Raw genomic sequence first — 55308 nt, 5'->3', positions numbered from 1 at the left:
TCACCAGCGCCTACGACCTGCTCCGCATCACGTTCACCGGCGGTCCGGGCGTCCTGGGCAGCGGCCGGGTCGACGGCCCGCCGACGCTGGTGCTCGGCGTCACCCCGGGCCACGACCCCGACCCCGAGACCGCGGTGATCACCGTGCCCTACCGCCGCAACGACGTCGGGGCGCTGACCGGACTCAAGACCACCTCGTACGGCGAGAACGTGCTGGCGCTCGCGCAGGCGCGGGCCTCCGGCGCGAGCGAGGCGGTGTTCGCCAACACGCGCGGTCAGCTGTGCGAGGGCACGGGCACGAACGTGTTCGTGGTGCGGGACGGGGAGCTGCTCACGCCCCCGCTGTCCTCCGGCTGCCTCGCGGGGGTCACCCGGGCCCTGGTGCTCGAGTGGCACGGCGCCCGCGAGGTCGACCTGCCCTACGACGCGCTCACCAGCTCGGACGAGGTGTTCCTCACGTCGACCGCCCGGGACGTCCAGCCCGTGGTCGCGGTCGACGGCGCGCCCGTGGGCGGCGGCGCGCCCGGGCCGGTGACGCGCGCGGTCGCGCGGGTGTTCGCGGAGCAGCAGTTCCAGCACCTCGACCCCTGACGGAGCGCCCGCTCAGACGCCGTGCAGGGTCGCGGCCAGCAGCGCGGCGCGCGACGCGAGGGCGGGCAGCCGGACGTGCTCCGTGGCCGCGTGCGCCCCGCCGCCGGCCGGGCCGAAGCCGTCGAGGGTGGGCAGGCCCGCGGCCCCGGTGAGGTTCGTGTCGGCGGCCCCGGGCGCGGGCGCGCCGGTGACGTCCTGCCCGACCCTGCTCGCCGCGGCGGCCACCGCCGCGAGCAGCCCCTGCGACGCGGCGCCGGGCTCCCACGCGGGCCGCCGGGACAGCACCTCCGCGCGGACGTCCGCCCCGGGCCGGACCGGGACGGGCTCGGTGAGGCGCGCCAGCACGGCGCGCTCGCTCGCGCGGGTGACGAACCGCAGGCCCAGGTCGGCGCGCGCGCTCTCGGCCACGACGTTCGTCCGGGTGCCGCCCGCGACGACGCCGACGTTCGCGAGCACCGACGGGTGGTCGGCGAGGAACCGCCGCGCGGCGAGCAGCTGGTCGAGCAGCTCCTCGGTCGCCGACACGCCCGCGTCCGGGTCGACCGCCGCGTGCGCGGCCAGCCCGGTGACGTGCAGCCGGAGGCGGGTCGAGCCGCGCCGGGCGGTCTTCAGCCCGCCGTGCGCGCCCGGCGCCTCCAGCCCCAGGGCGTAGGCGGCGCCGCGCGCGGCGTCCCGGACCAGGTCCGCCGTGGCAAGGGAGCCGACCTCCTCGTCCGGGGTGACCAGCAGCCGCACCGGGCGGTGCCCGAGCCCGGCGGCCTCCAGCAGCTCCGCCGCCGCCAGCGCGACGACGAGGCCGCCCTTCATGTCGTAGGTCCCCGGCCCGTGCAGCACGCCGCCGTCCCGGCGCACGGGAACCGCGCCGACCGCGTGCACGGTGTCGTGGTGCGCCAGCAGCAGCGCGGGGGCGTCGCCGGCGCGCGGACCCCGGCCGGGCAGGTCGAGGACGACGGCGTCGCCCGACGCCGGGTCCGTGGTCGGCTCCCGGCCGCCGCGGAACCCGGCCGCGCGCGCGTCCGCCACCACGAGGTCCGCGAGCGCGTCCAGCGCCTCCGCCGCACCGGTGGGGGTCTCGAGGCGCACGTACCGCTCCAGGCGCCCGGCGTCCGCGGGCAGCCGGCGCCGGGCGGCCTCCTCGAGCCCGTCCAGGGCCGCGGCGTCGCCCCTCATGCCCCCCGAACCTAGGCCCGTCGCGCCCGCCCCGCCCGCGGGGCGCCCGGCCCGTCAGGCCGGGGAGTCCGCCCGGAACCGGCGCAGGAGGCTCTGCGCCGCCTCCGCCACGAGCCCGTGGTCGTGCGTCACCGCGAACGCGAACTCCCGCTCGTCGTCCTCGGGCGACCCCACGGGCGCGCCGAGGGCCGCCGAGTGCCGGGACCGCGGCCCGTCGATCTCGCGCCCGACGAGCGCCACCGACTCGTGCGCCCCCAGGACCACCACCGCCCACTCCTGGGCGAGCGGCTCGGCGGGGTCGAGCGACGCCCACCGCACCTCGGTCGGCAGCTCAGCCGGCCGGCCGGTGCCGAGCGCCCCGACGAACGGCAGCGCCCCGGCCAGCCGCTCGTAGCGCCGCGCGGACCGGCCGGTGAAGAACCGCTCGTCCTGGAACGCGCCGAGCACCACCGGGGGCACCCGGTGCGCGACCGCCGCGGCCTCGAGGGTCCGGGACAGCGGGAGCAGCAGGCGCTTGGGCGCCAGGCGGACGGCCCGGCGCGTCCCGATGACCTCGAACGGCGTGGCGGCGCCCCCGAGCGGGGCGTGCGGTCGCGGGAGCCGCCCGGCGTGCCGTTCGCCGGCGGGCAGCGTCCGGTGCGGCCGCCCGAGGAACCAGCCCTGGCCGAGGTCGGCGCCGAGCACGAGCGCCCGCGTCAGGTCGTCCTGGGTCTCGATGCCCTCGGCCACGACGCGCGCGCCGGTCGCCTCGGCCCGTGCTCGGACCGCGCCCGCGACCGTGATGGTCTCCGGGTCCTCGAGCGTGCGGAGCAGCTGCAGGTCGAGCTTGATGATCTCGGGTGCCAGCAGCGGGATGAACGCGAGCGACTCCGGGACCGCCCCGACGTCGTCGAGGGCGATGGCGCACCCGGCCGCGCGCAGCCGGGCCGCCGCGTCGAGCATCCCGGCCGGGTCGAGGGCGAGCGCGCGCTCGGTGATCTCGACCACCACGCGCACCTGCGGGCCGCGCCGCGCGAGCGTCTCGAGCACGAGCGGCAGGTGCCGGGACAGCGTGCGGGGCTCGATGTTCAGGAACAGGGTGTGGGACGCCCCGCCCGCCGCTGCCTCGGCGTCCGCGAGCGCGCGCGACATCGCCGCCCGCTCCAGCTCGCCGAGGAGGCCGGCCTGCTCCGCCGCGTCCAGCACCTCGAGCGGCGACCGCCAGCCGGAGTCCGCCGGCGTCCGCAGCAGCGCCTCGCGGCCGAGCACCTCGCCCGTCGCGAGCTCGACGACCGGCTGGTACGCGCAGTGCACCCCGCCGGTGCGGAGCAGCTCCGGCACGGGCAGCCGGCCGGGGTGCTCCGGAGCGGACAGGAGGGTCACCTCGTCCTGATCGGCAGGCGCGCGCCGATGTTGAAGGTCCTGGTCGTCGGCGTGTGCGGCGCGGCGCGCGACGCCCGCTCGGGCTAGCGTGGCCGCGGGTCAGGACGGGACGGGGGCGGCGTGGCACGACATCAGCAGGACCGGCGGGTGGGGGACCACCTGGTCGACCGGGGCCTGGTCAGCAAGGCGACGCTGGACGCCGCGGAGCGGGTCGCCGCGGAGTCCGGCGCCTACATCGGGCAGGTGCTGATCGCGATCGGCGCGATCGACTCGGAGTCCCTGACCCGCGCGCTCGGCGACCTGTGGGGCCTGCCGTACGTCGTGCCGACCCGGATCACGGAGGCGCTCGACGCGCAGGGCGTGGATGTCGGCCGCGTGCTCGCGGAGCAGTGGCTGCCGCTGGAGCGCCGCGGCGACGGCACCCTGGTGGTGGCCGTGGTTGACGAGCCGACGCCCGAGCGCCGCGCCGCGATCGCGAGCGCGCTGGGCGAGGAGCCGTTCCTCGTGCTCGCCGACCGGTGGGACTTCCAGCAGGCCGTCCTCGACCGCTACGGGTCGGACCTCCGGGAGCGCGCGAGCCTCGGGCTGTGGGGCCGCTCACCGGCGCAGTCCGCCCGGACCGTCCTCGTGCCGTGGCAGCGGGTCGCGCTGGTCGTCGCGCTGGTCCTCGTCGTGCTCGCGGCGGTGGCGGACCTGCGCGCGGTCGTCGTCACGCTGTCGGTGGTGGTCGGGCTGGCGTTCCTGGTGGGGACGGGGTTCAAGTTCTGGGCGTCGTTGCGCGGCGCGCGGATGGAGCACGTGACGCGCACCGACCCCGCCGAGCTGGCAGCCCTGCCCGACCACGAGCTGCCCCGGTACACGGTCCTGGTGCCCGTGTACAAGGAGGCGAACATCGTCGCCAACCTCATCGGCAACCTCGGCGCACTGGACTACCCGGCGCACCTGCTCGAGGTGCTGATCCTGGTCGAGGAGGACGACACCGAGACCCGCGCCGCCGCGGAGGCGGCGCACCCGCCGGCGCACTTCCGGTTCATCACCGTCCCGGCCGGCGCCCCGCAGACCAAGCCCAAGGCGTGCAACGTCGGCCTGGAGTTCGCGACCGGCGAGTACCTCGTGATCTACGACGCCGAGGACAAGCCCGAGCCCGACCAGCTCAAGAAGGCCGTGCTCGCGTTCCGGCAGGCGGGGGAGGAGCTGGTCTGCGTGCAGGCCGCGCTCAACTACTTCAACGCCGACGAGAACCCGCTGACCCGGATGTTCACGCTGGAGTACTCGTTCTGGTTCGACTACATGCTGCCCGGGCTGGAGTACGGGAGGCTCGCGATCCCGCTCGGCGGCACGTCGAACCACTTCCGGGTCAGCGGACTGCGCCGGCTCGGCGGCTGGGACCCGTACAACGTCACCGAGGACGCGGACCTGGGCATCCGGGCGTCGGCCGAGGGGATGCGGGTCGGCGTCATCGACTCGACCACGTACGAGGAGGCCAACACCTCCTACCCGAACTTCGTGCGGCAGCGCTCCCGGTGGATCAAGGGCTACATGCAGACGACGCTGGTGCACCTGCGGCAGCCGTTCCGGCTCGTGAAGGTGGCCGGTCTCCGGCAGACGCTGTCGTTCCTGTTCCTCGTCGGCGGCACGCCCGCGACCTTCCTCGCGGTGCCGCTGCTGTACGCGGTGTTCTTCGCGTCGCTGCTCCTCGACCCGCACCAGCTGTCGTTCCTGTTCCCCGGCTGGGTGCTCTGGCTGTCGCTGTTCAACCTGGGCGTCGGGAGCGCGCTCATGATCTACGTCTCGATGATGGGCGCCTTCAAGCGCCGCCGGTACGGCCTCGTTCTGTGGGGCCTGGCGAACCCGGCGTACTGGCTGCTGCACTCCGTCGCCGCGTACAAGGCGCTCTGGCAGCTCATCACGAAGCCGCACTACTGGGAGAAGACCGCACATGGCCTCACTGGCGTCGCCGCTGCCGCGCACGTCCCCGCGTCGGTACGCGGCTGACACCTGGCCGGTCCGCCCCGCCGCGCGCTGGGGGCTGCGGGTCGCGCTGGCGCTGCCGTTCGTCGCGGTCGCGCTCCTCTCCCGGGCGGCCGGCTGGGTACCCGCGGCGAACGAGGCGCTGGCCGACCGCGGCGCGCTCGTGCAGTGGGGCGACAGCGGGCTGTCCTGGATCGCGAGCGTGTTCCCGCCGCTGTCGGCCGCGGTGTCCGCCCTGCTCGGCGGCAGCACGCCGGCCATGAGCCTGCTCGCCGCCGCCGTGCTCGGCTTCACGCTGCAGCGGCTCGCGGCGGTGCTCGTCCGCGAGGGCCTCGGCCCGTGGGCGACCGCGGCCGTCCTCGGGACGCTGGTGCTGACCCCGCCCCTGTACTACCTGGCGTCGAACGACCTGGTGTCGCTCCTGGGCGTCGCGCTGCTCGTGCTCGCGCTGGACGGCATCGCCGCGTTCGTCGAGCAGCGGTCCACCGAGGCGGGCTTCCGCGCGGGCCTCGCGCTGGGCGTGGCCGTCATGCTCGACCCGGGCGCGTGGCTGTACGCGCTCACGCTCGCGGCCGTCGCGCCGTTCTTCGCGCGGCGCGCGGGCCGGTCGGGGCGGCGGGCGAACGAGGCGACCGTCGCGGTGCTGCTGTTCCCCGCGGTGGCGGCCGTCGCGTTCTGGCTGTACGCGTCGTGGTGGTTCTCGTCCGACCCCCTCGGGGGCATGGAGGCGGCGACGCCCGCGGGCTGGCTCCCGGGTGGCGCGGGTGCCTCGGCGGCGGAGGCGCTGCGGCAGATCGCCCTCGCGCTGCTCGCCGCGCCGCTGGTCCTGGTCGCGTCGACCGTGCGTGCGGTCCGGGACCCGTGGTCGCTCATCGCGCCGGGCATCGCCGTCGTCGGGCTGTACCTGTCGCTGTGGCTCGGGCTGCGCGAGGCCGCGGGCCAGACCTGGATCGTGCTGACCGCGCTGTACGTGCTGCTGCTGGCGCCGCGGAACCCCGGGCCGCGGCGGCGGGTCGCGATCGTGGTGGCGTCCGTCGCGCAGGTCGCGATCGGCTGGCTCGTGGTGCTGACGTCGGGCGGGACGCTCGGGGTGTGGGCGCGGGCGGTGCTGGGGGGCTGACCCCGCGCCGCCCGGGCTGGTGGCCGCCGCCGCGACGCGGTACAACCGAGGCATGACGACCCGCCCCCGTGACCTCACCTCCGAGACCGCCGCGAACCACCGCGCCGAGGCCCTGCCGTCCGAGGCCGAGCTCCGCGCCACCGACGTCCGCTCGGGCGGCGACCCGGCCGGTGCGCCGCGCACCCTGCGGGACAGCGAGCTGCTCCCCGACGACGAGGCGATCGCGGCGTCGGACGACTGGGACGACCCCGAGCGGCTCTGACCCCGCCCGCGCGGCACGAGGCCCCGGCCACCCTCTGGTGACCGGGGCCTCGGCGATCCGGGGGTCGCGCGGGCCCGGCCCGCGCGACCGGAGCCGTCAGACGGAGGACGGGTCCTTCGCGGCGGCGCCGGCGTCCCGCGCCGACTCCTGCTCGCCCTCGGCGTCCGCGGTGCTCAGCTCGCCGCCCGCGTTCTCGAGGTGCGCGCGCACGAACCAGTGGAACAGCTCCAGCTCGTGCAGGTGGCCGACCAGCAGGTCGTTCGTGACCGTGTCGAGGTCCTCGGTCGCGGCCGCGGCCTCGCGGTGGTCGGTGACGACGCCCACGTAGACCTCGTCCAGGGCGCCCAGGTGCTCGATCGCGCCGGCCCGGCCGATCGAGTAGTCGTCCCAGCTGCGGTCCTGCACCAGCGCGCCGGGGGTGCCTACCGGGGCCACGCCGAGGGTCGCGATGCGCTCGGCGATCGCGTCCACCATGGCGCGCACGGCGTCGACCTGCGGGTCGATCATCTCGTGCACCGCGATGAAGTGCGGGCCGGTGACGTTCCAGTGGATGTGCTTGAGCGTGAGCGCCAGGTCGTTCAGCGCGTTGAGGCGCTGCTGGAGGATCGCGGCGATCGTGCGGCCGTCCTCGACGCTCAGCGACGGGACGGTGTACTTCGGCAGCTCCGTGCGGCGAACCATCAGTCTCCTCCTTGCGGTCCTCGGCGCCCGACGGCGCCGGCTGGCACCCACGCTGCCGCAACCTCCCTGGTCGCGCAATCGCAGGTCGGACGGGTGCGGGCGCGCGCGGTCGCACGCGGCGGGCGTCCCGGGTCAGGCCTCCCAGGGGTCGGGCGCGGTGTCGTCCCGGCGCCCGCGGAGCACCGGCTGCCGCAGCCGACCCGACGGCGTCCGGGTGAGGTAGCGGACGTCGAGCAGCACCTCCGGCTCCACCCAGACGGTGCCCCGGGCGTCGACGGGCTCCAGCCGCTCGGCGAACGGCGACGTCGGCCGCTCCAGCGGCCGCAGCGCCGCGGTGAGGTCCCGGGCCAGCGCCCCGGCCAGCCCGCTGCCGGCGCGGCACAGGAGGCGCAGGCCGCCCGCCGCGTCCGGGGCGCCCAGCAGCACCGCCCCCATCCGGCCGCTCCCGGTCGTCTCGGGGCGCCAGCCGCCGACGAGCGCGGTGCGGGTGGTGTGGTGCACCGCCTTGAGCCAGTCGCCGGACCGGCGGCCGGGCTGGTACGTCGAGCCGGCGCGCTTGGCCACCACGCCCTCCAGGCCCTGCGCCCGGGTGGCGGACCAGATCACGTCGCCGTCGGAGTACACCGGCGACAGCTGGACGTGCTCGGGCAGCGGCACCGACTCCAGGGCGGCGCGCCGCTCGTCGAACGGCCGGCGGGTGAGGTCCTCGCCCGCGAGGACGGGTACGTCGAACACGAGATAGCTCACGGGCACCCGGCGGGCGAGGGCGGCGGCGCGCGCGGGGTCCCGGACGTGCATCCGCTCGGCGAGGGCGGGGAACGACGGCACCCCGTCCCGCATCGCCACCACTTCGCCGTCGAGCACGGTGCCCGGCGGCAGGCCCGCCAGCCCCGCGAGCTCGGGGTACGCCGGTGCGGCGTCCCGGCCGTTGCGGCCGAGCATCCGGAGGCGGTCTCCCGTGGTGTCGGCGAGGATGCGGACACCGTCCCACTTCACCTCGAACCGCCAGCCCGGACCTGCGGGCAGGCGGCCAGGGACGGGGACAGGGGTGGCGAGCATGGGCTGCACGGGTCCATCCTGCCCACAGCACGCGGAGTCGTCGCGGGGGAGTGCTCCGCGCCGGGGAGGGTGGTCACGATGCGCGCGATCTGGAAGGGCGCCGTCGCGTTCGGTCTGGTCAACGTGCCGGTCAAGCTCTACGCGGCCACGGGGGAGCACGAGGTGCCGCTGCACCAGGTGCACAAGAAGGACGGCGGCCGGATCCGGTACCGCAAGGTGTGCTCGATCGAGGACGAGCCGGTCGAGTACAGCGAGATCGCCAAGGGCTACGAGACGGACGACGGGCAGCTCGTGGTCCTCACCGACGAGGACCTCGACCAGCTGCCGCTCGCCACCGAGCGCGAGATCGAGGTCATCGAGTTCGTGCCCGCCGACCAGGTGGACCCGATCCTGCTCGCCAAGACCTACTACCTGGAGCCGGACCGCACGGCCGCGAAGCCGTACGCCCTGCTCCGCGAGGCGCTGACCAGCACCGACCGGATGGCCGTCGTCAAGGTCGCGCTGCGGCAGCGGGAGTCGATGGCGGTGCTGCGCGTGCGGGACGACGTGATCTGCCTGCAGACGCTGCTCTGGCCGGACGAGGTGCGCGAGGCGGACTTCCCGATCCTCGACCAGGACGTCACCGTCAAGCCGCAGGAGCTCGCGATGGCGTCCTCGCTCGTGGAGTCCCTGGCCGGCGACTTCGACCCGTCCGGCTTCGAGGACCGGTACCGCGCCGCGCTGGAGCAGGTGATCGAGGCGAAGGTGTCGTCGGGCCGCACGCAGGCGGTGCCGCAGGCCGAGGAGGTCGGCGAGGGCGGCCAGCCCGCGGGCGAGGTCGTCGACCTGCTGGCGGCGCTGCAGCGCAGCGTGGAGAAGGCGCGCGGCGGGGGAGGTGGGTCGGCGGCGTCGTCCGGGACGGGGTCCGACACCGCGGCTGACGAGGAGCCCGCGAAGAAGGCGCCGGCCCGGAAGTCGTCGTCCCGCGCGAAGGCCGCGGCGGCCGACGACGAGGACAAGCCCGCCAAGAAGCCGGCGGCGACCCGGTCCCGCGCCAAGAAGGCCGACGCCGAGCCCGCCGAGGACAAGGCCGCCGACGAGAAGCCCGCGCGCACCCGGCGCAAGCGGGCGTCCTGACGCGTGGCGACAGCGATCCCGGGCGACCCGGCCGACGCCGCGCCCGTGCACGAGGCCGTCGTGGCCGCGCTCCGGCGCGCCGCGTTCCTGCTGGAGCGCGGCGGCGCCACGTCGTACCGCGCCGACGCGTTCCGGGCGGCCGTCCGGTCGCTGGAGCGCACCGGGCCCGACGAGGTCCGCGCGCGCCTCGCCGCGGGCACGCTGACCGATCTGCCCGGCGTCGGGGCCCGGACCGCCGAGGTGGCGGCGGCCGCGGCCGCGGGCGGGCCGGTGCCCTACCTGGTCGAGCTGGAGCACACGTACCCGGCTGCGGAGCCGACCGGGGACGGCGCCGCGCTGCGGGCGGCCCTGCGCGGCGACCTGCACGCGCACACCGAGGCGAGCGACGGCTCGACCACCGCCCAGGAGATGGTGCTGGCCGCGATGGAGCTCGGGCACGAGTACCTCGCGATCACGGACCACTCGCCGCGGCTCACCGTGGCCAACGGCCTGTCCCCGGCGCGGCTGCGCGCGCAGATCGAGCAGATCGAGGCGCTGAACCGGGCGATCGCGCCGTTCCGGGTGCTCACCGGCATCGAGGTCGACGTCCTCGACGACGGGTCGATCGACCAGGAGCCCGAGCTGCTGGACCGGCTCGGCGTCGTCGTGGCGTCCGTGCACTCCAAGCTCCGGATGGACTCGGCCGCGATGACCCGGCGGATGCGCGCGGCCGTCGCGAACCCGCGGGTCGACGTGCTCGGCCACTGCACCGGTCGGCAGCTCACCGGGAAGCGGCAGCGCCCGCCGAGCGAGTTCGACGCGGCCGCTGTCTTCGCCGACTGCGCCGAGCACGGGGTGGCCGTCGAGGTGAACTGCCGGCCCGACCGGCTGGACCCGCCGCACGCGCTGCTCGACGTCGCGGTCGACGCCGGCTGCCTGTTCACGGTCGACACGGACGCCCACGCGCCGGGGCAGCTGTCCTGGCAGCCGGTGGGCTGCGACCGGGCCGCCGCGCACGGCATCGGGCCCGACCGGGTGCTCGACGCGTGGCCCCTCGACCGCCTCCTGGAGCACCTCGCGGGCCGGAAGGTCGCTGCCTGAGCGACACACCGCCCGCGTGGCGATGCGCGGAAGCGCCCTGCCTGCCGTTATGGTCGTCCGCGTCGGTCCGCCGGAAGCTGACGCCCCACGCAGGCGCCGAGCGGCCCGCGCACCCAGTTCGAACACATAGGAGCACATCCGTGAGCGTGAACCGCACCGAGCTCGTCCAGGCCATCGCCGCCAAGGCCGGGCTCACCAACACCGCTGCCGACGCGGCCCTCAAGGCCTTCCAGGAGGTCCTGGTCGAGCAGCTCAGCGCCGGCGAGTCCGTGACCATCCCGGGTCTGCTCGCGGTGTCCCGTGCCGACCGTGCCGCGCGCACCGGCATCAACCCGCAGACCGGCGAGAAGCTGGACATCCCGGCCGGCTTCCGCGTGAAGCTGACCGCCGGCAGCGCCCTCAAGCGCGCCGTCGCCAACTGAGCGACCCCGCACCACCGCACGCGAGCCGGGGACCCGACGGGTCCCCGGCTCGCGGCGCGCCCGGGAACGGATCACGTGCCCGCCGACGTTGAGTAGCATGGTCGGCCGTCCCCGACGAGGGACGCCCGGAGGAGGGAGCACGCACCGATGGCCGTCACGCAGCGCACCACGAAGCAGCGCACCGAGATCCTGGGGCTGCTCGACGACCTCGACGAGTTCCGCTCCGCCCAGCAGCTGCACGACCTGCTGCGGTCCCAGGGCTCCACCACGGGGCTCGCGACCGTGTACCGCGCCGTCCAGACGCTCGCCGACGCCGGCGAGGTCGACGTGCTGCGCTCGCCCGACGGGGAGGCCGTCTACCGCCGGTGCGTCCGGCGCAGCCACCACCACCACCTGGTCTGCCGGTCCTGCGGCAAGGCGGTCGAGATCGACGGCCCCGGGGCCGAGGCGTGGGCCGAGCAGGTGGGCGCCGCGCACGACTTCTCCGACGTCGAGCACACGATCGAGCTGCTCGGCACCTGCGCCGAGTGCCGGGCGCGGCTCGCGGCCGAGGCGGCGGCGACGCGCTGACCGGCGCACCTCCCCGGGTGGGGGAGGATGGACGGGTGGACAGACTGCACGACCCCGCCCGGCACGACTTCGCCTCCGACAACTACGCGGGGGTGCACCCCGAGGTCCTCGCGGCCCTCGCCGCCGCCAACGACGGGCACGTGCCCGGCTACGGCGCCGACCCGTACACCGAGCACCTCCAGGACGTGCTGCGCGGCCACTTCGGCGCCGACGCGACCGCGTACCCGGTGTTCAACGGCACCGGCGCGAACGTGGTCGCCCTCCAGACGATGCTGCCCCGCTGGGGCGCCGTCATCTGCGCCGAGACCGCCCACATCAACACGGACGAGAACGCGGCCCCCGAGCGCGTCGGCGGCATCAAGCTGCTGACCGTGCCCACCCCCGACGGCAAGCTCACCCCGGAGCTCGTCGACCGGCACGCGCACGGCTTCGGCGACCAGCACCGCGCCCAGCCCGGCGTCGTCTCGATCACCCAGGCGACCGAGCTCGGCACCGTCTACACGCCCGACGAGATCCTCGCGATCACCACGCACGCGCACGCCCTCGGGCTGCGGGTGCACCTCGACGGCTCCCGGCTCGGCAACGCCGCCGCGGCGCTCGACCTGCCGATGCGCGCGCTGACCACCGACGTCGGCGTCGACGTCGTGTCCCTCGGCGGCACCAAGAACGGCATCCTGTTCGGCGAGGCGGTCCTCGAGCTCACCCCGGGGTCGACGCCGGGCATCGCGTTCCAGCGCAAGGTCGACATGCAGCTCGCGTCCAAGATGCGGTTCGTGTCGGCGCAGCTGATCGCGCTGTACGAGGGCGACCTGTGGCTGCGGTCCGCGCGGCACGCCAACGCGATGGCGCAGCGGCTGCGGGCCGGCGTCGAGGCGGTGCCGGGCGTGCGCGTCACGCAGGCGACCGACGCCAACGCCGTGTTCGCCGCGCTCCCGGCCGGGGTGGCGGACGCGCTCCGCGAGGTGCGGCGGTTCTACGACTGGAACCGCGCCACCGGCGAGGTGCGCTGGATGTGCGCGTTCGACACCACCGAGGCGGACGTCGACGCGTTCGTCGCCGCGGTCGGCCGCGCGGCTGCCGCGGCGGCCTGAGCCCCGGGCCGGGTTCGCCGGTTCGGTGGTTCCCGCCGAGTTCGGTGGCGGGGAGCACCGAACTCGGCTGGGAGCACCGAACTCGGCGCCGACGCCGGCGCCCCGACTCCCCGGGGACGTGCGAAGGGGCCCGGCACCGTGATCGGTGCCGGGCCCCTTCGCGCGCCGTCAGCGCGGGGTGGTCGAGCGGCGCGGGCGCGCGTCCCGGCCGCCGAAGTCCCGGCCGCCGTCGCGCGAGCCGTACCCGCCCTCGCGGGAGCCGTACCCGCCCTCGCGGGCGCCGTCCCGGCCGGTGCGCGGGCCGTGGTGCGCCGGGCCGCGGGAGGCGCCGCGGTCCGGGCGACCCGCGCCGCGCGGGCCCTCGTCCACGCGGATGCGCAGCGGGCGGCCGGCGACGCGGGCGCGGCCGATGCGGTCGAACGCCTCGGGGGACAGGCCCGCGGGGATCTCGACCAGCGAGAACGTCGAGAAGATGTCGATCTTCCCGAGGTCCTTGCCGGTGAGGCCGCCCTCGTTGGTCAGCGCGCCGACGATGCCGCCGGGCTGGACGCCGTCCTTCGAGCCGACCGCGAGGCGGTAGCGCGGGCCGCCGCTGCTCGGGCGGGCCGCGCTGCGCGGGCGGCCGCCGTCCGCGCCGTCCCGGCGGGGGCCGCGCTCGGGCGCGAGGTGCGCGCGGGACAGCGCGTCGTCCAGGTCGTCGCCCTCGGTCGGACGCGGCGCGGGGCCCTCGTCGCCGACGGCCAGGGCGGCGAGCACGGCGACCAGGTCGCTCGCGTCGACGTCCGGGTGCGCGGCCAGGAACTCCGCGGCGGCGGTGCGGTACAGGTCCAGGCGGCCGAGGTCGCGGCGGGCCGGGACCCGCGCGAGCAGGGAGGAGACCCGGTGCGCCGACACGTCCGCCGGCGACGGGATCTGGATCTGCTCGAGCTGCTGGCGGGTGGTCCGCTCGATCGCCCGGAGCTTGCCGTTCTCGTTCGGGGTGACGAAGGTCAGCGCCTCGCCGGTGCGGCCCGCGCGGCCGGTGCGGCCGATGCGGTGCACGTAGGCCTCGGGCTCGCCCGGGACGTCGAAGTTCACGACGAGCCCGATGCGGTCGATGTCGAGGCCGCGCGCCGCGACGTCGGTCGCCACGAGGACGTTGATCGCGCCGGAGCGGACGCGCTCGACGATCTTCTCCCGGTCGCCCTGCGCCACGTCGCCCGAGATGTAGGCGGCGGCGACGCCGCGCTCGACGAGCGAGACGGCGACGTCCTCGGCGGCGCTGCGGGTGCGGACGAACACGATCGCCGCGTCGGCGTCGGACACCGCGAGCACGCGGGCCAGCGCGCCGGCCTTGTGCCGGAACGGGACGACCGCGTACGTCTGCCGGACGCTCGACACCGTGGACGACTGCCGGGCGACGGTGATCTCGACCGGGTCGGTGAGGTGCTGCGCGGCGACGCGGCGGATGGCCGGCGGCATGGTCGCGGAGAACAGCGCGACCTGCTTGGAGGCGGGGGTGGCGGAGGCGATGCGGTCGACGTCGTCGACGAAGCCCATCCGCAGCATCTCGTCGGCCTCGTCCAGCGCGAGGAACCGCACGGAGTCGAGCTTCAGCGAGCCGCGGTCGAGGTGGTCGATGACGCGGCCGGGCGTGCCGACGACGACCTGGGCGCCGCCGCGCAGCGCGCGCTGCTGCGGCAGGTACGGCGAGCCGCCGTAGACCGGGACGACCTCGAGCCCGGGCATCTTGGAGGCGAAGGACTCCAGCGCCTCGGCGACCTGCATGGCGAGCTCGCGCGTCGGGGCCAGGACGATCGCCTGCACCTCGCGCAGCTCCGGGTCGACGGCGGCGAGCAGCGGCAGGCCGAACGCGGCGGTCTTGCCGGTGCCGGTCTGGGCGACGCCGGTGATGTCGCGGCCGGCGAGCAGCGCCGGGATGGCCTCCGCCTGGATCGCGGTGGGCGTGGTGAAGCCGAGGCCCAGGACCGCCTCGCGCAGCGGCGCGGGCAGGTCGAGGTCGGCGAAGGTGGGGCCGGTCACGACGGTCTCGTCGGACGCGGGCAGGGCAGGGTCGAGCAGGGACGTCAAGGCAGCACCGTTTCGTGTCGCTGGGGGGAGCTGTGCGCCGCCCGGGTTCCGGTCGGCCACGCGGTCGCACTCCCACACCCACACATCACGAGGCCGCCACGTCAGGAGAGGGGGGCCTCGGCACGCACATCACGGGACACTGCGACGAACTCCGAGTGCGACGAGTCTACCGGCACGGGCCGCCGGACGCGGGGGAGCGGCGCGGTGACCTCCGGCACAGCGGCCGGAGCCCGCCGCCCGACGCCGCCCCGCCGCCCGCCGCCCCGCCTCAGCCCAGCCCGAGGCGGCGGCCCTCGATCGCCGGGCAGGTGTCCATCACGACGTCGAGCCCCGCCGCCGCGGCCCGCTCCGCCGCCGCCTCGTCGACCACGCCGAGCTGCAGCCACACCGCGCGCGCCCCGACCGCGATCGCCTGGTCCACGACGGCGCCCGCCAGCCCGGAGTTCACGAACACGTCCACCACGTCGACCGGGCCGTCGACCTCCTCCAGGGTCCGCACGCCCGCGGCGCTGTGCACCGTCTCCGCCCGCGGGTGCACGGGGACGATCGTCTGCCCGAGGCCCTGCAGGTAGGCCGCCACCCCGTACGCCGCGCGCGCTCGGTTCGTGGACAGCCCGACGACCGCCCAGGTGCCGGGCGTGCGGAGCAGGCGGTCGATGACGGCGGGGTCGTTGACGTGGGCCATGCGGCCAGCGAACCACGGCCGGACGACCCCCGCGCGAGACCCGACGCGGCCGGGGCGCCGAGGTGGCCGGAGAGCGGTCCCCACCTGCGTAGGATGAGCGGCGTCGATCAGGGCGTACGAGGCGGGAGAGCTGTGGCGGAGCGGGACGTGGTGAGCGACCGCGTCCTCACCGTGCCGAACGTCATCTCCCTGATCCGGCTGCTGATGGTGCCGGTGTTCGCGGTCCTGATCGTCGCCGGGCACGACGGCTGGGCCCTCGGGGTGCTCGCGGTGTCCGGCGCCAGCGACTGGCTCGACGGCGTGCTGGCGCGCCGTCTCGGGCAGGTGTCGCGGCTCGGCCAGGTCCTCGACCCGGCGGCGGACCGGCTGTTCATCTTCGTCACGCTGCTCGGCCTCGCGGCCCGCGGCGTCGTGCCGTGGTGGCTCGTGGTCGTGCTGCTGGCCCGCGAGGCGATGCTGGTGGTCATGCTGGTGGTGCTGGCGCGGCACGGCTACGGCCCGCTCCAGGTGCACCTGGCCGGCAAGGCCGGCACGTTCGCCCTGCTGTACGCGTTCCCGCTGCTGCTGCTCGCGCACTGGGGCGGCATCGTGGGCGACCTCGCGTCCGTGCTCGGCTGGGCCTGCGCGTGGTGGGGCGTCGCCCTCTACTGGTTCGCCGGCCTGCTGTACGTGCGGCAGGCGTGGCAGCTCGTCGGCCGGCGCGGCGGCGCGGACGCGGGTGAGGCCCGCACGGTGGCCGTGTGACGGACCCCCGCCCGGGGGACCGAGCCGGCCGCGACCCCGCGGGGGGCCCGGTGCGGCGTCGCCTCGACGCCTCGATGTCGCTGCTGACCGAGGTCACCCAGCACCCGCTCGACCCCGAGTACCGCGAGGCGGCCGAGCGGCGCGCCGCGGCCGGCAAGCCGCGGCGCCGGGGCGGGCGCGGCACCGTCGCGGTGGCCGTGCTCGCGGTCGCGCTGGGCGCGGCCACGACCTGGTCCGTGCTCGCGCTGCGCGCCCCGCAGCCGTCCGCGATCGCCGCGCGCGAGGTGCTCGCCGGGCAGATCACCGAGCGCAGCGCCGAGCTCGACCGGCTGCGGGACCGCAGCGCGGCGCTGTCGGACGAGATCGCCCAGCTCCAGGAGCAGGCGCTGTCCGGCGCGGACTCGCCGCTGCTCGACCAGCTGGCGGTCGACTCCGTCGCGTCGGGCGCGACGGCCGTCACCGGGGACGGGCTGCGGATCACGCTGCAGGACGCCGACGCGGACGACGACGACCCGAACGGGCGGGTCCGCGACTCCGACCTGCAGCTCGTGGTCAACGGGCTGTGGGCCTCGGGGGCGGAGGCGATCGCGGTGAACGGCGAGCGGCTGGGCCCCACGACGGCGATCCGCACGGCCGGCGACGCGATCCTCGTCGACGTCGTGCCGCTGGTGGGACCGTACGCGATCGAGGCGATCGGCGACCCGCAGGGGATGCAGACCGGGCTGGCCCGCACGTCGGGCGGCCAGCTGCTCGCCGTCCTGCAGTCGACGTACGGCATCCCGACCCGCGTGTCGTCGCAGCGGGACCTGCACCTGCCCGCGGCCGGCACCGTGACGCTGCGGTCGGCCGAGCTGCCCGAGGGCGTGCCGGTCCTGCCCGGCGCGACGCCGGGTCCCGCGGGTTCGACCGCGCCGTCGGGCACACTGTCCGGGGACGAGAGCGAGGGGGACTGAGTTGATCGCGGTGATCGGCCTGATCGTCGGCGTGGTGGCGGGCCTGGTGCTCGAACCCACGGTGCCGGCGGCGCTGCAGCCCTACCTGCCGATCGCGGTGGTGGCGGCGCTCGACGCTCTGTTCGGCGGGTTCCGGGCGGTCCTCGACGGGCTGTTCGACGACCGGGTGTTCCTGGTGTCGTTCCTGTCGAACGTCGTCGTGGCCGCGCTGATCGTGTTCCTGGGCGACCAGCTCGGCGTCGGCTCGCAGCTGTCGACCGGCGTCGTGGTCGTGCTCGGCATCCGGATCTTCTCCAACGTGGCCGCGATCCGGCGGCACCTGTTCAAGGCGTGACCGTGCCCGAGGAACCCGTGCGGCCCGACCAGCCCGCCCAGCCCGAGCCCGGCGCCGCGCCCGGGCCCCGACCCGTGCGCGGCTGGCGCGCGCTCGGCCGGGCGCTGCGTCCCCGGGCCACCCGCGCCCAGGCCCTCACCGGCGTCCTGTGCGTGCTGCTCGGCTTCGCGATCGCCGTGCAGGTGCGCCAGACCGACACCGAGAGCCTCACGGTCATGCGGGAGTCCGAGCTGGTGTCGCTGCTCGACCAGACCACGCGCCAGGCCGACGACCTCCAGCAGCAGGTGGCCGAGCTCGAGCGCACCCGCACCGAGCTGCAGTCCGCGGGCTCGAGTCGCGAGGCGGCGCTCGAGGCGGCGACCCGCAGCGCGGCGGCGCAGGGCATCCTGTCGGGCAGGCTGCCGGCCGAGGGGCCCGGGATCACGGTGACGGTGTCCGACCCGACCCGGTCGGTGTCCGCGCTGACGCTGCTGAACCTGCTCGAGGAGCTGCGCAACTCCGGCGCCGAGGCGGTCCAGCTGAACGACCAGCGCCTGACCGCGTCGTCCTACGTGCTCGGGACGGACGACGGGATCGAGGTCGACGGGAAGCCGGTCGCGCCGCCGTACCGGTGGGTCGCGATCGGCGACCCCGGCACGATGTCGACCGCCCTCGCGATCCCCGGCGGCGCGGTCGCCAAGGTGCAGATCGACGGCGGCACCGCGACGGTGTCGACCGAGGACCACGTCGAGGTCACGGCGACCCGGGACGTGCCGGACCCGCAGTACGCCGAGCCCGAGACGTCCGGCGGCGGGTGACACCACCCCGGTGCGCGCAACACCCGGTCGGCGGGGTGTGCTCAGGTCCTCCGGGCGCTTAGGCTGTCGGGGACCCCGGTGCAGGTCGGGGGCGCGCGTCAGCAGGTCTGGGAGGGTGTCATGAGCGACGAGCAGCAGGTGCCGGGCGGCGAGCCGCGTCCGGCCGCGCCCGACGGGGCGCCCATCTCGGCGGCTCCCGACACCACGATCAGCTTCGGCTCGCTGGGCGCGATCGACGTCGAGCCGACGGGCCCCGTCGGCCTCACCGCGGAGCAGGCGGCGGCGGTCCAGGCGCTGCCGCGCACGTCGGCGCTGCTCGTCATGCAGCGCGGCCCGAGCTCGGGCGCGCGGTTCCTGCTGGACGCCGAGCGCACGGTCGCGGGCCGCAGCCCGAACGCGGACATCTTCCTCGACGACGTCACCGTGTCCCGCAAGCACGCCGAGTTCGTGCGCGAGCTCGACGACTTCGTCGTCCGCGACGTCGGCTCGCTCAACGGCACGTACGTGAACCGGGAGCGGATCGACTCCGCGGTGCTCCGCGCCGGCGACGAGGTGCAGATCGGCAAGTTCCGGATGACCTTCCACCCGAGCCCCGCGGCGCGGCCCGGCGCCCAGCCCGCCGGCCCCGCGCAGTGAGCCCCGCCCGGTCCGCCCGGCACGCGGACGCGGGCCAGGACGCCGCCGGCGCAGCCGCGCGCCCGGCCGCGCCCGACGAGGCGCCCCGGCAGGGCGACGCGCCCGGTCCCTGGCCCCGCGGGCTGTCGCGCGAGGCGAGCATGCGGATCTCGGACGTGCTCGCCGCGCTGCGGATCGAGTTCCCGGCCGTCACCAACTCCAAGCTCCGGTTCCTCGAGGAGCAGGGCCTGGTCGAGCCGGTGCGCACGCCCGCCGGCTACCGGCAGTACAGCCCGGCGGACCTCGAGCGGCTGCGGTACGTGCTGCGCGAGCAGCGGGACCGCTACGTGCCGCTCAAGGTGATCGGCGAGCGGCTGGCCGCGCTCGACGCCGGCGACGAGTCCGAGCCGGTCTCGCTCGTGGTGACCGAGGACGGCGTGCCGCGCTCGGGCGCCGCCGACGCGCGGTACACCACCGTCGCCCTGGCCCGGGAGGCGGGGGTGGAGGAGCAGCTGGTCGCCGACCTGGTCCAGGCCGGCGTCCTGCGTCCGTCGGCGTCCGGCCACCTGGACGCGTGGGCCAAGGAGGTCGTTCTCGCCGCCGCCGCGCTCGCCGAGCACGGCCTGGAGGCCCGGCACCTGCGCGCGTTCCGCAGCGCGGCCGACCGGCAGCTGGACATGGTCGAGGCGGTGGTCGCCCCCTGGCGCGGGCAGACGTCGGCGTCGGCGCGGGGTCGCGCGAGCACGGTGGCCGCCGAGGTCGGCGAGCTCTGCGCCCGCCTGAACACCGCGCTGGTGCGCGCGGGCGTCGCCGACCTGGCTCCCTGAGCCGGCCGGCCCGCGCGCCCGGTGCGCTCTCCGACGGCGCGTCGTAGCGTGGACGCATGCACGAGGACGACCTGGTCCAGCTCGAGGTGCTCGGCGTGCGTCGTCACCCGGGCGACGACGAGCTCGTCGTGCTGCTGCTCGAGCCCGTGGGGGAGCTGATCGTGCCCATCGCGATCGGTCCGACCGAGGCGGGTGCGATCGCGACCGCGCAGGCCGGGGTGGTCCCGCCGCGGCCGATGACGCACGACCTGCTCCGGGACGTCCTCATCGCCCTCGACACCCGCGTGGTGCAGGTGGAGATCACCGAGCTGGTCGGCGGTGTGTTCCACGCGGCGCTGGTGCTGGGGGAGCGGCGGGTCCGGGTCGACGCCCGCGCCTCGGACGCGATCGCGCTGGCGGTGCGGGTGGGCTGCCCGGTGCTCTGCGCGACCGACGTGCTCGCCGAGGTCGGCGTGGAGGCCGCGCCGGTGTCCCCGGAGGAGGCGGACGAGGCCGCCGCGAGCACCACCCCGGACGAGCAGGTGGCGCAGTTCCGGGAGTTCCTGGACCACGTCTCGCCCGACGACTTCGAGCGCGGCGAGCCCGGCGGCAAGGACCGAGGTTCAACCTCAGGTGGAGGGTAAGACACGCCGTGTGCGACACGCCGAGAGCTGCGGGCGTGGCGGTCGTTGACCGCCCCCGGCGGCGGCCCTAGCGTTGCACCCAGAACAGCACAGCACTGCATCTCCCGACACGCCGCCCCGGCGCGCGGGCGCGACGAGTGGAGGACCCCGTGACCGGCACCGAGCAGACGGCGGAGACGGCGGGCGCCGTCCCGCAGCGGGCGCAGGGACTCCTGTTCGGCGACGACCTCCCGGACCTCGACACCACCACCGGGTACCGCGGCCCGACCGCCTGCCGCGCGGCCGGCATCACGTACCGGCAGCTCGACTACTGGGCCCGCACCGGCCTCGTCGAGCCGTCCGTCCGCCCGGCCACCGGGTCCGGCACGCAGCGGCTGTACTCCTTCCGCGACATCCTGGTGCTCAAGGTCGTCAAGCGGCTGCTCGACACCGGCGTCTCGCTGCAGCAGATCCGCGCGGCGGTCGGCCACCTGCGCGAGCGCGGCGTCGACGACCTCGCCCAGATCACGCTCATGTCCGACGGCGCGAGCGTCTACGAGTGCACCTCCGCCGACGAGGTCATCGACCTGGTCCAGGGCGGCCAGGGCGTGTTCGGCATCGCGGTCGGCCGGGTGTGGCGCGAGGTCGAGGGCACGCTCGCCGAGCTGCCGACCGAGCGCGCCGAGGACGAGGGCGTCGCCGCCCACGCGCACGACGAGCTCGCGGAGCGGCGCCGGGCGCGCAACGCCGGCTGAGCCCCACGCACGACACCGGGACGGCCCGGGCCCCACGGGGGTCCGGGCCGTCCTGCGTCGCGGGGTGGGCTGCACCGTTCCCGGCCGGGCCGCACCGCGAGAGTGGAACGTGGTGACCGACACGCCGTCGGCGTGTCGGTCACCACGTTCCACTGCCGGTCCTGCGGGTGGGTCCCGGTCCGGCGCGCGGGCGGTGGGTCGGGGCCGGCCGGGGCCGGTCGTCAGGCCGGGCGCGGGAGGCGGAGGGTCGCCACGACCGGGTCGTGGTCCGACGGGTGGCGACCGCCCGGGCGGGCGTCGAGGACCGCGTACGACTGGACCGCCACGTCGGGGCTCACCAGGACGTGGTCGATCCGCTGCCGGGGTGCGTCCCCCGGGACCGGCGCGTCCGGGTCGAGCAGGCTGGGTGAACGTGGTCGGCGGGCCCGCGGGCGGCGTCGCGCTCGCCGCGCGGGCGTCCAGCAGGGCCGGGGCCGGCGCGGAGGAGCCCCCGCCCAGCAGCACCCGCAGCGGCTCCGAGCCCGGCTCCGCGTTGAGGTCGCCGGTGAGCACGACCGGCCCGCCCTCCGCGACGGCGGCGGCCCGGGCGAGCAGCAGCCGAGCGGACTCGACCCGGGCCCGCGCCCCCTCGTGGTCGAGGTGGGCGTTGAGCAGCGCGAACGTCGCCCCGGTCGTCAGGTCCCGGAACCGGGCCCAGGTGCACAGCCGGCGGTACCTCGCGCGTCCCAGCCGGTGCTGGGCACCTCGGGCGTGGGGGAGAGCCAGAAGTCCCCCGTCGCCAGCACCGCCAGGCGGGCGGTCCGGTAGAGGACCGCCGAGTGCTCCCCGGTGGTCCCGCCGTCCCGCGACCGCCCGACGGCGGCGAACCCCGTGCCGTCCGTCAGCGCCGCGAGGTGGGCGGTGGTGCCCTCCTGGGTGCCGAGGACGTCGACGTGGTCCAGCGCGGCGCGGACCAGCGGCGCGCGGTCGTACGTCCGGGTGGCCGGCCAGTGCGCGACCCACAGGTTGTACGTGCCGACGCGCAGTGCGGCCGTCACGGCCGGGTGCCGGCCGGCGTGGTCACCTCGACGACCGCCGCGCCGTCCAGCAGAGCCAGGTCGAGCGCGGCGCTGGCCCACCGGTAGGGGTGCGCCACGGGCGTCGTCGGGACGTCCCGCCCGTCGACGCGGACCGTCACCGCCGTCGCCGCCGGGTCGACCCGGTACCGCACCGTCCGCCGGGCGCCCGCCAGGTCGAGCGCGACCTCCAGCCCGTCGTCCTCCGCGGCCAGGGTCGGGCCGACGACGAGCGCGTCGCGGCGCTCGTCCAGGACGAGCAGCCCGTGCAGCACCTGCCGCAGGTAGATCCCGGGGCCGGAGGAGTACACCCGCCAGCCGTCGGCCGTGGGCACCTCGCCGGTGCGGAGCAGCTCGAAGTCCCGCGCGGCGGTGTACCGGTCGGGGAACGCGGCGTCCGACGACGAGGTGTAGCAGGTGCGCTGCCGGGGCAGGGCGCTGGGCACCCGCTCGCGCATGCCGATCGGGGACAGCCGGAGCAGCTCGTCCGCGACGTCGGCCCGTCCGAGCGCGGCCAGCGCCTCGGCCCACCGGATGTGCGCGTGCGCGTACATGAGGCCGACCTCGCGCCCGAAGAACGCCGCCTGCTCCGCGCGCCGGAACGACTCGGTCTCGCCGTCCGCGAACCGGGTCGGCCGGTCCGTCAGCCGCACGCCGTCGGGGAACAGCAGGTGCTCCCGGACGATCGCCTCGTGCCGGTCGGCCTCGTCCTGGTCGAGCACGCCGGCCAGCACGAGCTGGGTCATCGGGATGAGCCGGTAGGTCAGGCCGGTGGACGTGTCGCGCGGGTGGATGACCGGGGTCGCCACGCCGTCCACGACCGTGACGAACCCGGCCGCGACCCCGTCCGGCAGCATGTGCCGCCGCAGGTCCGCCGTGATCGCGGCCGCGAGCGCGTCCATCCGGGTGACCAGGTCCGCCGCGGCGGGGGCGGTGCGCAGCTGCTCGGCGGCGAGCTCCAGCGTCTGGACGGCCAGCGCGGTCGTCCACGTCGAGGCCATCGACGCGCGCATCTCCGAGCGGGCGGGCTGGAGCGTGTCGTCCCAGTCGCCGTCGCCGTAGGCGGGGAGCGACGTCCCGGGCACCAGGTCGGTCTCCAGGTGCCGGACGAGCGCGTCGAGGTGGTCCGCCACCGTCGCGGGCTCGCCGGTGCGGAACGGCACCCGCGCGTCCAGGACGTCCACGTCGCCCGAGGCCCGCAGGTACTGGCCGAGAGCGAACAGCGGCCAGTGCACGACGTCGCCGTGCGCGTGCTCCTGGAGGATCTCGGCGTACGCGTCGAACATGAACCACTGCGGGAACGTGCCGTCGACGGCCTGCGAGCCGAGCACCCGCAGCACCACGTCGCGGCAGCCGTCGAGGCGCCCCGCGGCGAGCAGCAGCTCGAACGGCCCCTGGCAGACGTCGCGGGTGCCCCAGGCGGCGCCCTGGTACTGCTCGAGCCCGTGCGGCACCAGGTAGTGCACGCGCGCGTCGTTGGCCCACCACGGCAGCAGCGTCTCCAGCTCGGCGAGCCGGGAGTCCTCCGCCACGGACAGCCCGCGGGTCAGCCGGGCGAGGGTGGCGCGGTGGCCCTCGGCCTCGTGCGCGGCGTCGAGCCCGCGCGCCACGACGTCCCGGGCCAGGTCCGCGGCGGCCTGCCCGCCGTCCCGGTCGGCCGTGGTCGCGATCCGCAGCGCGGCGCCCGGGCCGGCGGTGCGGCGCACGGTCACCACCGAGGTCCCGCGCGGCGCACCGTCCGCGTAGAGCGGGTCGTCGCCGGCGATCTCCGCGCCCGGGGTCGCCGCGAGCACGTAGGCGAGGTGGGGGTGGTGCCGGCGGGTGGCGGTGTCGTCGTCGGCGACGAGCACGACCGCGTCGTCCTCGCCGCGGGCCTGCCAGGCGCCGCCGCCGAGCTCGACCTCGGTGGTGACGAGCACGTCGACGTGCGCCGAGGCGACCACCTCGAGCAGCAGCGCGTCCCGCGACGCGTCCGCCACCGTCCGCACCTCGAGCCGGACGCCCGGCAGGTCGTAGACCCAGCGCGCCTCCCCGACGTCGAGCACGAACGCCGAGGGGGCGCCGAGCAGGCGCCACGCGCCGTCGACGTCGACCAGCACCCGGACACCGTTGGCCCGCAGCAGGTTGAGGTGGTTCCGGTGCACGGTGGTGAGCGTGTCGAAGCTCGTGTTGCCGAGGACCGTGTGCGAGCCGAACACGCCGTGGGCGAAGACGGTCGTCGACAGCACGGCGCGCTCGGGGCTCAGCGAGTCGCCGGCGAGCAGCACGTGGCCGTGCGGGCGGAGCAGGTCGAGGTCCTTCTCGCCGCGGACCACGTGGGCACCGCCGGGGGTGAAGCACGACAGCAGGCGGCCGTCGGCGTCGCGCTCGACGTGCCGGGCGTCGCCCGAGGCCCCGCCGAGCGCGAGCAGCTCCGCGTCCGTGAGCGGCGCGCCGCCGAGCAGCGGCGCGGTGGCCAGCAGGGAGCGCGCGGCGACGGAGTCGACCGGCGCGCCGCCGGGGCCGGCCGCGGCCGCCGCGTCGGCCAGCGCCACGAGGCCCGGCACCTCGGCCTCGACGTCCGGCAGCGCGTCCAGCACGGCGCCGCGACGGTCGTCCCAGTACCGGCCGACGACGTGCAGGACCAGCGGCTCGGCCAGCGTCGACGCCCGCGAGAGCAGCCCCGCCATCGCCATCTCGTGCTGCCGGACGCGGTCGGGCCACGGGGCGCCGGACAGGAACGCCGGGGTGACGCCCGCGCGCGCCGGCGGCCCGTACAGGTCGAAGCCGTCCGTCCCGGCCGCGACCGACCCCTCGGCGAGGGCGAGCGCGAACAGCGGCAGCGCGGGGGCCGAGGTCATCGTCTGCCGGGACAGGACCACCGTGCCCAGCGCCGCGGACTCCGCGAGCCGGTGCGCCACGTACTGCGACACGTACGGCTCGGACGACGACGCGGCCTGCTCCGGCGCGAGCGAGAGGTCCTGCGTGGCCGCGACGTCCCACGTCGCGCCCTCGGCGCCGTCCTCGGAGCGCGAGAGCGCGATCCGCCACACCAGCGCCGTCCGGGCAGGGTCGAGCACCAGGTCGACGGTCCACGCCGCGCCGAGACCCGCGCCGGTCCACCGCACGGCGCCCTCGCCGGCCTGCCAGGACGCGCCCGACCGGCTGCCGGTGAGCGGCACGTGCGCGACCGTCCCGTCGGCACCGGTCCGGCGCAGGAACGGCCCGGCGATCCCGGCGTCGTGCGCGCCGATCCGGTACTGGTTCACGAGGCGGTCGCCGGGCGCGGCGAGCCCGGCCACGTCGCCGGCGGGGGTCAGCCGGACGGCGAGGCCGCCGCCGGCGTCGACGGTGCGGGTGCGGTCGGTGCGGTCCCGGTGCAGGCGGGTCAGGGTGTCAGGCATGGTGTCGGTCCCCGGGGTCGAGCGGTCAGGTGGTCGTCGTCGGGCGCAGGAACCGCGCGACCGCGTCGCGCAGCATCCCCGCGGTGGTGCGGTACCAGAGCCACACCCACACGCCCCCGAGCAGGACGAGGAGCAGGTCGGAGGCCGCGGCCGCGACGGCGACCGCCCCGGCCAGGAGCGCGAGCGTCCCCAGCGAGGCGCGCCACCGCGCGACGAGGTAGTAGGCGCCCGCCTGCCAGGCGGCGGCGAGCGGGAGACGGAAGAAGGTGCGCAGCGCGAGCGCGTGCAGCGCCACGAGCACCAGCAGCACGGCGGCGCCGGGAGCCAGCCCGGCGACGAGCGCGGGGACGCCGGAGGTCCGGGCGCCCGCGCCGACGACCGCGACCAGGCCTGCGACCAGGCAGACCGGTGCCGAGACGCCGAGCGCCTCGCGCCAGCCGAGCCGGTAGCCGCGGCCGAACGCCCGCGCGCAGCGGGACGCGCGGGTCGACGTACCGCTCGCGCACCGCGTACAGCCCGGCCGACAGCGCGGGACCCGCCGGGACGGCGGCGAGCGCGACGAGCCAGGCGAGCGACGGGTCCGGGCGCAGCAGCAGCGCGAGCGCGACCAGCGGCAGGTTCGCCGCGGCGAGCAGCGCCGAGAGGCCGGCGCCCCAGGCGAACGCGGCCACCGCGCGGCCGAACGGGCCGTCGCCGACCTCGTCGCCGCGGCGGCGGCCCGGGTGGGCGTCGTCGCGGTCACGGGGCGTGACCGGGAAGGTCGCCGGGTCGGCGGGGCGCGCGAGGTCCTCGGCAGGAGTCGGGTCGTCGGACCAGCCGGCGACCGCGTCCGCGGCGCTCACGCGACCACCCCGTCCACCACCCGGAACCCCGCGCGCAGCAGGTCCCGCGGCCGGCTGCTCGGGCCGACGAGCAGCTCGAAGTCCCCGGGCTCCACCACGCGGCGCCCGGCGGCGTCCACGATCGAGCAGTCCGCGGCGGGCAGCACCAGCGGCATCGTGACCGACTCCCCGGGCGCGAGCGGGACCTGGGTGAACGCCTTCAGCTCCCGGTCCGCCCAGGACGCGGACGTGACCAGGTCCCGGACGTACACCTGCACGGTCTCCAGCGCGGGCCGCGCACCGGTGTTGGTCACCGTCACGTGCGCCCGCACGGTGCGGTCCACGGTCACCTCGGCGGTGTCGACCACGAGGTCGGCGTACTCGACGGTGGTGTACGACAGGCCCTCGCCGAACGCGAACGCCGGGTCCTGCGTGAGGTCGGCGTACCGCACGCCGTGCTGGCCCCGGACCTGGTTGTAGTAGATCGGCTGCTGCCCGACGTGCCGGGCGAACGAGATCGGCAGCCGTCCGCTGGGCTCGATCCGCCCGAGGAGAAGGTCCGCCAGCGCGCGCCCGCCGGTCATGCCGGGGTGGGCCGCCCAGACCAGCGCGTCCGCCTCGAGGGCGGCGGTCGGCAGCACCATCGGCTTGGAGGCCTGCAGCACGACGACGAGCGGCGTGCCGGTGGCCGCGACGGCCTCCAGCAGCGCGACCTGGCCACCGAGCAGCTCCAGCGTCGCGGTCGAGGTGCCCTCGCCGACCAGCTCGATGCGGTCGCCGACCACGGCCACGACCACGTCGGCGTCCCGCGCCGCCGCGACGGCGGCCTCGAGCTGCTCGGGGTCCACCGGCGCCGGCGCCACGACCTGCGGCCGCGGCTGCCCGTCCGGGAAGAACGGGCCCTCGGGGTCGTCCTCGTGGGTGAGGATCGCGGCGCCGGGGGAGTAGGTGACCGTCCAGCCGTCCGGCACCCCGTCGCGCAGACCGTCGAGCACGGTCGTGATCATGTCGCGCGGCTGCCCGTGCGCCATCCACGCGACCTGCCCCGAGGACCCGGCCCAGTCGCCGAGCTGGGTCTGCGGGTCGTCCGCGAGCGGGCCGACGACGGCGACGCGCAGCGGGGACCGGTCCGGGGCGCCGTCCTCGAGAGCGCCCCCGGCCAGCGGCAGCACGCCGGAGTTGCGCAGCAGCACGAGCGACCGCCGCGTCAGCTCCAGGTTGAGGTCCTGGTGCGACCCCACGACCGCGCCCATCGTGGCGGGGTCGGGCCGGCGGCGGTCCTCGAACAGCCCGAGCTCGAACTTGAGCGTCAGGATCCGGGACACGGCCGCGTCGAGGTCGGCCTCCGCGATCAGCCCGCGGACCACCGCCTCCTGCGCGCCGTCGAAGAACCCCGCCGTCGTCATGATCATGTCGTTGCCCGACCGCACCGCCGCGGCGGACGCGTGCACGTGGTCGGGCTGCACCTGCTGCTCCCAGACCATGCGGCCGACGTTGTCCCAGTCGGTCACGAGCATGCCGGTGTAGCCCCACTCGCCGCGCAGCACGTCGGAGAGCAGCCAGTCGTTGACGGTGATCGGGACCCCGTCGATCGTCTGGTAGCCGAGCATGAACGTGCCGCAGCCCTCGCGGGCCACCCGCTCGAACGGCGGCAGGAACCAGGACCGCAGCTTCCGGGGCGACAGGTCCGCCTCGGACGCGTCCCGGCCGCCCTGGGTCTCGGAGTACCCGGCGAAGTGCTTCGCGGTGGCGAGCACCGCCGTCGGGTCGGCGAGGCCGTTGCCCTGGTACCCGCGGACCGCGGCGCTGCCGAGCTCGCCGATGAGGAACGGGTCCTCGCCGAAGGTCTCGTTCACGCGCCCCCAGCGCAGGTCGCGCGCGACGCACAGCACGGGGGAGAAGGTCCAGTGCAGCCCGGTGGCCGCGGCCTCGACCGCGGTGGCGCGCGCCATCCGCTCGACGAGCTCGGGCGACCACGTGGCCGCCATCCCGAGCTGGGTCGGGAAGATGGTCGCGCCGTCGCAGAACGAGTGGCCGTGGATGGCGTCGTCGCCGACCAGCAGCGGGATCCGCAGCCGGGTCTGCTCGGTCAGGTCGTGCGCCTCGAGCACGAGCTCCGGCGTCGGGTGCAGGATCGAGCCGACGTGCTTCTCCAGCACCTGCTCCTTCAGGCCGTCCGGGGCCGACAGCTGCATCATCTGCCCGACCTTCTCCGCGAGCGTCATGCGCGCGAGCAGGTCGGCGACGCGGTGGGCGACGGGGAGGGCGGGGTCCAGGTAGTCCACGGTGCTCCTACTTGATGCCGGTCATGGCGATGCCCTGCACGAAGTGCTTCTGCATGGCGATGAACACCGCGAGGACCGGCACGATGATGAGGACCGAGCCGGCCATCTGGAGGCCGAACTCGGCGCCCTTGTCGCCGGTCGGGCTGGTGTACAGCGCCAGCGCCACGGGCAGGGTGTACAGCGAGTCGCGCTGGGACACGATGAGCGGCCACAGGAAGCCGTTCCACGAGCCCATGAACGTGAAGATCGCGAGCGTCGCGAGCGGGGCGCGGCACAGCGGCATCACGATCCGCGCGAAGATCCGGAACTCGCCGGCGCCGTCGATGCGCGCCGCGTCCAGCAGGGAGTCGGGGATCTCCAGCATGAACTGCCGCATGAGGAAGACGCCGAACGCGCCCACCATGCCGGGCAGGATCATGCCCCAGTAGGTGCCGACCATGTTGAGGTTCGCCACGAGCACGAACTGCGGGATCAGCGTCACGATGCCCGGCACGAACATGGTCCCGAGGACGACGGTGATGAGGACCTTCTTGCCCGGGAACTCCAGCTTGGCGAGCGCCCAGCCGACCATCGAGCAGAACAGCAGCGTGGTGGCGACCGACACGACGGCCAGGAAGACCGAGTTCAGGAAGTACCGCGTCATGTCGAACTCGAAGAACCACGCGCGGAAGTTGTCGAGCGTCGGCGCCTGCGGCCACCAGGTGATGGGCCGGCGCATGATCTCGGCGTTGGTCTTGAACGCGCCGAGGATCATCCAGACGAACGGCAGCAGGGTCCCGGCGAGGCCGACCGACAGGACGGCGAGCAGGGCGATCCGGCCCGGCGTGGGGCGGCGGCGACGGCGCTGCCGGACGACGGGCGCGAGCGGCACGGCGGTCGTGGCCGGCGCGAGGGGGGTCGAGGTGCTCATGGTCATGTCCTCTGCCGGAAGAACCGGAACTGGATGATGGCGAAGATGCTGATGATCGCGAACAGCACGTACGCGCCGGCCGCGCCCACCGAGTAGTTGCCCCACTGGAACTGGTTGAACACGTACAGGGCGATGGACGTCGTCGACTGCAGGGGACCGCCGTTGGTCATGACGAACGGCTCGTCGAAGAACTGCATGAAGCCGGTGGTCGTGAGGATCGCGTTGAGCAGGATCGTCGGCATCATCATCGGGATCGTGATGCGGAAGAACCGCTGGACCGTCGACGCGCCGTCCATCATCGCCGCCTCCTTGACGTCGGAGGGGATGGCCTGCAGGCCGGCGAGGAAGATCACCATGCTCGACCCGATGCTGCGCCACACGGCCATGAGCGTCAGGGCCGGCAGCGCGGTGCGGGTGTCGCCCAGCCAGTTCGGCCCGTCGATGCCGATGTCCGCGAGCAGGGAGTTGATGAGGCCGTTCGGCTGGTACATGATCCGCCACACGACCGCGACGGCGACGATCGTCGTCACCACGGGCGTGTAGTAGCCGACCCGGAAGAACGTCGCGGCGCGGCGGCCGAGCGCGTTCAGCATGACCGCGAGCACCAGCGCCGAGAACAGCGACAGCGGGACGCCGACCACCACGAAGCCGAGCGTGTTCCGCAAGGCGCGCAGGAAGGTCGTGTCGGACAGCACCTCGGCGAAGTTCCCGAGGCCGACGAAGTCCACGGCGAACGGGGTGCGGATGTCGTTGACCCGCAGGTCGGTGAAGGCCATCCCGAACGAGCTGAGCAGCGGGACGAGCCCGAACACGCCGAACGACAGGACGAACGGCGCGGCGAAGAGCCAGGCGACGACCGCGGTCCGGCGGCGCCGGGCGGCCAGGGACACGGACTTCCCCGGCCGCCGCGACGTCGACGGCGGCGTGCGCCGTGCGGTGGTGGTGCTGGTCACCAGCCGAAGCCGATCTGGTCCGCCTGGTCCTGGATCGCCTTCGCGGCCTCTTCCGAGGTGACCTCGCCGTGCGCGACGCGCTCGGCGTAGATGCCGATCTGCTCGGCGATCTGCGACCACGAGGGGTAGCTCGGGGTCTCGACGGTGTTCGGCATCTGCTCCTTGAGCACCGACATCACCGGGCTGTCGTCGATCGGCGCGTACTCGGCCGACTCGACGCGCGACGGGAACGAGCCCGCGAGGTCGAACAGCGTCTTCTGCTGCGCGTCCTCGAGCAGCCACTGCAGGAACAGCCAGGAGGAGTCCTGGTTGTCCGACGACGCGAACACGCCGAGGTTGCCGCCGCCGATGTACGAGTCGTTGTTGGCGGAGCCGGCGGGCAGCGGGACGTAGCCGATCGAGTCCTCGGTGAAGCCCTCGGGCGCCGCGCCGGTGTCGATCAGGTCCTGGTACGTGCCGACCATCCACGGGCCCGAGATCAGCAGCGGGGAGCCGCCGTTCTCGAACGTCGCCTCGGTCTCGGACAGCGGGGCCTCGCCGCGGTCGAAGAAGCCCTTGTAGAAGTCGAGCGCCTCGACGAACTCCGGGGTGTCGAACGTCCAGGAGTCGCCGTCGCTCACCTCGCCGCCGGCCTGCGACACGAACGGCACGATGACCTGCGCCGGGTTCTCGATCGGGCGGGGCAGGCTCAGGCCGTACTCGCCGCCGGGGCGCGCGGCGAGCGCCCCGCTGAGCTCCTCGAGCTCGTCCCAGGTGGTCGGGGCGTCGTAGCCGAGCTCGGCGGCCAGGTCGGCGCGGTAGAACAGGAACCGGGTCTCGACGTACCAGGGCACCGAGTACTGCGCGTCCTCGCCGGTCACCGAGGCGACGGCGGCGGGGTAGAAGTCGTCCTCGTCGTACACGCCCTCGGGGACGGGAGCGAGGCCGCCCATGGCGATGACCGAGGCGGTCTGGTCGGCGCCGGTCATCACGATGTCCGGGCCCGTGCCCGAGGCGACGGCGGTCTGGTTCATCGTGATGATCTCGCCCCAGGGCACCTCGGTGACCTTGATCGAGGCCTCCGGGTTGTCCTCGGTGAACTGCTCGCCGAGGGTGCGCAGCGCGTCGCCGTTGCCGGCCGCGGCCCAGATCTCGATCTCGCCCGTTGCCTCCTCGGCGACCGAGCCGGCCTCGGCGGAGCCGCCGCTGCCGGCGTCGTCCGACCGGCCGCAGGCCGCGACCGGCGCGAGCGCCAGGGTGGTGACGGTGGCGGCGACGAGGGCGCGCCGCACGGTACGTCGGGTCATGTGTTCCTCCTTGAACGGGCGTCTGCGCCCGCGCCACGGCGCGCGGGTCGGCCTGCGCCAGCGCTGGCTCGAATCCGTGTAATGCGCATTACAAGAACCGGAATCTAAGCGTGTAGACTGGCGCTGTCAACCCGGTCCTGGGCGCGGCGCACCCGCTCGCCGCCACTCGCCGTCGAGGAGTTCCCGCGTGGCCCGCCGACCCACCGTGTACGACGTCGCCGAGCGCGCCGGGGTGTCCATCACGACCGTCTCGTTCGCGTTCCGGCAGCCCGGGCGCGTCGCCGCCGGCACCCGCCGGGCGGTCATGGACGCCGCCCGCGAGCTCGGCTACGTCCCGTCCGCCAGCGCCCGCGGCCTCGCCCACGGGGCCACCGGGGCGTTCGGCCTGTACTCGTTCGACATGATGCTGGCCGACGCCGACGGGGCCGCCGCGCCGGTGCCGCTCGAGGCCGCCGCGGTCCCCGAGGGCGACCCGCGGGTGTTCCCGCTCTACGTCGACGAGGTCGAGCGCGGCTTCGCGCTGGAGTGCCGGGAGAACGGGCGCGCCCTGCTGCTGGCCTCCGGCGCGCCCAGCGGCGCCGCGATGTACGACATCGCCGGGCGGGTGGACGGGCTCGCGATCTTCCCGGGCACCCACAGCCTGGACGCGGTGCACGCCATCGCGCAGTCGGTCCCGCTGGTCGCGTTCAACACCCCCGGCACGGACGCGTCGTTCAGCCACGTCGCGGTCGACAACCGCGCGGCGATGACCGGCCTGGTCGAGCACCTGGTGGGTGTGCACGGCGTGCGCGACCTGGCGTTCGTCGGGGAGGGGTCGATGTACGACTTCGCCGAGCGGCTCGCCGGGTTCCGGGACGCGGTCGCGGCGCTGCTGCCGGACCGTCCCGCGCCCGGCCCCGGGCACGAGGGGCTGGCGTCCACCGAGTGGCTCGCCGCGCTCACCGACCTGGCCGCCGCCGACCGGCTCCCGGAGGCGCTGGTCTGCCAGAGCGACCAGGCGGCGCTCGTGGTGCTCGACGTGCTCGCGGAGCACGGCGTCGACGTGCCGGGGCGGGTCCGGGTGACGGGGTTCGACGGCATCCTCGCCGGCCGGCTCACGACACCCGCGCTCACGACGGTGCGGCAGCCGTTCGAGCACATGGGGCGGACCGCCGTGCAGCTGCTGCAGGAGCGGGTCGCGGACCCCGGCGCCGCGTCGCAGTTCCGGACGCTGCCGACCCGGCTGATCCCGCGCGCCAGCTGCGGCTGCGCGGGCGGGGAGTCCGCCGCGGGCTGACGGTCAGGTGCGCGGCGCGCGCAGCGCGCGGTCCAGCAGCTCCTCGAACGCCCCCGCGACCTCGCGCGCGCCGGCGCCCGGCCACGCGTGCACCGGCTGCGCCGCGCCCTGCGCCTGCTGCAGCGCCGCGCGCTCGGGGACGAACGGGGTCAGCACCAGCGGGCCGTACAGCCCGCGGAGCTCGTCGAGCCGGAACGCCTGCTCCACGGACCGGGCCTTGACCCGGTTCACGACCACGCCCAGGGGCTGGAGCTGGCCCGCGGGACCGCGGCGGAGGTCGTCGATGGTCTTCATCGCACGCCCGACCGCCGTGACCGAGAACAGCCCGGGCTCGGTCACGACGACGGCACGGTCGCAGGCCGTCAGGCCGGTGCGGGTCAGGCCGCCGAGCGACGGCGGGCAGTCGACCAGGACCAGGTCGTAGTCGTGCACCCAGGCCAGCGCGAACCGCAGCCGGTCGACGTCGGCGTCCGCGCCGTCGTAGGCGTCGTGCCGCGAGGACGCGGCCGAGCCGACCAGCACGTCCAGGCCGGCCTCGGCCCAGGCGCTGGGCGCGGTGGCGGCGGCGATCGACTCCGCCGTGGGGGAGTCGAGCACGCCGGCGACGTCGGCCTCGGCGCCGGCGGTGGCCAGCGCGAGCGTGCTGTCGCCCTGCGGGTCGAGGTCGACCACCAGCGTGCGGAGCCCGCGCTCCAGCGCGGCGGACGCCAGCCCGAGCGTCACCGATGTCTTCCCCACGCCGCCCTTGAGCGAGCACACTCCCAGCACCAGCACGGGGCACACGGTAACGGGCCGCCCGCCGTTCGCGGAATCACGTCCGCCCCGCCGGGCCGCCCGGGTCGACGCCGCGCCCACCTGGGGTGATGCTGGCCCCATGACCGACAGCACCCCCGCCCGCGCCGCCGAGATCACCCACTGGGGCCACGCCTGCGTCCGCCTGGAGCGCGACGGCAGCCGCCTGGTGCTCGACCCGGGCTCGTTCAGCGACCCGACCGTCCTCGACGACGCCGACGCCGTGCTGATCACCCACGAGCACGTCGACCACGTGGACGTCGCGCGCCTCGCCGCCGCGCTCGGCGCCCGCACCGGGTTCGACGTGTGGGCGCCCGCGGGCGTGGTCGCGCAGCTCACCGAGGCCGGCGCGCCCGCGGACCGGGTGCACGCCGCGGCCGACGGGGACGCGTTCGACGCGGCCGGGTTCGCCGTCCGGGCGGTGGGCGAGTGGCACGCCGTGATCCACCCCGACGTGCCCCGCGCGCACAACGTCGCGTACCTGGTGGACGGGGCGCTGCTGCACCCGGGCGACTCGTTCACGCCGCCGCCCGCCGGGACCGCCGTCGACGTGCTGCTCGTGCCGGTCGCGGGGCCGTGGCTGAAGCTCGCCGAGTCGATCGACTACGTCCGGGCCGTGCGCCCGCGGGTGGCCGCGCCGATCCACGACGCGATCCTGTCCGACCCCGGCCGCGCGCTCGCCGACCGCCTGGTCGGCGGCATGGGTGGCGCAGGGGAGTACGTGCGCATCGCCGCGGGCGCCCCGTACACCTGGACCCCCGGCGCCTGACGGCGCCCGGCTCAGGCCGGCGGGGCGGTCGAGCCGCGGCGGACCAGCGACGTCGGCAGCCGCACGTGCGGGTCCGGCGCCTCGCCGCCGTCGAGCAGCGCCGTGAGCAGCGCGATCGCGGCCGCCCCCATGCGCTGGATCGGCTGGTGCACCGTCGTGAGCGGCGGCTCCGTCTGCGCCGACTCGGGGATGTCGTCGAACCCGATCACGGACAGGTCGCGCGGCACGTGCAGCCCGAGCTCGCGGGCGACCTCGATCGTCGCGATCGCCGAGAGGTCGTTCGCCGCGAACACCGCGGTCGGGCGGTCCGGCAGGCTGAGCAGCTCGCGCACCGGCTCGCGCGTCGGCTCCTTGCGGTAGTCGCCCTCCCGGACGAGCACCTCGTCGACGGCGACCCCCGCGGCGGCCATCGCCCGCCGGAAGCCCTGCTCGCGCAGGCGGGACGACTCCAGGTCGGGGCGGCCGCCGACGAACGCGATCCGCCGGTGCCCGAGGCCCAGCAGGTGCTCCGTCCCGAGCACCGCGCCGGCGAGGTTGTCCGAGTCGACGGTCGGCAGGCCGGTCGGGCCGGTGTGCGGGTCGATCGCGACGACCGGCACCCCGGCGTCGGCCTCCACCACGGTCGGGGTGACCAGCACGGCCCCGTCGATCAGGGTGCCGCTGAGCCGCGACAGGTAGCGCCGCTCCCAGCCGGCCCCGCGTCCGTGCAGGCCGCCGGTGTAGGCGAGCAGCTCGTAGCCGGAGTCGGAGTCCGCGAGCGCCGCCGCCGCGCCCTTGAGGATCTCGGCGGAGAACGGCTCGAACTCCGCGACCAGGATCCCGAGCACGTGCGTGCGGTGCGACCGGAGGCTGCGCGCGACCAGGCTCGACTCGTACCCGAGCCGGTCGATGACCTCCATGACCCGGGTCGAGGTCGCCTGCGCCACCCCGTACCGGCCGTTGATGACCTTCGACACCGTCGCGACGGACACGCCCGCGTCCCGCGCCACGTCGGTGATGGTCACTCGCTGCCCCATGCCGGGGATCGTAGCCGCGCGCGAGGTGTGCCCAGGCGCGATCGCGGCCCCCGCCGGCGGACCGGGGTCAGCGGCGGCGGTCGGCGCCCGCCGCTGCGTGCACCGCGGGGTCCATGGTGAGCCGCAGCGCGACATCCAGCGGGAGGCGGGTGCGGGCCCGGCTGCGCCGCGCGAGGAGCGCCGCGCGCTGCCGGGCGCGCGCGTCGTCGAGGCGGTGCGGTCGGTCCTGGGCCATGCCCCCACGCTGCCCCGGCGTGCTGGCCAGGGGCATCGGCCCCGGGGTGGAGATCCGCGTACGCCGGACGGTGGACCCGGCCGACGGTCCCGGCACGGACGGCGCGCCCGGTCGCGGCCCTGGTCGGCGCCCCGTACCGTCCCCGGCAGACGGACACCGGGAAGGGGTGGGGCGGGCACATGTGGTTCCGACGACGGAGGACGACGGCGCCGAGCGGCGGGGACGCCGTGCGCGCGGCGGAGGTCGCCCGCGACGACGCCGGACGCGGACCGGGCGCCGGCGCGCTGTGGGCGGACGGCTTCGGCCGGATCGGCACCCGCTCCGTGCAGGTCCTGGCGCTGCTTGCCCTGGTCACCGTGGCGGTGTTCGCGATCACCCGGCTGACCCTCGTCGTCGTCCCGGTGCTGATCGCGCTCGTGCTGGCCTCCGCGATCCACCCGCTGGTGTCCTGGCTGCGCCGGCACCGGCTGCCGTCGATCGCCGCCACCTGGATCGCGCTGGTGCTGATCGTCGGCGTCCTCGGCGGCGTGATCACCGCGGTGGTCTACTCGGTGATCCACCAGTGGGACGACCTCGCGGACCAGGCGGTCGCCGGGTTCGGGGAGCTGCAGGACTCGCTCACCGGGCTGCCGATCCAGATCACCGACGACCAGATCGCCGACGCGCGCACCGCGGTGACCGACTTCCTCACGTCGAGCAGCTTCGGCGCGGGCGCCATCGCGGGCGTGTCCGCCACCGCGAACTTCCTCACCGGGTTCGTGCTGATGGTCGTCGTGCTGTTCTTCTTCCTCAAGGACGGCCCGACGATCTGGGAGTTCCTGCTCCGGCCCTTCGAGGGCGAGCGCTACCGGCGCGGGCAGCGCGTCGGCGGGCGCGTGGTGCAGACGATGGGCGGCTACGTGCGCGGCACGGCCATCGTGGCCGCGGTCGACGCGATCGGCATCGGCGTCGGCCTGGTGATCATGGGTGTCCCGCTGGCGATCCCGCTGTCGGTGCTCGTGTTCCTGCTGGCGTTCATCCCGCTCGTCGGCGCGACCCTGGCCGGCGCGCTCGCCGCGCTCGTGACGCTGGTCGCGCTCGGGCCGGTCGAGGCGCTGATCGTGGTCGGCATCGTCATCCTCGTGAACCAGCTGGAGGGCAACTTCCTGCAGCCGGTCGTGATGGCCCGGTCGCTGGCGCTGCACCCGCTGGTCATCCTGGTCGCGCTGACCATCGGCACAGTCCTCGCGGGCATCACCGGCGCGGTGCTGGCCGTGCCGATCGCCGCGTCGATCTGGGGGGCGATCCAGGTGTGGAACGGCCCCCACGAGCCGGCGCGGCCGGCGCAGCAGAAGCGCCGCGAGGTCACCGAGGGGCGGTGAGCCGCCGGGCACGGCTCCGGGCCGCCGGGGACGCGGGGGCCACCGGCCGTCGCGCAGCCGGCCCGGGCGGCCGGGGTCAGGCCGGGGTGCGCCAGACCGAGACGTGGGACGTGCTCTCCGCGGTGAACGTCGCCTCCGTGAAGTCCGCCCAGCGCTCCGTCGGGCGCATGCCCGCGATCCGGGCCATCAGGTCGAGCTCCGCCGGCCAGACGTACCGGTGGGGCGAGCGGCCGGTGGTCACCGACCCGTCGGGCTCGACCGTGTAGTGGTGCGACACCAGCCGCTGCTCGGCCACGTCGTACCGGTCGAACCCGAGGTGCGCGTCGCTCACGTCGAACGGCAGCGCCACCTCGCCCGGGGGGAGCCGGCGCAGCTGCGGCACGAACACCTCGCACACGAACGCCCCGCCGGGCTCCAGGTGCCGGGCGGCGTTCTCGAAGCAGGCGACCTGGGCGTCCTGGGTCATCAGGTTCGTGATCCCGTTGAACACCAGGTACACGAGCCGGAACCGCCCGGGCGCCGTCGCCGACGTCATGTCGCCGATCGTCACGGGCACCCGCTCCGCCCCGGGCTTGGCGGCGAGCCGGGCGGCCATCGGCTCGGACCGCTCGATGCCGGCGACCGGCACCCCGCGGTCGGCCAGCGCCAGCGCGACGCGCCCGGTGCCGACCGCGAGCTCCAGCGCACGCCCGCCGGCGGCGCGCGCCGCCAGGAAGTCCACCGTCGGACCGAGCACGTCGGGGGCGAACATGGCGGCGCTCGACTCGTCGTAGCGCGCGGCGACCCGCTCGGTCCAGATGTCCTCGTCCGTCACGCCGTCGAGGCTCCCACCGCCGCGACGTGCCGGGCCAGGGAATAGCGGACCGGCGCGCGGCCGTGTTGAGTAGGACGCGTCAGCCGACGACGACGCCGGGAGGAGCCCCGCATGGACGTGCACCAGCTCGCGCAGGAGCAGATCGACCTCGCCCACCAGGACCCGCACGGCCGGAGCGCCCAGATCGTGGTGCACGACGGCCCGCTCCGGCAGACCGTCATCGCGCTGCGCACCGGCACCCGGCTCGCCGAGCACAACTCGCCGCCCGCGGGCAGCATCCTCGTGCTCCGCGGCACCGTGGCCGTGTCCAGCGCCGAGCGCGTGGACACGCTGCCGACCGGCTTCCTGGCGACGCTCACGCACGACCGGCACGGCGTCGAGGCGCTGAGCGACGCGGCGATCCTGCTCACCACCGTCACGGGGACGGGGGACCCCTCGCACGGCTGAGCTGCGCGGCGCGCCGCGCAGTTCACGTTGTGGCCGCCTCCCGGCGCTGGCTACCGTCGGGAGGGCGCGCAGCGTGGCGCGCCCGACCCCAGGAGGCCCGCCGTGACGATCCGGCCCGACGACGTGGCGACCACCGAGGACGAGCCGCCACCGGGCCCGACGCTCGGCGACCGTCTCGCGCGTATCCGCTGCACCCCGGGGCGCGTGGCGCGGCTGGGGGCGTCGGTCGTCGTGCTCGGGGTGCTGGTCGACCTGGCGCTGCTGCGGATCTACACCAGCTCGGGCGTCCGCGTCGCGCAGTGGCTCGCGACGCTGCTGAGCCACCTCTCGACGACGCTGACGGTGCTCGGCCCGGCCCTGCTGGCCGTGGCCCTCGGCGCGGCGCTGCTCCGGCACCGGCCGCCCGCCGACCCCGGGCCGCAGCTGGCGGCGCCCGGCGGCATCCCGTCGCGCGACCCCGGCGCCCGTCCGTAGCGTGGCGGGCGTGCCCGACTCGATCTTCGCCGACCCGCGCCTCGCCCCGCTCTACGACGTCTTCGACGACGACCGCTCCGACCTCGACCTGTACCGGGCCGTCGCGCGCGAGGTCGGCGCGCGCCGGGTCCTGGACGTCGGCTGCGGCACCGGCACGCTCGCCCTGCTGCTCGCGGGCGACGGCCTGGAGGTCGTCGGCGTCGACCCGGCCCGGGCGTCGCTCGACGTGGCGCGCGCCAAGCCCGGTGCCGACCGCGTGACCTGGCTGCACGGCGACGCCACGACGCTGCCGCCGCTGGCGGTCGACCTGGCCACGATGACCGGGAACGTCGCCCAGGTGTTCCTGGCCGACGACGACTGGTCCGCCACCCTGTGCGGCATCCGGGACGCGCTCGTCCCGGGCGGCCACCTGGTCCTGGAGACCCGCCGCCCCGAGGCCCGGGCGTGGGAGGACTGGGCCGCGGACGACGGCGCCGGGGCGCGGGAGGTGCCCGACGTCGGGCGGGTGGCGGAGGAGTTCGCCGTGACCGAGGTCGCGCTGCCGCTCGTCTCGTTCCGGTCCGTGTTCCGGTTCCCCGACGGTCGCGAGGTGGCGTCGTCGTCGACGCTGCGGTTCCGGTCGCTGGACGAGGTGCGCGCGTCGCTGGCTGCGGCGGGTCTGGACGTCGTCGACGTGCGCGACGCGCCGGACCGGCCCGGTCTGGAGCACGTCGTCCTGGCCAGGCGCCCGGCCGGCTGACGGATCCGCTCGCTGCCGGTGTCGATCCGCGGGTTCCCCGTTCGACTCCTGGGTGAGAGGGTCCGGACGAGGACCCGGCACCAGGGAGGCACGACCGTGAAGTACATGCTGATCATGCGCTCGTCGGGGGAGTCGGCGCCCGGAGGCGACGCGACCTCGTACGAGGACTCGATCGAGACGATGAGCCGGTACAACGAGGAGCTGGTCGCGGCCGGCGTGCTCGTGGCGATGGAGGGGCTGTCCGACGACCCGGCGGAGAGCGTCGTCGTCGACTACGCGCAGACACCGCCGGTCGCCACGGACGGCCCGTACGGCGAGGCGAAGGAGCTGTTCGGCGGCTACTGGATCCTCGACGTCGGTTCCCAGGCCGAGGCGGTCGAGTGGGCGAGGCGCGCACCGCTGTCGTGGCCGGGGGTGAAGGTCGAGATCCGGCGGATCGCGACCATCGACGAGTTCCCCCAGGACAACCCGTGGATCCAGCGGGAGCGGGCGTGGCGCGAGGCGACGGGCCAGCTCTGAGCCCGGGCGCGCCGGGGGAGGGCCGCGCCGCGGTCGAGGCGGTCTGGCGGACGAGCGCCGCCCGGATCGTGGCGACTCTGGCGCGGTCCACCGGCGACCTCGCCCTGGCGGAGGACGTGGCGCAGGAGGCGCTGGCAGAGGCGCTGGTCGCCTGGCCGCGGGACGGCGTGCCCGCGAACCCCGCCGGCTGGCTCGTGACCGCGGGGCGGCGGCGCGCCGTGGACGCGTTCCGGCGGCGGGCGGCGCTCGACGACCGGTACGCCGCGCTCGCGCGGGACGCGGGGCGGGGCGCCGGGCCGGCCGGCGACGCCGACCTGCTGCACGACCCGGACGCGGTCGGCGACGACGTCCTCGCCCTCATGTTCGTCGCCTGCCACCCCGTGCTGTCCCGCGAGGCGCAGGTGGCGCTCACCCTCCGGGTCGTCGGCGGCCTGACCACCGAGGAGATCGGGCGCGCGTTCCTGGTGCCGACCGCGACCGTGCAGGCGCGCATCACCCGCGCCAAGAAGACGCTCAGCGCCGCCCGGGTCCCGTTCGCCGTGCCGTCGGGGCCGGAGCGCCGCGACCGTCTGGCGTCGGTGCTCGCGGTGGTGTACCTCGTGTTCACCGAGGGGTCGACGGCCACCTCCGGGGACGACCTGCTGCGGCCCGACCTCGCGCGGGAGGGCGTCCGGCTAGCGCGGGTGCTCGCGCACCTGGCGCCCGACGAGCCGGAGGTGCTGGGTCTGCTCGCGCTCCTGGAGCTCACCGCCGCGCGGTTCCCCGCGCGGGTGGCCGACGACGGCTCGGCGGTCCTGCTCGAGGACCAGGACCGGCGCCGGTGGGACCGGGCGGCGATCCGCCGGGGCCGGGCCGCGCTGGCGGCGGCGGGCAGGGCGGGGAACGGGCTGGGCGCCTACGGGCTGCAGGCGGCGATCGCCGAGTGCCACGCGGTGGTCGCGCCCTCGGTCGCCGCGACCGACTGGGAGCGCGTCGTGGTGCTCTACGACGCGCTCGGCCGGCTCGCGCCCTCCCCGGTCGTCGACCTGAACCGGGCGGTGGCGGTCGCGATGGCGCACGGCCCGGCGGCGGGGCTCGCGCTCGTCGAGCGGCTGGCGGACTCCGGTGCGCTGGCCGGGTCGCACCTGCTGCCGTCGGTGCGCGGCGAGCTGCTCCGGCGGCTCGGCCGGGACGCCGAGGCGCGTGACGACCTCGCCCGTGCGGCGGCGCTGTGCCCGAACCCGCGGGAGCGCCGGGTGCTGCAGGACAAGATCGCGGCGCTGCCGGCCGGGTGAGACCGCCGGATCGGCCCTGTACACGGACGTCGCAGCGCTGGCAGGCTCGAGCCCGAGACCACCCGACCCGGACGGGGGAGCCGTGCCCGACGACGACCGGACCGACACGCGGACGCTCGGCGAGCGTCCCGGCACGAACGACGCCCCGCTCGGCCCGTCGTTCCGCGACGGGCCCGCCCCGCACGCCGAGGTCGGCCGCGGCTGCCCTGGCCGAGGCGGTCCCGTTCTTGCTGCTCGCCGCGGTGGTCGTGCTCGTGGTGGCCGGCCGATGAGCGGCACGGAGCGGGTGCTCGGCATCGGCGGCTACTTCCTGCGGGCGCGGGACCCCGAGGCGCTGACCCTCTGGTACCGGGACCTGCTCGGGATCGAGGACGACGCCCACGGCCTGTGGCACCAGGAGGCCGGCCCCACGGTGTTCGCGGCGTTCGACCCGGACACCGACTACTTCGGGTCGCCGCAGCAGCAGACGATGCTGAACTTCCGGGTCCGGGATCTCGACGCGATGCTCGCGCAGCTGCGGGAGCGGGGCGCCGACGTCGCCCCCGAGACGCAGGACATGGACGGCGTCGGGCGGTTCGGCTGGGTCACCGACCCGGAGGGGAACCGGGTCGAGCTCTGGCAACCGGCCTGACGGCGCCCGGGCTCGGCCGCCGACGGAGCTCGGCCTGCGCGCCGCGCACGAGCAGCAGGAGCTCGCCGTCGTCCAGGCCCTCCGCCCGGGCGCGCGCGACCAGGGCGCGCACGTCGGCCAGCAGGTCGACGCGGTCGGCGGTGTGGTCCGGACCCGACCGCGGCGGACGTGCCGCGTCCCCGGCCACGACGGTTCCGGTCCGCCGGCGGGCGTGCACGACACCGGCGGCCTCCAGCTCCCGGTACGCGCGCTGCACGGTCCCGACCGCGACGCCGAGGTCCCGTGCCAGGTCGCGGGAGGCGGGCAGTCGCTCGCCCGGCCTGAGCGCGCCCACGGCCACGAGCGCCGCGAGCTGGGAGCGGATCTGCTCGTAGACGGGGGTCGCGGCCGTCAGGTCGACGCGGAGCTCGGTCACGCGGCGATCCCGGCCAGCGGGCGCGGACGGGGGACGGGGCGTGCAGCCACCGCGGTACCGGCGACGACCATCGAGCCGATCAGGACGGCGGAGCCCCCCAGTGCCGAGAGAGCGGCGGCCACAGGCGTGTGCTGCAGCGCCAGGGCGGCGAACAGCATGGTGAGACCCACGCCCGCCCCTGCCCAGAGCTGCGCTCCCGCGAGCAGGCGTGCGGCGGCGAGTCGACGGACCCCGTCGTCGTGCTCGGTGGTGACGAGCGGGAGCGGCGGACGCCGGGTCAGCACGCGCAGGGCGAGCAGCGTCGCGACCGCCACCGCGGCGAGCCCGACGAGGATCGGGCCGCCGTAGTACCAGCCCGGGTAGGGGCCGCGGGCTCCCCACGTGACCGAGCCGCCGTCCTCCATGACGGTGTGCGCGACCCGCTGGCCGTCGGGCGTCGCGGTCGCGCCGTAGAGCAGGACCGCGACGACGCCGGTGCCGAGCGTGGCTGCCAGGACGGCCAGCCGCCAGCCGCCGGTGCTCACCGACGTGCGCCGCGTGAGCGGGGCCGTCCGCACCGTGCCGCGCGGCCGGGGCCACGTGCGCTCGCCCACCGCCCGGACGAGGCAGAGCACGACGGCCCCGACGTAGGGCGCGGTGGCGGCGCCCAGCGCGTAGCCCGCGCCGCGGTCGCCGCCCGCCGGCGAGAGCGGCAGCGACGGCAGCATGAGGAAGGCGACCGTGGCACCCGCGCTGGCGAGCGCGGCGACGACCGAGACGAACGTCTCGTGCCGGCGCGCGGCGAGAGCGACGGACGGCGCTGCGGAGTCGGGGCCGGCGCGTCGCGCGACGACGACGTGCACGGCGAGCACCACCGCTCCGGTGAGCACGGCGAGCGGGACGAGGAGCACGAGCGCGGCCACGAGACCTCCAATGAGTCGTTGACGTGATTCATTGAAGCAGTGGGGCCTTCCCGTGTCCAGCACCTCGCGTCAGGGTGGCGCCGGGTGAACCCCGCCGCGCAGGGGGTGAAACCCCTGATCGGAGCGTCCGGGGAGCGCATCCCGGGGGAGTACGCCCCGTACCGTCGACCCCCCGGGGCCGGCCGCCGCCGCCCCGTCCGCGTGCGAGGTCCGAGAGGGGAGCCCCGATGGACGCCGAGACCATGGCGCCGCCGGTCGACGACCCCCGCTGGCGGGACGCCCTGCGGTCCGTCCTCGACGAGCCCGCCGCGCACGCCCTGCACGCGCAGCCGATCGTGGACCTCACCACGGGATCCGTCGCCGGATACGAGCTGCTGTCCCGGTTCGACGGCCCGTGGCGCGCGACCCCGGACGTGTGGTTCGCGGCCGCGCAGCGCTGGGGGGCGAACCCGGCGCTCCAGGCGCGCGTGCTGGAGCGGGCCGTCGCGACGCGGGCCGACCTGCCGCCGAACACGTTCCTCACCGTCAACGTCGACCCCCACCTCCTCGCCGACGACCTCGTCGCGGGCGCTCTGCTCCGGCACGGCGACCTGTCCCGCATCGTCCTGGAGCTCACCGAGCACACCCGCGTCGACGAGGCCGGCCACGCCATGGCCGTGCTCGACCGGGCCAGGTCCGCGGGTGCGCTCGTCGCCATGGACGACGCCGGGACCGGGTACGCGGGTCTCGAGCTGCTCCTCGCGCTGCGGCCCGACATCGTCAAGCTCGACCGCGCCCTGGTGACCGGGATCGACACCGACCCGGTGAAGCGGGCGCTCGCCGAGGTGTTCGGCGACCTGGTCGGCCGGATGGACGGCTGGATCCTCGCCGAGGGGGTCGAGACGCGCGGCGAGCTCGAGGCCCTGATCGGCCTCGGCGTGCCGCTGGGGCAGGGCTGGGCACTCGGCCGCCCGCACCCGCAGATGCTCGCGACGCTGCCCGACGAGGACGCCGCGCACATCCGCGCGACCGCCTCGCGGGTGTCGCTCACCGGCAACGTGGCGAGCCTCGTGCGCCCGGCCCGGGCCGGGGCGGACCGGGACCGGGACGACGTGCTGCTCGCGGACAGCGGGCTGGTCGCCGGGGTGCGTGACGGGTCGGGGGTGTGGGTGCCGGCCATGACGGTCGCCCCCAGCGCGTCGCTCGCGGAGGTGGCGCGGCGGGCGATGCTCCGCCCCGAGTCCCGACGGTGGGACCCGCTGGTGTGCACCGCGGCCAACGGCGAGGTCCTCGGGACCGTGCCGATCGACATCCTGCTGCTCGCGCTCTGCGACTCATCAGGGACCTGATCCAGGCCGATAGACGAGGGACCCCGCCGGGGCCCGAGATCCAGGAAGAGGACACCACCATGAAGGCATTCCGCTGCGGGGACGTCGTCCCGGGCTGCGCCCGCGCGTTCACCGGCACCGAGGACGAGATCCTCGCCCAGGTGGCCCACCACGCCCAGCAGGACCACGGCCTCACGGAGGTCCCCGCCGAGCTCGTCGCGCAGGTCCGCGGGGCGATGCTCCCGGCCTGAGGCACGCCGTGCGCGGCGGAGCCCGGTCCTGCCGCCCGGCGGTGCCGGGCTCTGTCGTCCCGGACGTGCGACGGAGCGTCAGCGCACCCGTTCGACCCGGTCGGGCGGGCGTCGCCGCCACCGCCCGGGACGACGACCCCGCGCCCCGATCACCCCGGATCCCGGCAGCGTCCACCGGCTCGCGACGACGTCGCCCGCGGCGTCGAGCCAGTCGGCACGCTCGACCGGGGCGGCGAGCGCCGTCGCGAGCCACCGCGCCGTGAGGTCCGCGAGCTCCCCGGGCGCGGCGGGCAGGCCGAAGAGCTCCAGCGCCCCGGCGGGGCCGCCGTCGAGGAGGTGGCTGCCGCCCCACCCGCCCTCGACGCCCGTCCCGCGCGGCCCCGCCGTCCAGTAGCCGACCTGGAGGTCGACGTGCCGGGGCGGGAGACCGGGGACGTCCACCTGGAGGTGCAGCGGACGCAGGACGGTCCGGACGCGGGTGCCCGACGGGTCGAGGCCCGCCGGCTCCCACACCTCGTGGCGCTCCCGCAGTGCCGCGAGGAACCGCGCCTCGTCGGGGGACCGCGGGGCGTCGCCGTCGAACCAGGTCGCGGGGTGGCTCACTCCCGGCACGCTAGCGGGGCGCGCGCGGCTGCGCCCGGGTCGTCACCCCGGGTCGGCGGCGGCCGCACCCGAGGAGCGGCGGTGGCGCTCGTAGACCACGCGCGACCCGAACGTCCGCGTCTCCACGAGCTCCAGGTGGAGCGGTTCCGCCACGGGCGGCAGGAACGGCGTCCCGCCTCCGACCACCAGCGGGTTCCGGAACGCTCGCACCTCGTCCAGCAGCCCGAGCGCGATCGCCTGCGCCGCCAGGTCCGGGCCGCCGACGGACACGTCCCGGTCCGAGCACGCGAGCGCGGCGGCGACCTCCTCGGCCACCGACCCCCTCGCGAGCCGCGCGTTGCCCTCGACCCGGTCGAGCGTGCGGCTGAACACCACCTTGGGCAGCGCGGCCCAGACGTCGGCGAACGCGTCACCCAGGTCCGTGGCGCGCATCAGCGGATCGGTCTCCCAGGGCAGCATCGTCTCGTACAGCCGGCGGCCGCACAGGTACCCGCCGAGCTCCCCGACCTGCGCCAGGCTGAACCGGAACTGGTCCTCGGACGGCGCGCTCCACGCGAAACCGCCCTTTCGGTCGGAGACGTAGCCGTCCAGCGTGACGCTCATCGAGTAGATCAGCACGCGCCGAGCCTAGGTCCGGTCCTCCCGCCGCAGCGGCTGCCCACCCCGCGGAACGCGGTCGGCGAGCACGTCGATCGCGCGCCGGGTGAGCTCCATCTCGACGTCACCGCCGTGCCCCTCGGACTCGACGACGTGCAGCTCGCTGCCGGGCCACGCCCGGTGCAGCCGCCACGGCGTGACCGCGGGACCGCTGATGTCACGCCGGCCGTGGACCAGCACGCCGGGGACGTCGGCGAGCTCGTGCACGCGGGCCAGCGCCGCCTCCTCGCCCTCCAGGAAGCAGTCGTGGGCCCAGAAGTGCGTCACGAGCGTCGCGAAGTTGGCGCGCTCCCGCGGGTCGTCGTGCAGCGGGCCCGGCGCCCAGCCCGGGTCGAGCGACACGTGCGTCGACTCCCAGGCGTCCCACGCGTCGGCGGCGGCCGCGCGCACGTCCGGGTCGGGGTCACGGAGCCGGCGCGCGTAGTGCTCGACGACGCGCACGCCGTCGGGGACGTCGGCGGCGAACCGGTGCCAGGCCTCGGGGAAGACGCGGCCCACCCCCTCGGTGATCCAGTCGATCTCGTCGCGCCCGCCGGTGGTCACGGCGGTGAGCACGAGCGCGGTCACGCGGTCCCGGTGCGCGAGGGCGTACGCCAGGGCGAGCGTGGACCCCCACGACACGCCGTGCACCAGCCAGGTGTCGATCCCGAGGTGCTCGCGGAGCGCCTCGACGTCCTCGACGAGCGTGCCGGTGGTGATCTCGTCCAGGTGGTCGAGGTCGTCGACCGCGCACGGGGTGCTGCGACCGCAGCCGCGCTGGTCCAGGCCCACCACGCGGTAGCGCGACGGGCCGAACCGCCGGCGGTAGCCCCCGCGCCCGAGCCCGCTGCCCGGCCCGCCGTGCAGGTACAGCGCGGGGAGTCCCGCCCGGTCGCCGGACTCCTCCCAGTAGAGCCGGACGCCGCCGGGGCGGTCGAGCCAGCCGGAGTCGGACGGTTCCGTGGGCGGGTGCACCCTCGACACGGTACGAGCACCGGCCGGTCCGGGCGTGTCAGCCGGCGTCGGCCGGGACCAGGCGGGCCGGCCCGGAGCCCGCGGCAGCGGTCGGCGGAGCGTCCCAGCGGAACCGCTCGACCAGTCCGCGCGTCCCCGGGACGCGGGCGGCGACGGCGAGGACGGCGACGCCCGCGGCTCCGCCGACGACGTTCCACAGGAGGTCGTTCACGTCGGCGACGTGGCCGCTGCCCAGGAAGTGGGTGGTGAGCAGCTGGACGACCTCGATCACGAGGCTCACGCCCGCGGCCGCGACCACGGGGCGCCACCACGACGACCGCCTGAGGACCAGTGCCAGCAGGATCCCGAGCGGCACGAAGACCCCCACGTTCATCAGGGCGTCGGCGACCTCGTAGTCGGCGAACGGGACCAGCACGACCTGGCTGGTCCACGGCGCGTCGCCCACGGGCTTGTCCAGGTAGACGGGGAAGACCGTGTTCGCCACGACTCCGGCGAGGTAGACGCACAGCGCCAGCGCGACGAGGGCGCGCGGGGTGGTGAGCCGCGCGCGGTGGCGCAGCGACCCGAGCAGCGCGGCGAGCGCGGCGAGCGCCAGGGGGAGGACGACGGGGAGGACGGGGACCTGGCGGAACACGGGCGCTGCACTTCCTGCTCGGAGGACGGGCGTGGTCGGCGGGACCGGCCCCTCGCCACCGTCGCACGGAGCGCGGCGCGCCGCGTCCACCCGGGGTCGGACGGCGCGGTGACCAGCACCGTCGCGGGTCCGACCCCGGGTGGACGCCAGGGCGCGGCCCGGCGGGCACGCTGCTCCGGTGCCCTTCACGCTCGCCCACCCCGCCGCCGTCCTCCCGCTCGCCCGGCGGCCGCTCGTCCCCGCCGCGCTCGTCGCCGGCGCGCTGGCCCCCGACGTGCCGTACTTCCTGCCCCTGCCGCGCTCGGCGGGGTCCTGGTACGAGCCGTTCGTCAACGCCACGACGACGCACGCCTGGCCCGGCGCGCTCACGGTGGCCGTTCCCTCCGCCGCGCTGCTGCTCGGGCTGTGGTGGCTGGTGCACGCGCCGCTGCGGGCGCTGGTCGCGAGCGGCCCGGGGGAGCCGGGGGAGCGGCGGGAACGGGGCGGGGCGGGTGCTCCGCCGGGAGCGGCGTCGGGGTTCACCTCGCGCGCCGCCGCCTGGCTGGTCGTTTCCCTGGTCCTCGGTGTCCTCACGCACGTGGTCTGGGACGCGTTCACCCACGGGGACGGGGCCCTGGTGCAGCGAGTGGCCTGGCTGCGCGAGCCGCTCGTCTCCGGGGTGCCCGCCGCACGGGTGCTGCAGCACCTCAGCACCGCCGCCGGGCTCCTCGTGCTCGCACTCTGGGCGGGGCGACGGCTCCTCGCATGGCGCCGCGCCGGCGGCGGCCCGGTCCTCGGGCGCCTCCAGGTGGTCGGGGTCGGCGCCGTGGTCGCGGCGGGGACCGCGGGCGCCGTCGTCGGTGCCCTCGGTGCGACAGGCTCGGGCGCCGAGGCCGTCCTGTCCGCGGCGGCGAAGGACGGCGGCACGGCGTTCGTCCTGATCGGCTTCGTGGTGTCCGCGGCGTGGTGGCTGGGCCGCGGCGCCCGGGCAAGGACGGCGCGGCCGGTCGGCGCGCGCTAGCGTCGGCGGGAGATCCCGTCGCCGGCCCGGAGAGCATGATGACCCCCACGCACGTCCCCCGGATCGCGGTCGTCGGCCCGGGGGCGATCGGGACGTCGGTCGCCGCACTTCTCCACGAGGCCGGCCGGACCCGGTGCTCGCCGGGCGCCGGGCACGCGCCGGGCTCCGGCTGCGGTCGGACCGCGGCACGGTCGACGTCCCGGGTCCCGTGCTGACCGACCCCGGCGCGATCCGGGAGCCGGTGGACGTCGTGCTCCTCGCGGTGAAGACCACCCAGACCGTGGGAGCCGCGCCGTGGCTGCGCGCGCTGTGCGGGCCGGGCACCGTCGTGTGCGTGCTCCAGAACGGCGTCCAGCAGCGCGAGGACGTGGCGCCGCTCGTCCCGGACGGTGAGGTCGTCCCGTCGGTCGTCTGGTTCCCGGCGGTGCACTGCGACGACGGGTCCGTCAGGCTCCTCGCCGACCCGCGCCTCACGGTCCCGGACGGACCCGGTTCCTCGGAGGTCGTCGAGGCCCTGCGGGGGAGCCGCTGCGCGGTCGACGTGTCCGCGGACTTCACGACCCAGGCGTGGCGCAAGCTCCTGCAGAATGCGGCGGCCGGGCTCATGGCGCTGACGGGCCGGCGGTCGGGAGTGTTCCGGCGCGAGGACGTCGGAGCGCTGGCGCTCGCGTACCTCACCGAGTGCCTGGCGGTCGCGCGGGCCGAGGGCGCGCACCTGCCGGACGACGAGCCCCAGCGGCTCCTCGACGCGTTCCGAGCGGCGCCCGTCGACCGGGGGACCTCGATCCTCGCCGACCGCGAGGCCGGGCGACGGCTCGAGTGGGACGTCCGGAACGACGTCGTCCGGCGGCGCGGCCGGGCCCACGGCATCGCCACGCCGATCAGCGACGTCCTCGTGCCGCTGCTCGCGGCGACGAGCGACGGTCCGGGCTGAACCCGCCCGGGCGGCGCGGCGCCCGGCCTACCCTGGACGCGTGAACCAGGCGCTCGACGACGGTCCGTTCTTCCACGGCACCAAGGCCGACCTCCGCGTCGGCGACCTGCTGACCGCGGGCTTCCGCTCGAACTACCGGCCCGAGATCACGATGAACCACGTCTACTTCACCGCGCTCGTCGGCGGCGCCGGCCTGGCCGCCGAGCTGGCGGCGGGGGAGGCCGAGCCGCGGGTCTACGAGGTCGAGCCGACCGGTCCGTACGAGGACGACCCCAACGTCACCGACAAGAAGTTCCCCGGCAACCCCACGCGGTCGTACCGCAGCGGCGCGCCGCTCCGCGTGGTGCGCGAGGTCGCCGACTGGCCGCGGCTCAGCCCCGGGGACCTGGCGTCCTGGCGCGAGCGCATCGCCGCGTTGGCGGCCGACGAACGGGGCGAGATCATCAACTGAAGTCGGGAGACGCCACTCCCACCGCCGACGGGTCGGGTCACCGAAGACGCCCGCCGCTGACTGCTCGGGGCCGTGGCGTGCTCGGCGGCGGTTGGTCGTGCGGGCGCCGAGTCGTCCACAGGTGCGGTGGTCGTGCTCCGTCCCCAGGGCGAGGCTCGGTCGCCGGGGCCGTGTCGGTGGGCGTCGGTAGTGTCGTTCCATGGCATCTGACCTGCAGGAACACCCCGACGGCGACCCGGTCGCCGCCGTGGTGCTGCCGGTCTACGGGCCCGACGGGACCTGCCTGACGGACTTCGGCCCGGACCCCGTCGTGGCGGCCGGTGGCGCGCCTCGGACGGGTGAGCAGCGGCAGATCGAGGCGATCGCGACATGTCCGCCGGGGCCAGAACTGGACGCCTGGCTGCGGGGGCTGGACCCGAGCGTGCTGTCCTCGGCGATCGTGGTCGAGGTGATCGCCGCGCAGACCCGGATCGAGTCCTACCAGCACGCCCGGACCCTCGGCCTGATCGCCGAGCTCGCCTCCCGGGAGGAGATGAGCCCGGAGTGGTCGCCGCTGGCCGGTGCCCCGCCGACGCAGGCGTGCGTCGCGGGCGACGAGCTCGCGATGCGACTGGGCTGGCCCCGAGTCGCGGCGACGAAGACCGTGCACCGTGCCCTGGTGCTCGACGGGATGCTCGGCGCGACCCGCGAGGCGTTGGAGGTCGGGCACCTCGACGCGGCCAAGGCCCAGGTCCTGACGGCGGGGTTGGCGGACCTGTCCTTCCAGGTCGCCCACGCGGTGGAGGACGCGGTGCTGCCCGACGCCGACCAGTGCTCGGTCGCCGAGCTCCGCCAGCGTGTGGAGCGGGAGATCCGGCTGGTCGACCCCGAGGGCGCCGCCGCGCGCCGCGAACGCGCCCGGTGCACGAGGAAGGTCTCCCACCCGCGCCCGCAGCCGGACGGCATGGCGTCGATGTGGTTGGTGCTGGACGCGGCGGACGCGCTGCGCGTCGACGGGGTCCTGACCCATGCCGCGAAGACCGCCAAAGCGCTCGGCGACGACCGGACGTTGGACCAGCTGCGGGCCGACGGGCTGCGCGACCTGGTCGTGGGCGATGTCCCGGAGTCGGACGGGCCGGCGTTCGAGGTCCACCTGTCCTCGGGTCTCCCGGTGCCGCCGGAGCCGCGACGGTCGTGGAACGGGGCGACCCTCACCGACCGCGACGGTGCGGTGCTCACCCGCCCGGTCGAGCCGATCCCCATCGCCACCCTCACCCCGCTCGACGACACCACCTCGCAGCCCGGGCCCAGCCAGGACCACCCCGTCTCGCCGACCAAAGCGCCACCGACGCCGACCAGGACCGCCCTCGCCCGCAGCACCACACCCACGACGACCCGGCGTGGCTGCACCCGCTGCTCCGGACGTCCTGGCGCCGAGGTCCGCATCACCATCCCCGCCTCCACGCTCCTCGGGCTCGACGACCAGCCCGCCCACCTCGACGGCCACGGCCCCATCGACGCCGTCCAGGCCCGGGCCCTGGCGATCGGCGGGGTCTGGCAGCGCGTCGTCACCGACCCGCTGACCGACCGGGTCCTGGACGTCGGCCGCGAACGCTACCGACCACCCGCCGCTCTGGCCGACCTCGTCCGCACCCGAGACGGGACCTGCGCGGCACCCGGGTGCAGGGTCCCGGCCTGCGCCTGCGAGCTCGACCACACCCAGGAGTTCCACCCTCTGCCGGGCGGCGACCCCGACACGCCCCTCGGCGGCACCGACGCCGACAACCTCGGGCCCGTGTGCCACCGGCACCACCGGTTGAAGACCGACGGCGGGTTCCGGCTGCGGCAGATCAGCCCCGGGTTGTTCGAGTGGATCACCCCCACCGGGCACCGCTACCTCACGCGGCCGGGGACAGGGCAGACCCACGACGCCACCGCCGACCCCTACGACGCACCACCCCCGTTCTGAGATCGGCCGGTGCGGTGCGCCACCCCACGCAGCGTGCCGGCGTGCCTGCGTTCCGGATCCGGGGCGATCGCAAGCAGGAAGATCGGCCGCACGGCACCCGGACGGAGCGTGTCGCGCTAGCGTCGGCCGCGTGACCACCGTCGCCGGCGCCTACTCCCGGAGAGCGGGTGAGTACGTCGACCTCTTCGGCTCGATGTCCGCGGTGCACCCCTCGGACAGGCAGCTCGTGGAGACCTGGGTCGACGGGGTCGCCGGGCCCGTCCTCGACGCCGGGTGCGGACCGGGGCACTGGACCGACCACCTCGTCCGGCGGGGGCACGAGGCCCGCGGAATCGACCTGGCCGCCGCCTTCGTCGAACGTGCCCGGTCGATGTACCCCGGCGTCCCGTTCGCCGTCGGCAGCATCGACCGGACGGATGAGCCCGACGCCTCGCTCGGCGGGATCCTCGCGTGATACTCGACGATCCACCACGCTCCGGACCGCATCGGGGTGCCGCTCGCCGAGTTCGCGCGGATCCTGCGGCCCGGGGGGACGCTGCTGCTGGGGTACTTCGACTCGGAGTCGACGGTCCACCGGTTCGACCACGCGGTGGCCCCGGCCTACCGGTGGCCCGCACCAGCCCTGCGCGCGATGCTCGGCGACCACGGGTTCGAGGTCGTCGAGCAGCACCGACGTACCGGGCGCGGGCACCGCCCGCACGGCGCCGTCGTCGCGCGGGTCGGCGAGCACTGACCGCGCCCGACCGCGCGCGACGACCGGGGGCGATCGGTCACGCGTCCGCGAGTCGCGCGACGGCGGGAGCCGCCAGCGGCCACCGCTCGGAGCTACCGCCCGACGACACGCGCAGCCACCGCTCGGAGCCATCGCTCGCAGCCACCGCCTCAGTCCACCGCCCCCGTCCACCGCCCCCGTCCACCGCCCGCGTCCACCGCCCGCGTGCACCGCCCGCGTGCACCGCCGGCGTCGGCCGCCGGACATCGGGCCGCCGGGCCTTCCGTCCGCAGCGTCCCGGGAGCAGGATCGCCCCATGGCCGCACACGTCGTGAAGCCGCTGTCGCCGGAGACGTTCCCGGCCTGGCGCGCGCTCGCCGAGAAGCACAACGGCGTGTGGGGCGGCTGCTGGTGCAGCTACTTCCACGGTGACACCCCGACGACGACCAAGGCCGACCACGCGGGGCCGGACTTCAAGCGGCGGCTGGTGGAGGAGGGCGTCGCGCACGCCGCGCTGGTGTTCGACGGCGAGCAGGCGATCGCCTGGTGCCAGTACGGCAGCCCGGAGGAGCTGCCCCGGATCTACCACCGCAAGCAGTACGACGCGGGGGAGAGCCGCCCGGCGCCCTGGCGGATCACCTGCTTCTTCGTCGACCGGGACCACCGGCGGCAGGGCGTGGCGCTGGAGGCGCTGCGCGGTGCGCTGGACCTCATCGCGCGAGCCGGCGGCGGGGAGGTGGTGTCGTTCCCGAACGAGCTGCCACCGGGGAAGCGGGTCTCGTCCTCGTTCCTGCACAACGTCACGCGCGGGATGTTCGAGGAGGCCGGGTTCGTGTTCGAGCGGCACATCGGGACGAGCAAGACGGTGATGCGGACGACGGTGGCGCCGGCGTAGGTCCGGGGACCGGGTCCCCTCAGGAGGCGGCGGCGCAGGCGTCCGCGCCGGCTCGGTGCCCGTGTCCCAGGCGGTGCGCCTGCCCGAGCCGGATGACGTCGTCGAGCTTGTCGCGGGTCGCGGTCAGCTCGTCGAGCTGGGCCTGCACCCGCGCGCGCTCGGCCAGCAGCCGGTCGTGCATCTCGTCGGTGAGCACCCCGCGGTCCATGCACGGCAGGATCCGGAGCACGGCCTTGCTGCCCAGCCCGGCGGCGTAGAGGCTCTGGATGAACCGGACCCGCTCGACCGCACCCGGCGGGTACCGGCGCTGCCCGCTCGCGGTGCGCTCCGCGTCCAGCAGCCCCTGCTCCTCGTAGTAGCGCAGCGCCCGCACGCTCACGCCCGCCTGCGCGGCGACCTCCCCGATGCGCACCCGGCCTCCCGACCCGCACTTGACCCTCACGTCGACGTCAGGTCCTAGCGTGCCAGACATGACAACAGCACTGATCACCGGGGCCAACCGCGGCCTCGGTCGCCACTTCGCCGCCGAGCTCCTCGCCCGCGGGGCCACCGTCTACGCCGCCGCTCGCGAGCCCGCCGCGATCGACCTGCCCGGCGTCCGCCGGGTCGCGCTCGACATCACCGACCCCGACGCCGTCGCCGCGGCGGCCGCGCTGGCCACGGACGTGGACCTGCTCGTCAACAACGCCGGCATCTCGACGGGCTCGACGCTGCTCGGCGACCTCGCGGGCGTGCGCGCCGAGATGGACGTCAACTTCTGGGGCACGCTGTCGATGGTCCGGGCGTTCGCGCCCGTGCTGGCCGCCAACGGCGGCGGGAGGATCGTCAACGTCGCCTCTGCACTGTCCTGGTTCGCGTTCCCGGGCTCCGGGGCGTACGCGGTGTCCAAGGCGGCGAACTGGAACATGAGCAACGCGCTGCGGCTCGAGCTGGCCGCGCAGGGCACCCAGGTCACGTCCGTGCACCTCGGCCTCGCGGACACGGACATGGCCGCGGGCATCGACGGGCCGAAGGAGGACCCGGTCGCCGTCGTCCGGCGCACGCTCGACGCCGTCGAGGCCGGTGACCTGGAGGTCGTCGTCGACGACTGGAGCGCGATGGTCAAGGCGTCCCTGGCCGAGGACCCGCGCGCGTTCTACGAGCGGTTCCTCACCGCCTGACGGTACGGACCGGCCGCCCGGCCGACCCCCGCGGGCGGCGGCGGGGAGCAGCGCCCACCGCCGCCCGCGTGCCCGCGCCGCGTCAGAACACCCGCACCGCCACCTCGGCGGGCGCGGCGAGCAGCCCGCGGATCTCGTCGTCCAGCCGGACGAGCGTGAGGGACGCGCCGGCCATGTCGAGCGAGGTGCAGTACTCGCCGACGTAGGAGCGTCCGACGGTGATGCCCTGGGCGGCGAGCTTCTGGTGCGCGATCCCGTACAGCAGGTACAGCTCGCTGATCGGCGTGCCGCCCAGCCCGTTGATCATCAGCGCGACCTCGTCGCCCGAGGCGTACGGCAGGTCCGGGAGCACCGCACCGAGCAGCTCGTCGACGATCCCGTCCGCCGGCACCAGCGGCGCCCGGCGGCGGCCCGGCTCCCCATGGATCCCGACGCCGACCTCCATCTCGTCGTCGCCGAGCTCGAACAGCGGCGACCCCTTGGCCGGCGGCGTGCACGGGGTGAGGGCGATGCCCATCGTGCGGGTGACGGAGTTGACCTTCTCGCCGATCCGGACGAGCTCGTCCAGG

General features: G+C 75.9%; 61 protein-coding genes and 1 pseudogene (2 of these 62 running past the window's edge). 36 read left to right on the top strand and 26 right to left on the bottom strand.

Annotation, left to right across the window (positions count from 1 at the left end):
* Positions 1-590 carry the 3' portion of an aminotransferase class IV gene (locus FKM96_RS20335; RefSeq protein WP_246855105.1) on the top strand. 265 nt of this gene lie to the left of the window's left edge, so 590 of the gene's 855 nt are visible here — the last part of the coding sequence; its start codon lies beyond the left edge, outside the window; the stop codon is at positions 588-590.
* Positions 591-602: 12 nt separating this feature from the next.
* Here FKM96_RS20335 and FKM96_RS20330 read toward each other — a convergent pair whose 3' ends face one another.
* Complete coding sequence (locus FKM96_RS20330) at positions 603-1760, bottom strand: M20/M25/M40 family metallo-hydrolase (RefSeq protein WP_147796779.1); 1158 nt, start codon at positions 1758-1760, stop codon at positions 603-605.
* A gap of 54 nt (positions 1761-1814) precedes the next feature.
* On the bottom strand, positions 1815-3122 hold the full coding sequence (locus FKM96_RS20325) for an EAL domain-containing protein (protein ID WP_147796778.1): 1308 nt from the start codon (positions 3120-3122) through the stop codon (positions 1815-1817).
* A 120-nt stretch (positions 3123-3242) separates the two neighbouring features.
* Between FKM96_RS20325 and FKM96_RS20320 the strand changes: the two genes are divergently transcribed.
* From FKM96_RS20320 to FKM96_RS20310, 3 genes are read left to right on the top strand one after another with little or no spacing between them, the layout of a single operon-like run.
* On the top strand, positions 3243-5117 hold the full coding sequence (locus FKM96_RS20320; RefSeq protein ID WP_147796777.1) for a glycosyltransferase: 1875 nt from the start codon (positions 3243-3245) through the stop codon (positions 5115-5117).
* Complete coding sequence (locus FKM96_RS20315) at positions 5062-6213, top strand: hypothetical protein (RefSeq protein ID WP_147796776.1); 1152 nt, start codon at positions 5062-5064, stop codon at positions 6211-6213. The genes FKM96_RS20320 and FKM96_RS20315 overlap by 56 nt, the downstream gene beginning before the upstream one ends.
* A gap of 52 nt (positions 6214-6265) precedes the next feature.
* Positions 6266-6475, top strand: a complete 210-nt coding sequence (locus FKM96_RS20310; protein ID WP_147796775.1) for a hypothetical protein — start codon at positions 6266-6268, stop codon at positions 6473-6475.
* A 96-nt stretch (positions 6476-6571) separates the two neighbouring features.
* Here the strand turns inward: FKM96_RS20310 and FKM96_RS20305 are convergent, their stop codons facing one another.
* Together FKM96_RS20305 and FKM96_RS20300 are read right to left on the bottom strand one after the other, a co-directional pair.
* On the bottom strand, positions 6572-7156 hold the full coding sequence (locus FKM96_RS20305; RefSeq protein ID WP_147796774.1) for a Dps family protein: 585 nt from the start codon (positions 7154-7156) through the stop codon (positions 6572-6574).
* A 132-nt stretch (positions 7157-7288) separates the two neighbouring features.
* On the bottom strand, positions 7289-8215 hold the full coding sequence (locus FKM96_RS20300) for a DNA ligase (RefSeq protein ID WP_147797273.1): 927 nt from the start codon (positions 8213-8215) through the stop codon (positions 7289-7291).
* Between the two features lie 78 nt (positions 8216-8293).
* On the opposite strand from FKM96_RS20300, the gene FKM96_RS20295 reads away from it, so the two are divergent.
* From FKM96_RS20295 to FKM96_RS20275, 5 genes are all read left to right on the top strand, one after another.
* Positions 8294-9331, top strand: a complete 1038-nt coding sequence (locus FKM96_RS20295) for a Ku protein (protein WP_147796773.1) — start codon at positions 8294-8296, stop codon at positions 9329-9331.
* 3 nt (positions 9332-9334) lie between these two features.
* Complete coding sequence (locus FKM96_RS20290; protein ID WP_246855104.1) at positions 9335-10411, top strand: PHP domain-containing protein; 1077 nt, start codon at positions 9335-9337, stop codon at positions 10409-10411.
* Between the two features lie 140 nt (positions 10412-10551).
* On the top strand, positions 10552-10833 hold the full coding sequence (locus FKM96_RS20285; protein ID WP_147796772.1) for an HU family DNA-binding protein: 282 nt from the start codon (positions 10552-10554) through the stop codon (positions 10831-10833).
* Positions 10834-10980: 147 nt separating this feature from the next.
* The gene (locus FKM96_RS20280; RefSeq protein WP_147796771.1) at positions 10981-11403 is read left to right on the top strand and encodes a Fur family transcriptional regulator; all 423 of its coding nucleotides are present in this window, start codon (positions 10981-10983) and stop codon (positions 11401-11403) included.
* A gap of 35 nt (positions 11404-11438) precedes the next feature.
* On the top strand, positions 11439-12494 hold the full coding sequence (locus FKM96_RS20275; RefSeq protein WP_147796770.1) for a low specificity L-threonine aldolase: 1056 nt from the start codon (positions 11439-11441) through the stop codon (positions 12492-12494).
* Between the two features lie 168 nt (positions 12495-12662).
* On the opposite strand, the gene FKM96_RS20270 is transcribed toward FKM96_RS20275, so the two are convergent.
* Together FKM96_RS20270 and FKM96_RS20265 are read right to left on the bottom strand one after the other, a co-directional pair.
* Positions 12663-14564, bottom strand: a complete 1902-nt coding sequence (locus tag FKM96_RS20270; protein ID WP_246855103.1) for a DEAD/DEAH box helicase — start codon at positions 14562-14564, stop codon at positions 12663-12665.
* 268 nt (positions 14565-14832) lie between these two features.
* Complete coding sequence (locus FKM96_RS20265; protein WP_147796769.1) at positions 14833-15249, bottom strand: CoA-binding protein; 417 nt, start codon at positions 15247-15249, stop codon at positions 14833-14835.
* 93 nt (positions 15250-15342) lie between these two features.
* Between FKM96_RS20265 and FKM96_RS20260 the strand changes: the two genes are divergently transcribed.
* From FKM96_RS20260 to FKM96_RS20225, 8 genes are all read left to right on the top strand, one after another.
* The gene (locus FKM96_RS20260) at positions 15343-15993 is read left to right on the top strand and encodes a CDP-alcohol phosphatidyltransferase family protein (protein ID WP_147796768.1); all 651 of its coding nucleotides are present in this window, start codon (positions 15343-15345) and stop codon (positions 15991-15993) included.
* Between the two features lie 74 nt (positions 15994-16067).
* Positions 16068-16946 carry a DUF881 domain-containing protein gene (locus FKM96_RS20255; RefSeq protein WP_147796767.1) on the top strand — a complete coding sequence of 293 codons (879 nt, stop codon included), beginning with the start codon at positions 16068-16070 and terminating at the stop codon, positions 16944-16946.
* A 1-nt stretch (position 16947) separates the two neighbouring features.
* Positions 16948-17280, top strand: a complete 333-nt coding sequence (locus FKM96_RS20250) for a small basic family protein (protein WP_147796766.1) — start codon at positions 16948-16950, stop codon at positions 17278-17280.
* A gap of 2 nt (positions 17281-17282) precedes the next feature.
* On the top strand, positions 17283-18077 hold the full coding sequence (locus FKM96_RS20245) for a DUF881 domain-containing protein (RefSeq protein ID WP_147796765.1): 795 nt from the start codon (positions 17283-17285) through the stop codon (positions 18075-18077).
* A gap of 120 nt (positions 18078-18197) precedes the next feature.
* Complete coding sequence (locus FKM96_RS20240) at positions 18198-18713, top strand: FHA domain-containing protein (RefSeq protein ID WP_147796764.1); 516 nt, start codon at positions 18198-18200, stop codon at positions 18711-18713.
* Positions 18710-19519, top strand: a complete 810-nt coding sequence (locus tag FKM96_RS20235) for a MerR family transcriptional regulator (RefSeq protein ID WP_371300465.1) — start codon at positions 18710-18712, stop codon at positions 19517-19519. Before FKM96_RS20240 ends, FKM96_RS20235 begins: the two co-directional genes overlap by 4 nt.
* A gap of 56 nt (positions 19520-19575) precedes the next feature.
* Positions 19576-20142, top strand: coding sequence for a bifunctional nuclease family protein (locus tag FKM96_RS20230; RefSeq protein ID WP_147796763.1), 567 nt, complete (start codon positions 19576-19578; stop codon positions 20140-20142).
* Positions 20143-20291: 149 nt separating this feature from the next.
* Positions 20292-20876 carry a MerR family transcriptional regulator gene (locus FKM96_RS20225; protein WP_147796762.1) on the top strand — a complete coding sequence of 195 codons (585 nt, stop codon included), beginning with the start codon at positions 20292-20294 and terminating at the stop codon, positions 20874-20876.
* A 444-nt stretch (positions 20877-21320) separates the two neighbouring features.
* On the opposite strand, the pseudogene FKM96_RS22405 reads toward FKM96_RS20225, so the two are convergent.
* The 8 genes and pseudogenes from FKM96_RS22405 to FKM96_RS20190 form a co-directional block, all read right to left on the bottom strand.
* Positions 21321-21641, bottom strand: a pseudogene (locus tag FKM96_RS22405) (endonuclease/exonuclease/phosphatase family protein); the annotation flags it as partial.
* The gene (locus tag FKM96_RS20220) at positions 21551-21913 is read right to left on the bottom strand and encodes a hypothetical protein (protein ID WP_147796761.1); all 363 of its coding nucleotides are present in this window, start codon (positions 21911-21913) and stop codon (positions 21551-21553) included. The pseudogene FKM96_RS22405 and the gene FKM96_RS20220, both read right to left, overlap by 91 nt.
* A complete protein-coding gene (locus FKM96_RS20215; protein ID WP_147796760.1) occupies positions 21910-25314 on the bottom strand; it encodes a GH36-type glycosyl hydrolase domain-containing protein in 3405 nt (1134 codons plus the stop codon). The genes FKM96_RS20220 and FKM96_RS20215 overlap by 4 nt, the downstream gene beginning before the upstream one ends.
* 25 nt (positions 25315-25339) lie before the next feature.
* Complete coding sequence (locus FKM96_RS20210) at positions 25340-25624, bottom strand: hypothetical protein (RefSeq protein WP_147796759.1); 285 nt, start codon at positions 25622-25624, stop codon at positions 25340-25342.
* 528 nt (positions 25625-26152) lie between these two features.
* Positions 26153-28360 (bottom strand): glycoside hydrolase family 3 N-terminal domain-containing protein, encoded by a 2208-nt coding sequence (locus FKM96_RS20205; RefSeq protein ID WP_147797269.1) that lies wholly within the window; start codon positions 28358-28360, stop codon positions 26153-26155.
* Between the two features lie 67 nt (positions 28361-28427).
* Positions 28428-29330, bottom strand: coding sequence for a carbohydrate ABC transporter permease (locus tag FKM96_RS20200; protein ID WP_308281619.1), 903 nt, complete (start codon positions 29328-29330; stop codon positions 28428-28430).
* Positions 29331-29332: 2 nt separating this feature from the next.
* Positions 29333-30283: a carbohydrate ABC transporter permease gene (locus FKM96_RS20195; protein ID WP_147796757.1), complete on the bottom strand. Its 951-nt coding sequence runs from the start codon at positions 30281-30283 to the stop codon at positions 29333-29335.
* A complete protein-coding gene (locus FKM96_RS20190) occupies positions 30280-31569 on the bottom strand; it encodes an extracellular solute-binding protein (protein ID WP_147796756.1) in 1290 nt (429 codons plus the stop codon). Before FKM96_RS20190 ends, FKM96_RS20195 begins: the two co-directional genes overlap by 4 nt.
* A gap of 187 nt (positions 31570-31756) precedes the next feature.
* On the opposite strand from FKM96_RS20190, the gene FKM96_RS20185 reads away from it, so the two are divergent.
* Positions 31757-32845, top strand: a complete 1089-nt coding sequence (locus tag FKM96_RS20185; protein ID WP_147796755.1) for a LacI family DNA-binding transcriptional regulator — start codon at positions 31757-31759, stop codon at positions 32843-32845.
* 3 nt (positions 32846-32848) lie between these two features.
* On the opposite strand, the gene FKM96_RS20180 is transcribed toward FKM96_RS20185, so the two are convergent.
* Positions 32849-33619 carry a ParA family protein gene (locus FKM96_RS20180; RefSeq protein ID WP_147796754.1) on the bottom strand — a complete coding sequence of 257 codons (771 nt, stop codon included), beginning with the start codon at positions 33617-33619 and terminating at the stop codon, positions 32849-32851.
* A 100-nt stretch (positions 33620-33719) separates the two neighbouring features.
* Here FKM96_RS20180 and FKM96_RS20175 point away from each other — a divergent pair, with 100 nt between their 5' ends.
* Entirely contained in the window at positions 33720-34406 is a 687-nt protein-coding gene (locus FKM96_RS20175) for an MBL fold metallo-hydrolase (protein WP_147796753.1), read from the top strand.
* An 11-nt stretch (positions 34407-34417) separates the two neighbouring features.
* Here FKM96_RS20175 and FKM96_RS20170 read toward each other — a convergent pair whose 3' ends face one another.
* Both FKM96_RS20170 and FKM96_RS20915 read right to left on the bottom strand, forming a co-directional pair.
* On the bottom strand, positions 34418-35422 hold the full coding sequence (locus FKM96_RS20170; RefSeq protein WP_147796752.1) for a LacI family DNA-binding transcriptional regulator: 1005 nt from the start codon (positions 35420-35422) through the stop codon (positions 34418-34420).
* Positions 35423-35489: 67 nt separating this feature from the next.
* Positions 35490-35657, bottom strand: a complete 168-nt coding sequence (locus tag FKM96_RS20915; protein WP_168217061.1) for a hypothetical protein — start codon at positions 35655-35657, stop codon at positions 35490-35492.
* Between the two features lie 179 nt (positions 35658-35836).
* Here FKM96_RS20915 and FKM96_RS20165 point away from each other — a divergent pair, with 179 nt between their 5' ends.
* Positions 35837-37018, top strand: a complete 1182-nt coding sequence (locus tag FKM96_RS20165) for an AI-2E family transporter (protein WP_147796751.1) — start codon at positions 35837-35839, stop codon at positions 37016-37018.
* Positions 37019-37094: 76 nt separating this feature from the next.
* Here FKM96_RS20165 and FKM96_RS20160 read toward each other — a convergent pair whose 3' ends face one another.
* Positions 37095-37832 (bottom strand): class I SAM-dependent methyltransferase, encoded by a 738-nt coding sequence (locus tag FKM96_RS20160; protein ID WP_246855101.1) that lies wholly within the window; start codon positions 37830-37832, stop codon positions 37095-37097.
* Between the two features lie 111 nt (positions 37833-37943).
* Between FKM96_RS20160 and FKM96_RS20155 the strand changes: the two genes are divergently transcribed.
* From FKM96_RS20155 to FKM96_RS20130, 6 genes are all read left to right on the top strand, one after another.
* The gene (locus FKM96_RS20155; protein ID WP_147796750.1) at positions 37944-38279 is read left to right on the top strand and encodes a cupin; all 336 of its coding nucleotides are present in this window, start codon (positions 37944-37946) and stop codon (positions 38277-38279) included.
* A gap of 102 nt (positions 38280-38381) precedes the next feature.
* The gene (locus FKM96_RS20150) at positions 38382-38753 is read left to right on the top strand and encodes a hypothetical protein (RefSeq protein ID WP_147796749.1); all 372 of its coding nucleotides are present in this window, start codon (positions 38382-38384) and stop codon (positions 38751-38753) included.
* Between the two features lie 10 nt (positions 38754-38763).
* Positions 38764-39492 carry a class I SAM-dependent methyltransferase gene (locus tag FKM96_RS20145; protein WP_147796748.1) on the top strand — a complete coding sequence of 243 codons (729 nt, stop codon included), beginning with the start codon at positions 38764-38766 and terminating at the stop codon, positions 39490-39492.
* A 105-nt stretch (positions 39493-39597) separates the two neighbouring features.
* Positions 39598-40011: a YciI family protein gene (locus tag FKM96_RS20140; RefSeq protein WP_210417486.1), complete on the top strand. Its 414-nt coding sequence runs from the start codon at positions 39598-39600 to the stop codon at positions 40009-40011.
* Complete coding sequence (locus FKM96_RS20135) at positions 39984-41285, top strand: RNA polymerase sigma factor (protein ID WP_147796746.1); 1302 nt, start codon at positions 39984-39986, stop codon at positions 41283-41285. Before FKM96_RS20140 ends, FKM96_RS20135 begins: the two co-directional genes overlap by 28 nt.
* Positions 41286-41367: 82 nt before the next feature.
* The gene (locus FKM96_RS20130) at positions 41368-41916 is read left to right on the top strand and encodes a VOC family protein (RefSeq protein WP_246855100.1); all 549 of its coding nucleotides are present in this window, start codon (positions 41368-41370) and stop codon (positions 41914-41916) included.
* Here the strand turns inward: FKM96_RS20130 and FKM96_RS20125 are convergent.
* Both FKM96_RS20125 and FKM96_RS20120 read right to left on the bottom strand, forming a co-directional pair.
* On the bottom strand, positions 41870-42331 hold the full coding sequence (locus tag FKM96_RS20125) for a GntR family transcriptional regulator (protein WP_147796745.1): 462 nt from the start codon (positions 42329-42331) through the stop codon (positions 41870-41872). The two genes, FKM96_RS20130 and FKM96_RS20125, sit on opposite strands and share 47 nt — an antisense overlap.
* The gene (locus tag FKM96_RS20120; RefSeq protein WP_147796744.1) at positions 42328-43233 is read right to left on the bottom strand and encodes a hypothetical protein; all 906 of its coding nucleotides are present in this window, start codon (positions 43231-43233) and stop codon (positions 42328-42330) included. Before FKM96_RS20120 ends, FKM96_RS20125 begins: the two co-directional genes overlap by 4 nt.
* A 227-nt stretch (positions 43234-43460) precedes the next feature.
* On the opposite strand from FKM96_RS20120, the gene FKM96_RS20115 reads away from it, so the two are divergent.
* Both FKM96_RS20115 and FKM96_RS20110 read left to right on the top strand, forming a co-directional pair.
* A complete protein-coding gene (locus FKM96_RS20115; RefSeq protein WP_210417322.1) occupies positions 43461-44561 on the top strand; it encodes an EAL domain-containing protein in 1101 nt (366 codons plus the stop codon).
* 59 nt (positions 44562-44620) lie between these two features.
* Positions 44621-44791, top strand: a complete 171-nt coding sequence (locus tag FKM96_RS20110) for a DUF1059 domain-containing protein (RefSeq protein ID WP_147796743.1) — start codon at positions 44621-44623, stop codon at positions 44789-44791.
* 78 nt (positions 44792-44869) lie between these two features.
* Here FKM96_RS20110 and FKM96_RS20105 read toward each other — a convergent pair whose 3' ends face one another.
* Genes FKM96_RS20105 through FKM96_RS20090 form a run of 4 tightly spaced genes read right to left on the bottom strand, consistent with a single transcriptional unit; the run spans position 44870 to position 47639 of the window.
* A complete protein-coding gene (locus FKM96_RS20105; protein ID WP_147796742.1) occupies positions 44870-45394 on the bottom strand; it encodes a hypothetical protein in 525 nt (174 codons plus the stop codon).
* A gap of 42 nt (positions 45395-45436) precedes the next feature.
* Positions 45437-46012, bottom strand: a complete 576-nt coding sequence (locus FKM96_RS20100) for a dihydrofolate reductase family protein (protein WP_147796741.1) — start codon at positions 46010-46012, stop codon at positions 45437-45439.
* Between the two features lie 9 nt (positions 46013-46021).
* The gene (locus FKM96_RS20095) at positions 46022-47005 is read right to left on the bottom strand and encodes an alpha/beta fold hydrolase (RefSeq protein WP_371300464.1); all 984 of its coding nucleotides are present in this window, start codon (positions 47003-47005) and stop codon (positions 46022-46024) included.
* Positions 47006-47042: 37 nt separating this feature from the next.
* Entirely contained in the window at positions 47043-47639 is a 597-nt protein-coding gene (locus FKM96_RS20090; RefSeq protein ID WP_147796739.1) for a VanZ family protein, read from the bottom strand.
* A 178-nt stretch (positions 47640-47817) separates the two neighbouring features.
* Here FKM96_RS20090 and FKM96_RS20085 point away from each other — a divergent pair, with 178 nt between their 5' ends.
* The 7 genes from FKM96_RS20085 to FKM96_RS20060 all read left to right on the top strand — a co-directional run bounded on the left by FKM96_RS20085 (position 47818) and on the right by FKM96_RS20060 (position 53579).
* Positions 47818-48639 (top strand): DUF4184 family protein, encoded by an 822-nt coding sequence (locus FKM96_RS20085; protein ID WP_168217060.1) that lies wholly within the window; start codon positions 47818-47820, stop codon positions 48637-48639.
* A 133-nt stretch (positions 48640-48772) separates the two neighbouring features.
* The gene (locus tag FKM96_RS20080; RefSeq protein ID WP_246855099.1) at positions 48773-49573 is read left to right on the top strand and encodes an oxidoreductase; all 801 of its coding nucleotides are present in this window, start codon (positions 48773-48775) and stop codon (positions 49571-49573) included.
* A 40-nt stretch (positions 49574-49613) separates the two neighbouring features.
* A complete protein-coding gene (gene arr / locus FKM96_RS20075) occupies positions 49614-50024 on the top strand; it encodes an NAD(+)--rifampin ADP-ribosyltransferase (RefSeq protein WP_147796737.1) in 411 nt (136 codons plus the stop codon).
* Between the two features lie 199 nt (positions 50025-50223).
* The gene (locus tag FKM96_RS20070; protein ID WP_147796736.1) at positions 50224-51972 is read left to right on the top strand and encodes an HNH endonuclease signature motif containing protein; all 1749 of its coding nucleotides are present in this window, start codon (positions 50224-50226) and stop codon (positions 51970-51972) included.
* Between the two features lie 130 nt (positions 51973-52102).
* Positions 52103-52426: a trans-aconitate 2-methyltransferase gene (locus FKM96_RS22400; RefSeq protein ID WP_371300463.1), complete on the top strand. Its 324-nt coding sequence runs from the start codon at positions 52103-52105 to the stop codon at positions 52424-52426.
* A 36-nt stretch (positions 52427-52462) separates the two neighbouring features.
* Positions 52463-52705, top strand: a complete 243-nt coding sequence (locus FKM96_RS22395; RefSeq protein WP_371300461.1) for a hypothetical protein — start codon at positions 52463-52465, stop codon at positions 52703-52705.
* Positions 52706-53000: 295 nt separating this feature from the next.
* On the top strand, positions 53001-53579 hold the full coding sequence (locus tag FKM96_RS20060) for a GNAT family N-acetyltransferase (RefSeq protein WP_147796735.1): 579 nt from the start codon (positions 53001-53003) through the stop codon (positions 53577-53579).
* Positions 53580-53598: 19 nt separating this feature from the next.
* Here the strand turns inward: FKM96_RS20060 and FKM96_RS20055 are convergent, their stop codons facing one another.
* A complete protein-coding gene (locus FKM96_RS20055) occupies positions 53599-53991 on the bottom strand; it encodes a MerR family transcriptional regulator (protein ID WP_147797265.1) in 393 nt (130 codons plus the stop codon).
* 58 nt (positions 53992-54049) lie between these two features.
* On the opposite strand from FKM96_RS20055, the gene FKM96_RS20050 reads away from it, so the two are divergent.
* Positions 54050-54739 (top strand): SDR family oxidoreductase, encoded by a 690-nt coding sequence (locus FKM96_RS20050; RefSeq protein ID WP_147796734.1) that lies wholly within the window; start codon positions 54050-54052, stop codon positions 54737-54739.
* An 82-nt stretch (positions 54740-54821) separates the two neighbouring features.
* Here the strand turns inward: FKM96_RS20050 and dhaK are convergent, their stop codons facing one another.
* Positions 54822-55308, bottom strand: the end of a protein-coding gene (gene dhaK, locus FKM96_RS20045; RefSeq protein ID WP_147796733.1) for a dihydroxyacetone kinase subunit DhaK. 509 nt of this gene lie beyond the right edge of the window; 487 of the gene's 996 nt are visible here — the last part of the coding sequence; its start codon lies beyond the right edge, outside the window; its stop codon occupies positions 54822-54824.

The sequence above is a fragment of the Cellulomonas sp. Y8 genome, assembly GCF_008033115.1.
GTDB lineage: Bacteria > Actinomycetota > Actinomycetes > Actinomycetales > Cellulomonadaceae > Cellulomonas.
Note: the sequence above shows the minus strand (reverse complement) of the source record. Positions and strands in the feature narration are given on the sequence as shown.

Excerpts from the sequence above, each read along its gene's own strand:
- FKM96_RS20110 (WP_147796743.1), top strand. The coding sequence starts at position 44,621 with ATGAAGGCATTCCGCTGCGGGGACGTCGTCCCGGGCTGCGCCCGCGCG.
- FKM96_RS20300 (WP_147797273.1), bottom strand. The coding sequence starts at position 8,215 with ATGCTCGCCACCCCTGTCCCCGTCCCTGGCCGCCTGCCCGCAGGTCCG.
- FKM96_RS20305 (WP_147796774.1), bottom strand. The coding sequence starts at position 7,156 with ATGGTTCGCCGCACGGAGCTGCCGAAGTACACCGTCCCGTCGCTGAGC.
- FKM96_RS20240 (WP_147796764.1), top strand. The coding sequence starts at position 18,198 with ATGAGCGACGAGCAGCAGGTGCCGGGCGGCGAGCCGCGTCCGGCCGCG.
- FKM96_RS20175 (WP_147796753.1), top strand. The coding sequence starts at position 33,720 with ATGACCGACAGCACCCCCGCCCGCGCCGCCGAGATCACCCACTGGGGC.
- FKM96_RS20115 (WP_210417322.1), top strand. The coding sequence starts at position 43,461 with ATGGACGCCGAGACCATGGCGCCGCCGGTCGACGACCCCCGCTGGCGG.
- FKM96_RS20295 (WP_147796773.1), top strand. The coding sequence starts at position 8,294 with ATGCGCGCGATCTGGAAGGGCGCCGTCGCGTTCGGTCTGGTCAACGTG.
- FKM96_RS20255 (WP_147796767.1), top strand. The coding sequence starts at position 16,068 with ATGTCGCTGCTGACCGAGGTCACCCAGCACCCGCTCGACCCCGAGTAC.
- FKM96_RS20205 (WP_147797269.1), bottom strand. The coding sequence starts at position 28,360 with ATGACGCTCGCGGAGAAGGTCGGGCAGATGATGCAGCTGTCGGCCCCG.
- FKM96_RS20165 (WP_147796751.1), top strand. The coding sequence starts at position 35,837 with ATGTGGTTCCGACGACGGAGGACGACGGCGCCGAGCGGCGGGGACGCC.
- FKM96_RS20060 (WP_147796735.1), top strand. The coding sequence starts at position 53,001 with ATGGCCGCACACGTCGTGAAGCCGCTGTCGCCGGAGACGTTCCCGGCC.
- FKM96_RS20260 (WP_147796768.1), top strand. The coding sequence starts at position 15,343 with ATGAGCGGCGTCGATCAGGGCGTACGAGGCGGGAGAGCTGTGGCGGAG.
- FKM96_RS20140 (WP_210417486.1), top strand. The coding sequence starts at position 39,598 with ATGCTGATCATGCGCTCGTCGGGGGAGTCGGCGCCCGGAGGCGACGCG.
- FKM96_RS20230 (WP_147796763.1), top strand. The coding sequence starts at position 19,576 with ATGCACGAGGACGACCTGGTCCAGCTCGAGGTGCTCGGCGTGCGTCGT.
- FKM96_RS20330 (WP_147796779.1), bottom strand. The coding sequence starts at position 1,760 with ATGAGGGGCGACGCCGCGGCCCTGGACGGGCTCGAGGAGGCCGCCCGG.
- FKM96_RS20155 (WP_147796750.1), top strand. The coding sequence starts at position 37,944 with ATGGACGTGCACCAGCTCGCGCAGGAGCAGATCGACCTCGCCCACCAG.
- FKM96_RS20265 (WP_147796769.1), bottom strand. The coding sequence starts at position 15,249 with ATGGCCCACGTCAACGACCCCGCCGTCATCGACCGCCTGCTCCGCACG.
- FKM96_RS20215 (WP_147796760.1), bottom strand. The coding sequence starts at position 25,314 with ATGCCTGACACCCTGACCCGCCTGCACCGGGACCGCACCGACCGCACC.
- FKM96_RS20200 (WP_308281619.1), bottom strand. The coding sequence starts at position 29,330 with ATGAGCACCTCGACCCCCCTCGCGCCGGCCACGACCGCCGTGCCGCTC.
- FKM96_RS20310 (WP_147796775.1), top strand. The coding sequence starts at position 6,266 with ATGACGACCCGCCCCCGTGACCTCACCTCCGAGACCGCCGCGAACCAC.
- FKM96_RS20070 (WP_147796736.1), top strand. The coding sequence starts at position 50,224 with ATGGCATCTGACCTGCAGGAACACCCCGACGGCGACCCGGTCGCCGCC.
- FKM96_RS20280 (WP_147796771.1), top strand. The coding sequence starts at position 10,981 with ATGGCCGTCACGCAGCGCACCACGAAGCAGCGCACCGAGATCCTGGGG.
- FKM96_RS20915 (WP_168217061.1), bottom strand. The coding sequence starts at position 35,657 with ATGGCCCAGGACCGACCGCACCGCCTCGACGACGCGCGCGCCCGGCAG.
- FKM96_RS20170 (WP_147796752.1), bottom strand. The coding sequence starts at position 35,422 with ATGGGGCAGCGAGTGACCATCACCGACGTGGCGCGGGACGCGGGCGTG.
- FKM96_RS20050 (WP_147796734.1), top strand. The coding sequence starts at position 54,050 with ATGACAACAGCACTGATCACCGGGGCCAACCGCGGCCTCGGTCGCCAC.
- FKM96_RS20315 (WP_147796776.1), top strand. The coding sequence starts at position 5,062 with ATGGCCTCACTGGCGTCGCCGCTGCCGCGCACGTCCCCGCGTCGGTAC.
- FKM96_RS20190 (WP_147796756.1), bottom strand. The coding sequence starts at position 31,569 with ATGACCCGACGTACCGTGCGGCGCGCCCTCGTCGCCGCCACCGTCACC.